General features: G+C 50.2%; 52 protein-coding genes, 7 tRNA genes and 2 pseudogenes (1 of these 61 running past the window's edge). 34 read left to right on the forward strand and 27 right to left on the reverse strand.

From position 1 onward, the window contains the following. Positions 1 to 253: 253 nt before the first annotated feature. The 4 genes from OGY17_RS21480 to OGY17_RS21495 form a co-directional block, all read right to left on the reverse strand. Positions 254 to 329 (reverse strand) — tRNA-Lys (locus OGY17_RS21480). Between the two features lie 4 nt (positions 330 to 333). Beyond that, positions 334 to 409, reverse strand: a tRNA-Val gene (locus OGY17_RS21485). 47 nt (positions 410 to 456) lie between these two features. Further along, a tRNA-Val gene (locus tag OGY17_RS21490) sits at positions 457 to 532 on the reverse strand. Between the two features lie 46 nt (positions 533 to 578). Continuing rightward, a tRNA-Val gene (locus tag OGY17_RS21495) sits at positions 579 to 654 on the reverse strand. Between the two features lie 258 nt (positions 655 to 912). Here OGY17_RS21495 and gltX point away from each other — a divergent pair. After that, the gene (gene gltX, locus OGY17_RS21500) at positions 913 to 2,328 is read left to right on the forward strand and encodes a glutamate--tRNA ligase (protein WP_008785393.1); all 1,416 of its coding nucleotides are present in this window, start codon (positions 913 to 915) and stop codon (positions 2,326 to 2,328) included. A gap of 56 nt (positions 2,329 to 2,384) precedes the next feature. On the opposite strand, the gene OGY17_RS21505 is transcribed toward gltX, so the two are convergent. Together OGY17_RS21505 and OGY17_RS21510 are read right to left on the reverse strand one after the other, a co-directional pair. Beyond that, the gene (locus OGY17_RS21505; RefSeq protein ID WP_003834896.1) at positions 2,385 to 2,777 is read right to left on the reverse strand and encodes a MerR family transcriptional regulator; all 393 of its coding nucleotides are present in this window, start codon (positions 2,775 to 2,777) and stop codon (positions 2,385 to 2,387) included. 1 nt (position 2,778) lies between these two features. Then, positions 2,779 to 3,141, reverse strand: coding sequence for a YfeC-like transcriptional regulator (locus OGY17_RS21510; RefSeq protein ID WP_003028277.1), 363 nt, complete (start codon positions 3,139 to 3,141; stop codon positions 2,779 to 2,781). Between the two features lie 221 nt (positions 3,142 to 3,362). On the opposite strand from OGY17_RS21510, the gene OGY17_RS21515 reads away from it, so the two are divergent. Next, positions 3,363 to 3,438, forward strand: a tRNA-Ala gene (locus OGY17_RS21515). Positions 3,439 to 3,480: 42 nt separating this feature from the next. Next, positions 3,481 to 3,556: transfer RNA gene (locus tag OGY17_RS21520), tRNA-Ala, on the forward strand. 139 nt (positions 3,557 to 3,695) lie between these two features. Here OGY17_RS21520 and nupC read toward each other — a convergent pair. Next, positions 3,696 to 4,898 (reverse strand): nucleoside permease NupC, encoded by a 1,203-nt coding sequence (gene nupC, locus OGY17_RS21525; RefSeq protein ID WP_003834893.1) that lies wholly within the window; start codon positions 4,896 to 4,898, stop codon positions 3,696 to 3,698. Between the two features lie 273 nt (positions 4,899 to 5,171). On the opposite strand from nupC, the gene OGY17_RS23380 reads away from it, so the two are divergent. Together OGY17_RS23380 and OGY17_RS21530 are read left to right on the forward strand one after the other, a co-directional pair. Next, positions 5,172 to 5,246, forward strand: coding sequence for a hypothetical protein (locus tag OGY17_RS23380; protein WP_418219455.1), 75 nt, complete (start codon positions 5,172 to 5,174; stop codon positions 5,244 to 5,246). Beyond that, entirely contained in the window at positions 5,243 to 6,481 is a 1,239-nt protein-coding gene (locus tag OGY17_RS21530) for an Nramp family divalent metal transporter (protein WP_008785392.1), read from the forward strand. Before OGY17_RS23380 ends, OGY17_RS21530 begins: the two co-directional genes overlap by 4 nt. Before the next feature lie 32 nt (positions 6,482 to 6,513). On the opposite strand, the gene ypeC is transcribed toward OGY17_RS21530, so the two are convergent. Both ypeC and mgrA read right to left on the reverse strand, forming a co-directional pair. Continuing rightward, on the reverse strand, positions 6,514 to 6,840 hold the full coding sequence (ypeC, locus tag OGY17_RS21535) for a DUF2502 domain-containing protein YpeC (RefSeq protein WP_003834889.1): 327 nt from the start codon (positions 6,838 to 6,840) through the stop codon (positions 6,514 to 6,516). A gap of 137 nt (positions 6,841 to 6,977) precedes the next feature. Then, positions 6,978 to 7,967 (reverse strand): L-glyceraldehyde 3-phosphate reductase, encoded by a 990-nt coding sequence (gene mgrA / locus OGY17_RS21540; RefSeq protein WP_008785391.1) that lies wholly within the window; start codon positions 7,965 to 7,967, stop codon positions 6,978 to 6,980. Positions 7,968 to 8,149: 182 nt separating this feature from the next. Here mgrA and OGY17_RS21545 point away from each other — a divergent pair, with 182 nt between their 5' ends. Further along, positions 8,150 to 9,802 carry an alpha-keto acid decarboxylase family protein gene (locus OGY17_RS21545; protein WP_008785390.1) on the forward strand — a complete coding sequence of 551 codons (1,653 nt, stop codon included), beginning with the start codon at positions 8,150 to 8,152 and terminating at the stop codon, positions 9,800 to 9,802. Here OGY17_RS21545 and OGY17_RS21550 read toward each other — a convergent pair whose 3' ends face one another. Then, positions 9,803 to 11,038, reverse strand: a complete 1,236-nt coding sequence (locus OGY17_RS21550; RefSeq protein ID WP_008785389.1) for an ion channel protein — start codon at positions 11,036 to 11,038, stop codon at positions 9,803 to 9,805. Positions 11,039 to 11,242: 204 nt separating this feature from the next. Here OGY17_RS21550 and glk point away from each other — a divergent pair, with 204 nt between their 5' ends. Then, complete coding sequence (gene glk, locus OGY17_RS21555; RefSeq protein WP_003028256.1) at positions 11,243 to 12,208, forward strand: glucokinase; 966 nt, start codon at positions 11,243 to 11,245, stop codon at positions 12,206 to 12,208. A gap of 26 nt (positions 12,209 to 12,234) precedes the next feature. Here glk and OGY17_RS21560 read toward each other — a convergent pair whose 3' ends face one another. The 3 genes from OGY17_RS21560 to OGY17_RS21570 form a co-directional block, all read right to left on the reverse strand. After that, entirely contained in the window at positions 12,235 to 13,257 is a 1,023-nt protein-coding gene (locus OGY17_RS21560; protein ID WP_286608315.1) for a hypothetical protein, read from the reverse strand. Between the two features lie 123 nt (positions 13,258 to 13,380). Continuing rightward, positions 13,381 to 14,115: a LytR/AlgR family response regulator transcription factor gene (locus tag OGY17_RS21565; protein ID WP_003834866.1), complete on the reverse strand. Its 735-nt coding sequence runs from the start codon at positions 14,113 to 14,115 to the stop codon at positions 13,381 to 13,383. 14 nt (positions 14,116 to 14,129) lie between these two features. Then, a complete protein-coding gene (locus tag OGY17_RS21570) occupies positions 14,130 to 15,827 on the reverse strand; it encodes a sensor histidine kinase (protein ID WP_008785387.1) in 1,698 nt (565 codons plus the stop codon). A 387-nt stretch (positions 15,828 to 16,214) separates the two neighbouring features. On the opposite strand from OGY17_RS21570, the gene alaC reads away from it, so the two are divergent. Further along, positions 16,215 to 17,453 (forward strand): alanine transaminase, encoded by a 1,239-nt coding sequence (gene alaC / locus OGY17_RS21575; RefSeq protein WP_008785386.1) that lies wholly within the window; start codon positions 16,215 to 16,217, stop codon positions 17,451 to 17,453. Between the two features lie 67 nt (positions 17,454 to 17,520). Here the strand turns inward: alaC and ypdK are convergent, their stop codons facing one another. Further along, positions 17,521 to 17,592 carry a membrane protein YpdK gene (ypdK, locus tag OGY17_RS21580; protein WP_010723117.1) on the reverse strand — a complete coding sequence of 24 codons (72 nt, stop codon included), beginning with the start codon at positions 17,590 to 17,592 and terminating at the stop codon, positions 17,521 to 17,523. A gap of 343 nt (positions 17,593 to 17,935) precedes the next feature. On the opposite strand from ypdK, the gene OGY17_RS21585 reads away from it, so the two are divergent. Beyond that, positions 17,936 to 18,550, forward strand: a complete 615-nt coding sequence (locus OGY17_RS21585) for a lysozyme inhibitor LprI family protein (RefSeq protein WP_032944115.1) — start codon at positions 17,936 to 17,938, stop codon at positions 18,548 to 18,550. 41 nt (positions 18,551 to 18,591) lie between these two features. Here the strand turns inward: OGY17_RS21585 and lpxP are convergent, their stop codons facing one another. Continuing rightward, entirely contained in the window at positions 18,592 to 19,512 is a 921-nt protein-coding gene (lpxP, locus tag OGY17_RS21590) for a kdo(2)-lipid IV(A) palmitoleoyltransferase (RefSeq protein ID WP_020996694.1), read from the reverse strand. A gap of 440 nt (positions 19,513 to 19,952) precedes the next feature. Between lpxP and OGY17_RS21595 the strand changes: the two genes are divergently transcribed. Then, complete coding sequence (locus OGY17_RS21595; RefSeq protein ID WP_008785383.1) at positions 19,953 to 20,195, forward strand: DUF2545 family protein; 243 nt, start codon at positions 19,953 to 19,955, stop codon at positions 20,193 to 20,195. 109 nt (positions 20,196 to 20,304) lie between these two features. On the opposite strand, the gene pgtP is transcribed toward OGY17_RS21595, so the two are convergent. Further along, complete coding sequence (gene pgtP, locus OGY17_RS21600) at positions 20,305 to 21,696, reverse strand: phosphoglycerate transporter PgtP (RefSeq protein WP_079939112.1); 1,392 nt, start codon at positions 21,694 to 21,696, stop codon at positions 20,305 to 20,307. 415 nt (positions 21,697 to 22,111) lie between these two features. On the opposite strand from pgtP, the gene pgtC reads away from it, so the two are divergent. Genes pgtC through pgtA form a run of 3 tightly spaced genes read left to right on the forward strand, consistent with a single transcriptional unit; the run spans position 22,112 to position 26,554 of the window. Further along, the gene (gene pgtC, locus OGY17_RS21605) at positions 22,112 to 23,311 is read left to right on the forward strand and encodes a phosphoglycerate transport regulator PgtC (RefSeq protein ID WP_104856825.1); all 1,200 of its coding nucleotides are present in this window, start codon (positions 22,112 to 22,114) and stop codon (positions 23,309 to 23,311) included. Positions 23,312 to 23,322: 11 nt separating this feature from the next. Further along, positions 23,323 to 25,317, forward strand: coding sequence for a two-component system sensor histidine kinase PgtB (gene pgtB, locus OGY17_RS21610; RefSeq protein ID WP_186805021.1), 1,995 nt, complete (start codon positions 23,323 to 23,325; stop codon positions 25,315 to 25,317). After that, entirely contained in the window at positions 25,307 to 26,554 is a 1,248-nt protein-coding gene (gene pgtA / locus OGY17_RS21615; protein WP_008785379.1) for a two-component system response regulator PgtA, read from the forward strand. Before pgtB ends, pgtA begins: the two co-directional genes overlap by 11 nt. 105 nt (positions 26,555 to 26,659) lie before the next feature. On the opposite strand, the gene OGY17_RS21620 is transcribed toward pgtA, so the two are convergent. After that, entirely contained in the window at positions 26,660 to 27,199 is a 540-nt protein-coding gene (locus tag OGY17_RS21620) for a DUF2058 domain-containing protein (RefSeq protein WP_020996692.1), read from the reverse strand. A gap of 371 nt (positions 27,200 to 27,570) precedes the next feature. On the opposite strand from OGY17_RS21620, the gene OGY17_RS21625 reads away from it, so the two are divergent. Continuing rightward, positions 27,571 to 29,469: a methyl-accepting chemotaxis protein gene (locus OGY17_RS21625; protein WP_191215519.1), complete on the forward strand. Its 1,899-nt coding sequence runs from the start codon at positions 27,571 to 27,573 to the stop codon at positions 29,467 to 29,469. Between the two features lie 186 nt (positions 29,470 to 29,655). Further along, positions 29,656 to 30,288 carry an ECs1377 family protein gene (locus OGY17_RS21630; protein WP_234102724.1) on the forward strand — a complete coding sequence of 211 codons (633 nt, stop codon included), beginning with the start codon at positions 29,656 to 29,658 and terminating at the stop codon, positions 30,286 to 30,288. A gap of 80 nt (positions 30,289 to 30,368) precedes the next feature. Here OGY17_RS21630 and OGY17_RS21635 read toward each other — a convergent pair. Continuing rightward, a pseudogene (locus tag OGY17_RS21635) lies at positions 30,369 to 31,454 on the reverse strand (tyrosine-type recombinase/integrase); the annotation flags it as partial. A 160-nt stretch (positions 31,455 to 31,614) separates the two neighbouring features. Next, a tRNA-Arg gene (locus tag OGY17_RS21640) sits at positions 31,615 to 31,689 on the reverse strand. 196 nt (positions 31,690 to 31,885) lie between these two features. Between OGY17_RS21640 and OGY17_RS21645 the strand changes: the two genes are divergently transcribed. From OGY17_RS21645 to OGY17_RS21655, 3 genes are read left to right on the forward strand one after another with little or no spacing between them, the layout of a single operon-like run. After that, positions 31,886 to 33,058, forward strand: coding sequence for a tyrosine-type recombinase/integrase (locus OGY17_RS21645; protein WP_286608320.1), 1,173 nt, complete (start codon positions 31,886 to 31,888; stop codon positions 33,056 to 33,058). A 45-nt stretch (positions 33,059 to 33,103) separates the two neighbouring features. Beyond that, the gene (locus tag OGY17_RS21650; protein WP_234102722.1) at positions 33,104 to 33,475 is read left to right on the forward strand and encodes a DUF6864 domain-containing function; all 372 of its coding nucleotides are present in this window, start codon (positions 33,104 to 33,106) and stop codon (positions 33,473 to 33,475) included. Between the two features lie 2 nt (positions 33,476 to 33,477). Then, a complete protein-coding gene (locus OGY17_RS21655) occupies positions 33,478 to 33,807 on the forward strand; it encodes a hypothetical protein (RefSeq protein ID WP_234102721.1) in 330 nt (109 codons plus the stop codon). A 180-nt stretch (positions 33,808 to 33,987) separates the two neighbouring features. Here the strand turns inward: OGY17_RS21655 and OGY17_RS23385 are convergent, their stop codons facing one another. Both OGY17_RS23385 and OGY17_RS21665 read right to left on the reverse strand, forming a co-directional pair. Next, positions 33,988 to 34,119: a hypothetical protein gene (locus OGY17_RS23385; protein ID WP_410031990.1), complete on the reverse strand. Its 132-nt coding sequence runs from the start codon at positions 34,117 to 34,119 to the stop codon at positions 33,988 to 33,990. Positions 34,120 to 34,185: 66 nt separating this feature from the next. After that, positions 34,186 to 34,290: pseudogene (locus OGY17_RS21665) on the reverse strand (dATP/dGTP pyrophosphohydrolase domain-containing protein); the annotation flags it as partial. A gap of 233 nt (positions 34,291 to 34,523) precedes the next feature. Between OGY17_RS21665 and OGY17_RS21675 the strand changes: the two are divergent. Beyond that, positions 34,524 to 34,970, forward strand: coding sequence for a tail fiber assembly protein (locus tag OGY17_RS21675; protein WP_234102720.1), 447 nt, complete (start codon positions 34,524 to 34,526; stop codon positions 34,968 to 34,970). Positions 34,971 to 35,048: 78 nt separating this feature from the next. Here the strand turns inward: OGY17_RS21675 and OGY17_RS21680 are convergent, their stop codons facing one another. Further along, entirely contained in the window at positions 35,049 to 36,962 is a 1,914-nt protein-coding gene (locus tag OGY17_RS21680) for an LTA synthase family protein (protein ID WP_234102719.1), read from the reverse strand. A gap of 159 nt (positions 36,963 to 37,121) precedes the next feature. Here OGY17_RS21680 and OGY17_RS23390 point away from each other — a divergent pair, with 159 nt between their 5' ends. Together OGY17_RS23390 and OGY17_RS21685 are read left to right on the forward strand one after the other, a co-directional pair. Then, positions 37,122 to 37,361 carry a hypothetical protein gene (locus OGY17_RS23390; protein WP_458646109.1) on the forward strand — a complete coding sequence of 80 codons (240 nt, stop codon included), beginning with the start codon at positions 37,122 to 37,124 and terminating at the stop codon, positions 37,359 to 37,361. Between the two features lie 2 nt (positions 37,362 to 37,363). Beyond that, positions 37,364 to 37,753, forward strand: coding sequence for a HumD family translesion DNA polymerase (locus tag OGY17_RS21685; RefSeq protein WP_458646108.1), 390 nt, complete (start codon positions 37,364 to 37,366; stop codon positions 37,751 to 37,753). A 213-nt stretch (positions 37,754 to 37,966) separates the two neighbouring features. Here the strand turns inward: OGY17_RS21685 and OGY17_RS21690 are convergent, their stop codons facing one another. After that, on the reverse strand, positions 37,967 to 38,899 hold the full coding sequence (locus OGY17_RS21690; protein ID WP_286608323.1) for a formate/nitrite transporter family protein: 933 nt from the start codon (positions 38,897 to 38,899) through the stop codon (positions 37,967 to 37,969). Positions 38,900 to 39,187: 288 nt separating this feature from the next. Between OGY17_RS21690 and mlaA the strand changes: the two genes are divergently transcribed. After that, entirely contained in the window at positions 39,188 to 39,943 is a 756-nt protein-coding gene (gene mlaA / locus OGY17_RS21695; protein ID WP_003028190.1) for a phospholipid-binding lipoprotein MlaA, read from the forward strand. Positions 39,944 to 40,002: 59 nt separating this feature from the next. On the opposite strand, the gene fadL is transcribed toward mlaA, so the two are convergent. Continuing rightward, on the reverse strand, positions 40,003 to 41,283 hold the full coding sequence (gene fadL / locus OGY17_RS21700; protein ID WP_003028188.1) for a long-chain fatty acid transporter FadL: 1,281 nt from the start codon (positions 41,281 to 41,283) through the stop codon (positions 40,003 to 40,005). A gap of 371 nt (positions 41,284 to 41,654) precedes the next feature. Between fadL and OGY17_RS21705 the strand changes: the two genes are divergently transcribed. From OGY17_RS21705 to sixA, 4 genes are all read left to right on the forward strand, one after another. Beyond that, complete coding sequence (locus OGY17_RS21705) at positions 41,655 to 41,939, forward strand: YfcZ/YiiS family protein (RefSeq protein WP_003834838.1); 285 nt, start codon at positions 41,655 to 41,657, stop codon at positions 41,937 to 41,939. A gap of 177 nt (positions 41,940 to 42,116) precedes the next feature. Beyond that, a complete protein-coding gene (gene fadI / locus OGY17_RS21710; RefSeq protein WP_008785369.1) occupies positions 42,117 to 43,427 on the forward strand; it encodes an acetyl-CoA C-acyltransferase FadI in 1,311 nt (436 codons plus the stop codon). Next, positions 43,427 to 45,574 (forward strand): fatty acid oxidation complex subunit alpha FadJ, encoded by a 2,148-nt coding sequence (fadJ, locus tag OGY17_RS21715; RefSeq protein ID WP_174771284.1) that lies wholly within the window; start codon positions 43,427 to 43,429, stop codon positions 45,572 to 45,574. Before fadI ends, fadJ begins: the two co-directional genes overlap by 1 nt. Before the next feature lie 208 nt (positions 45,575 to 45,782). Further along, positions 45,783 to 46,268, forward strand: coding sequence for a phosphohistidine phosphatase SixA (gene sixA / locus OGY17_RS21720; RefSeq protein ID WP_003028179.1), 486 nt, complete (start codon positions 45,783 to 45,785; stop codon positions 46,266 to 46,268). A gap of 80 nt (positions 46,269 to 46,348) precedes the next feature. On the opposite strand, the gene smrB is transcribed toward sixA, so the two are convergent. Continuing rightward, positions 46,349 to 46,900, reverse strand: coding sequence for an endonuclease SmrB (gene smrB / locus OGY17_RS21725; protein ID WP_003839296.1), 552 nt, complete (start codon positions 46,898 to 46,900; stop codon positions 46,349 to 46,351). A 166-nt stretch (positions 46,901 to 47,066) separates the two neighbouring features. On the opposite strand from smrB, the gene prmB reads away from it, so the two are divergent. Genes prmB through OGY17_RS21755 form a run of 6 tightly spaced genes read left to right on the forward strand, consistent with a single transcriptional unit; the run spans position 47,067 to position 51,617 of the window. Further along, positions 47,067 to 47,999, forward strand: a complete 933-nt coding sequence (gene prmB, locus OGY17_RS21730; protein WP_003028173.1) for a 50S ribosomal protein L3 N(5)-glutamine methyltransferase — start codon at positions 47,067 to 47,069, stop codon at positions 47,997 to 47,999. Between the two features lie 39 nt (positions 48,000 to 48,038). Then, the gene (gene aroC / locus OGY17_RS21735) at positions 48,039 to 49,124 is read left to right on the forward strand and encodes a chorismate synthase (protein WP_003834825.1); all 1,086 of its coding nucleotides are present in this window, start codon (positions 48,039 to 48,041) and stop codon (positions 49,122 to 49,124) included. Positions 49,125 to 49,127: 3 nt separating this feature from the next. Next, on the forward strand, positions 49,128 to 49,952 hold the full coding sequence (gene mepA / locus OGY17_RS21740) for a penicillin-insensitive murein endopeptidase (protein WP_032944099.1): 825 nt from the start codon (positions 49,128 to 49,130) through the stop codon (positions 49,950 to 49,952). Beyond that, the gene (locus tag OGY17_RS21745; protein WP_003834821.1) at positions 49,952 to 50,761 is read left to right on the forward strand and encodes a sulfite exporter TauE/SafE family protein; all 810 of its coding nucleotides are present in this window, start codon (positions 49,952 to 49,954) and stop codon (positions 50,759 to 50,761) included. The genes mepA and OGY17_RS21745 overlap by 1 nt, the downstream gene beginning before the upstream one ends. Then, entirely contained in the window at positions 50,761 to 51,309 is a 549-nt protein-coding gene (locus OGY17_RS21750; RefSeq protein WP_286608326.1) for an elongation factor P hydroxylase, read from the forward strand. The genes OGY17_RS21745 and OGY17_RS21750 overlap by 1 nt, the downstream gene beginning before the upstream one ends. A gap of 32 nt (positions 51,310 to 51,341) precedes the next feature. Next, on the forward strand, positions 51,342 to 51,617 hold the full coding sequence (locus OGY17_RS21755; RefSeq protein WP_003028163.1) for a YfcL family protein: 276 nt from the start codon (positions 51,342 to 51,344) through the stop codon (positions 51,615 to 51,617). 114 nt (positions 51,618 to 51,731) lie between these two features. On the opposite strand, the gene mnmC is transcribed toward OGY17_RS21755, so the two are convergent. Next, positions 51,732 to 53,732 (reverse strand): bifunctional tRNA (5-methylaminomethyl-2-thiouridine)(34)-methyltransferase MnmC2/FAD-dependent 5-carboxymethylaminomethyl-2-thiouridine(34) oxidoreductase MnmC1, encoded by a 2,001-nt coding sequence (gene mnmC, locus OGY17_RS21760; RefSeq protein WP_286608328.1) that lies wholly within the window; start codon positions 53,730 to 53,732, stop codon positions 51,732 to 51,734. A 159-nt stretch (positions 53,733 to 53,891) separates the two neighbouring features. On the opposite strand from mnmC, the gene fabB reads away from it, so the two are divergent. Continuing rightward, positions 53,892 to 55,112: a beta-ketoacyl-ACP synthase I gene (gene fabB, locus OGY17_RS21765; protein WP_048215847.1), complete on the forward strand. Its 1,221-nt coding sequence runs from the start codon at positions 53,892 to 53,894 to the stop codon at positions 55,110 to 55,112. A gap of 230 nt (positions 55,113 to 55,342) precedes the next feature. Then, positions 55,343 to 56,521 (forward strand): MFS transporter, encoded by a 1,179-nt coding sequence (locus OGY17_RS21770; protein ID WP_003834805.1) that lies wholly within the window; start codon positions 55,343 to 55,345, stop codon positions 56,519 to 56,521. On the opposite strand, the gene flk is transcribed toward OGY17_RS21770, so the two are convergent. Continuing rightward, on the reverse strand, positions 56,518 to 57,435 hold the 3' portion of the coding sequence (flk, locus tag OGY17_RS21775; RefSeq protein WP_008785362.1) for a flagella biosynthesis regulator Flk. Its footprint extends 84 nt past the window's final position; the window shows 918 of its 1,002 coding nt (coding positions 85-1,002); the start codon falls outside the window, past its right edge; it ends in the stop codon at positions 56,518 to 56,520. The genes OGY17_RS21770 and flk overlap by 4 nt on opposite strands.

Below are 57,435 nucleotides of genomic sequence, written 5' to 3' on the forward strand. Positions count from 1 at the left end.
TTGTCTGTGCCGGATGGCGACTGACGTCTTATCCGGCCTACGCGTGTTGTGTTGTCTGTGCCGGATGGCGACTGACGTCTTATCCGGCCTACGCGTGTTGTGTTGTCTGTGTCGGATGGCGGCTGACGTCTTATCCAGCCTACGTGTGCGGTATTGTCTGTAGGCCTGATAAGCGTAGCGCATCAGGCGATGCAGGTTCGAATCTTATAAATCGCAGATAGCAAAAAGGCGCCTTTAGGGCGCCTTTTTACATTGGTGGGTCGTGCAGGATTCGAACCTGCGACCAATTGATTAAAAGTCAACTGCTCTACCAACTGAGCTAACGACCCGAAGTGGTGGGTGATGACGGGATCGAACCGCCGACCCCCTCCTTGTAAGGGAGGTGCTCTCCCAGCTGAGCTAATCACCCACTTCGGTACTTCAATTTTATTGTAAGAAATCCAGCTGGCGAGAAAGTGGTGGGTGATGACGGGATCGAACCGCCGACCCCCTCCTTGTAAGGGAGGTGCTCTCCCAGCTGAGCTAATCACCCACTTCTCAATTTCTTACTCTACACGGCGGAGACTACATAAAGTAGTTGGTGGGTGATGACGGGTTCGAACCGCCGACCCCCTCCTTGTAAGGGAGGTGCTCTCCCAGCTGAGCTAATCACCCCCGCTGTGTGGAGTCGCATTATAGGGAGAGTTGAAAATGAGTCAACGCATTTTCTAAAGAATTTGTTCGTTCGTCGTAAATTTAAACAAAACGATCGCAAATCAATCCATGCAGCATGATTTGTATACGAAAATGGCAAAGCGTGATGTTCCAACCTGAACAACATTGAGGAATCAGGCCACAGTGATAGAATACGAGCCTGATAATCTTCCCAGGATTTGCCGGTTGTCGGCATCTTTATAAACGTAAGGCCATTTCATGAAAATCAAAACTCGCTTCGCGCCAAGCCCGACAGGTTACCTGCATGTCGGTGGTGCGCGTACTGCTCTATATTCCTGGCTTTTTGCACGTAACCATGACGGTGAGTTTGTGCTGCGTATTGAAGACACCGATCTTGAACGCTCCACTCCGGAAGCTATTGAAGCCATTATGGATGGCATGAACTGGCTGAATCTGGAATGGGATGAAGGCCCGTACTTCCAGACCAAACGTTTTGATCGCTACAACGCCGTGATTGATGAGATGCTGGAAGCCGGTACCGCGTATAAATGCTACTGCTCCAAAGAGCGTCTGGACGCACTGCGCGAAGAGCAGATGGCAAACGGTGAGAAGCCACGTTACGACGGTCGCTGCCGCCACGGGCATGAACATCATGCTGCTGATGAACCATGCGTGGTGCGTTTTGCCAACCCGCAGGATGGATCCGTTATTTTTGACGACCAGATCCGTGGGCCGATCGAATTCAGCAACCAGGAGCTGGACGATCTGATCATCCGCCGTACTGACGGTTCCCCGACCTACAACTTCTGTGTTGTTGTCGACGACTGGGATATGGAAATCACTCACGTTATTCGTGGTGAAGACCATATCAACAACACTCCGCGTCAGATCAACATCCTGAAAGCGCTGAATGCGCCGGTGCCGGTTTATGCACACGTGTCGATGATCAACGGCGACGACGGTAAAAAACTCTCTAAACGTCACGGTGCGGTCAGCGTTATGCAGTATCGCGACGACGGTTACCTGCCGGAAGCGCTGCTGAACTATCTGGTGCGTCTGGGCTGGTCCAGCGGCGATCAGGAAATCTTCACCCGTGAAGAGATGATCAAACTGTTCTCCCTTGGTGCGGTAAGCAAGTCTGCCAGTGCGTTCAACACCGAAAAACTGCAGTGGCTGAACCATCACTACATTAATTCGCTGGCACCTGAATATGTGGCAACGCATCTGCAATGGCACATTGAGCAGGAAAATATCGATACTCGCGTCGGCCCGCAGCTGTCTGAGCTGGTTAAACTGCTGGGTGAGCGCTGCAAAACGCTGAAAGAGATGGCGCAGAGCTGCCGCTACTTCTACGAAGACTTTGCTGAGTTCGACGCGGATGCAGCTAAGAAACACCTGCGTCCGGTAGCGCGTCAGCCGCTGGAAGTGGTTCGCGATAAGCTGGCTGCTATCAGCGAGTGGACGGCAGAAAACGTGCACCACGCGATTCAGGCAACCGCTGATGAGCTGGAAGTGGGTATGGGTAAAGTTGGGATGCCGCTGCGCGTAGCCGTAACCGGCGCGGGTCAGTCTCCGGCGTTAGACGTAACGGTGCATGCGATTGGTAAATCCCGCAGCATTGAGCGTATTAATAAAGCGCTGGCGTTTATTGCTGAGCGTGAAAGCCAGCAGTAAGAGTGGTTGAGCGATGAAACAACGGCAGGAGCGCATCCTGCCGTTTTTTTTGCCTGTTATTCAGACTCATCAATACCCAGACGGGTAAGGAAAGTGCGAATACCTTCGCGCGAAATATACATTGCCAGCTTTTCTTGTTCCGTTGGGGACATGTTGTCCAGTGCGCTAATTATCTGGCGACAGGCGTGGCTACGCACCACGTGGGTGTATTCTGCCAGCGGTTCCTCAGCCTGATAAATTTCAGGGACTTTGCGAAAAGCCGGAATATTGAGCAGAAACGTACGGACACTGGAGTCGATATGGATCAGTCTTGCACGACCCCCTTTAACGCCGGGAAACTTTTCAGTGGTCCAGTTTTGTTCTCTGATCCAACGATTGACGGTTTGTTTGGCAACCCCGAGACATTCCGCCAGTTCTTCGGTCGTCATTTTGCTGCGTAATTTTTTCATATTATTTGTTGTCGCGGATCCCTAAGCGTTGTAACAAACCCGTAATGCCTTCACGCAGGATCAGTGACGTAAACATTTTTTGTTCTGACGGAGTCATCTCTTTGGCGAGCCTAATCAGTAGAGCTTCGATAGAGGTATCGCCGGATAACGATAAATTATCTGATAAACCTTCGGCTGAACGCTCAGCACTGCGAATGTATTCACGAACTTGTTCGGTGACGTGAACCAGACGCGCTTTACCGCCCTGTACGCCTGGTTTTGGTGATGTAGCCCAACCCTCCTTGCGCACCCATTTATTGATGGTCTGTCGGCTGTATCCGGTCAGATTAGCAAGTTCTTCTGGCGTCATCCGTTCCTTGAACATAACGATTCCCTGAATAGTCGTGGGGTTAATTAGTGGCTCATTTTATAGCACCATTTTAGTAGAAACCGTGACGCGTTTAACTACTGAATGCGAGTTGTTACGCAATGTTCTTCATTTGACTGCTTTTTCAGCGATTGAATTCTATGAGTTAATTTTGCCGTTGACACACGCGAAGGGAATTCATATGATGCCGCCCGTCAACTCGACAAGCTTTACGTAATGGGGCTATAGCTCAGCTGGGAGAGCGCTTGCATGGCATGCAAGAGGTCAGCGGTTCGATCCCGCTTAGCTCCACCAAATTTAATCCCAATGAATTTGGTATGTACGTAATAGCATCGTGGGGCTATAGCTCAGCTGGGAGAGCGCTTGCATGGCATGCAAGAGGTCAGCGGTTCGATCCCGCTTAGCTCCACCAAAATTTAAACCCTCGCTGAAAAGCGGGGGTTTTTTGTTTCTGTTTCCACCCTGTATCTCTTCGGTTTGCTGAATAGCAGGCATAAAAAAACCGGGGAGAAGAATCTCCCCGGTCTTATCAATACGATGTTGTCTTACGCTTACAGCACCAGTGCTGCGATAGATGCAGACAGTACGCTCACCAGCGTAGAGCCGTACACCAGCTTCAGACCGAAGCGGGAAACCACGTTACCTTGCTCTTCGTTCAGACCTTTAATCGCACCGGCGATAATACCGATGGAAGAGAAGTTAGCGAAGGAGACCAGGAACACGGACAGGATACCTTCTGCACGCGGAGAGAGCGTGGCGGCAATTTTCTGCAGATCCATCATCGCAACGAATTCGTTGGAAACCAGTTTGGTTGCCATGATACTGCCCACCTGCAGCGCTTCACTGGACGGCACACCCATTACCCATGCAACCGGGTAGAAGATGTAGCCCAGGATGCCCTGGAAGGAGATGCTGTAACCAAACCAGCCGGTCACGGTGGCGAACAGGGCGTTCAGGGCTGCGATCAGCGCGATGAAACCAATCAGCATTGCCGCAACGATAATTGCCACTTTGAAACCTGCCAGGATGTATTCACCCAGCATTTCGAAGAAGCTCTGGCCTTCGTGCAGGTTAGACATCTGAATGTTTTCTTCGCTGGCATCAACGGTGTACGGGTTGATCAGCGACAGCACGATAAAGGTGCTGAACATGTTCAGAACCAGCGCCGCAACCACGTACTTCGGTTCCAGCATGGTCATGTACGCGCCGACGATAGACATGGAAACGGTCGACATCGCCGTTGCAGCCATGGTGTACATACGGTTGCGAGACATTTTGCCGAGAATATCTTTATAGGCGATAAAGTTCTCGGACTGACCCAGGATCAGGGAGCTGACGGCGTTGAAGGATTCCAGCTTGCCCATACCGTTCACTTTGGATAACAGGAAACCAATCGCGCGGATGATAACCGGCAGAACGCGGATATGCTGCAAAATACCGATCAGGGCGGAAATGAAGACGATTGGGCACAGCACTTTCAGGAAGAAGAATGCCAGGCCTTTGTCGTTCATGCTGCCGAAGACAAAGTTTGTCCCTTCATTAGCGAATCCGAGGAGTTTTTCAAACATCTCGGAGAAGCCTCTCACGAAGCCCAGACCGACATCAGAGTTCAGGAAGAACCATGCCAGTAACACTTCAATAACAAGCAATTGAATAACATAACGAATGCGGATTTTTTTACGGTCACTGCTTACCAGCAGTGCGAGTACCGCAACCACGGCAAGGGCCAGGACGAAATGAAGAACGCGGTCCATATTTGCTCCAAATATGAGGCAGGTTTAGTTTTCGTGCACATTCTATGTAACAACCATAAAGAAAACGAGATCAAACACACACTATAATAAGGACCTGTGACGAGATTCAAAATTAGTGATCGGTGATACACTTCTGTTATGTTTAGTATGGAAGTGAAAAGTTATGTCATTGTGCTAATCTCATAACAATAATTAAACATCTCACCGGTATTTCCAGAATCCTTATCGATCCATAGACAAACTCTATCAGAGAAATCAACTTCACCCATTAAAATGAATTTGATAATCATTCTCAATAGGCGTAGCTTGAAACATAGCAAAGGCTATGTTTCTGAGGCACTAAAATGACTAACGATCGCGTTGAGAGTAGCAGTGGACGGGCAGCGCGCAAGTTGAAGCTCGCATTAATGGGACCTGCGTTCATCGCGGCGATCGGCTACATCGATCCGGGCAACTTCGCCACCAACATCCAGGCAGGGGCCAGCTTTGGCTATAAACTGTTGTGGGTGGTGGTCTGGGCAAATCTGATGGCGATGCTGATTCAGGTGCTGTCGGCAAAGCTGGGTATTGCCACGGGTAAAAACCTGGCGGAGCAAATTCGCGATCACTATCCTCGTCCGGTGGTGTGGTTCTACTGGGTGCAGGCCGAAATTATCGCCATGGCGACAGACCTTGCTGAATTCATTGGTGCCGCGATTGGTTTCAAATTGATCCTCGGCGTGTCGTTATTGCAGGGGGCCGTGCTCACCGGTATCGCGACTTTTTTGATTCTGATGTTGCAGCGCCGTGGGCAAAAACCGCTGGAAAAAGTGATTGGCGGCTTGCTGCTGTTTGTGGCTGCGGCTTACATTGTGGAACTGATCTTTTCCCAGCCGAACTTCGCGCAACTTAGCAAGGGAATGGTTATCCCGAGCCTGCCTAATTCCGAAGCGGTGTTCCTGGCGGCTGGCGTGCTCGGTGCGACTATCATGCCACACGTCATTTATCTGCACTCTTCCTTAACTCAGCATCTGCACGGCGGAACACGTCAACAGCGCTATGCGGCCACGAAATGGGATGTGGCAATCGCCATGACGATTGCTGGATTTGTCAATCTGGCGATGATGGCGACGGCTGCCGCTGCATTTCACTTTAGCGGGCATACCGGTATTGCCGATCTCGATCAAGCGTATCTGACACTTGAACCGCTGTTGAGTCACGCTGCGGCGACGGTATTCGGTTTAAGCCTGGTGGCTGCGGGACTTTCTTCTACCGTGGTCGGTACGTTGGCCGGGCAGGTGGTGATGCAAGGGTTTATCCGCTTTCACATTCCGCTTTGGGTACGCCGTACCGTTACTATGATGCCATCATTTATTGTGATTTTGATGGGACTGGATCCGACGCGCATTCTGGTGATGAGCCAGGTATTGCTCAGTTTTGGTATTGCACTGGCGCTTGTGCCGCTACTGATCTTTACCAGTGACGGTAAGCTGATGGGCGATTTGGTGAATACCCGTTGGGTAAAACAGGTAGGTTGGGTGATTGTTGTACTGGTGGTGGCGCTTAATATCTGGCTGTTGGTAGGAACCGCACTCGGTTTGTAAAAACAAAAGGGCCCGTTGGCCCTTTTGTTACATTAATGATGATGTTTGTGGCCACGCCCGCGACCGCGGTGGTCGTCACGATCGTTCCAGCCTTCACGATAACCACGCTCATAAGCTTTGCGTTTGTCCCAGCCACGATGGTAGCCGTTGTCATGACGCCACCAGCGATTTTTGCGCCACTCATAGTTATGGTGCCAGTAATCCCGGTCGCGCCAGCGGCCGCCATCCCAGTAGTTACCGTAGTTATCGCGATCGCCAATTTGTAATTTTATTGATGGCAGCAGGGTGATTTCGCCAGCGTTCGCGGCCAGCGGTGTAAAAGCCAATAAGACTGCCGCCAGAATCAGTGACCTGAACATGTTTTCTCTCCTTCACGATCGAGCCGTAGCCGGCCTGTTAACGTAATATTACGGGGCAGTAAAGCCCCGTTTCATCGCCTTAACTCTTAAATCGCAAGTGAGAGCACTTTTTGTTAATAAATGTGTCTTTATTTCAATCAACTCAGGATAGCATCAATCTCCGCGCACTCTTCAGACGTAAAGTGACGGTTTGCCAGCATGCCGACAGCATCTTCAATTTGTGCTGGTTTACTGGCGCCAATCAGCACTGACGTGACTTTGTCATCCCGTAACACCCATGCCAGCGCCATCTGGGAAAGCTTTTGCCCGCGTTGTTCTGCCAGCACATTCAGCGCCCGCACTTTTTCCAGCTTTTGTGGAGTGATCTGGTCCGGATTCAGAAAGCGACTGGTGCTTGCCGCACGAGAATCCGCAGGAATGCCGTTCAGATAGCGGTCGGTTAACTGTCCGCCAGCCAGCGGTGAGAAGGCGATACTGCCGACACCTTTTTCCTGTAATAGTGACAGCAAGCCATCTTCGACCCAACGTTCAAACATGGAATATTTGGGCTGGTGAATAAGGCATGGCGTACCTAAATCGTCGAGTATTTCAATCGCCTGCCTGGCAAGATCTGCCGGATAGTTAGACAACCCGACGTACAGCGCTTTGCCCTGACGGACGATGTGATCCAGCGCGCGCATGGTTTCTCTGAGCGGTGTTTCAGGGTCGGGGCGATGGTGGTAGAAGATATCGACATACTCCAGCCCCAGACGCTTCAGGCTTTGATCGAGACTGGCAATCAGATATTTGCGTGAACCCCAGTCACCGTAGGGGCCTTCCCACATGGTGTAGCCCGCTTTTGTGGAGATAATAAGCTCATCTCGCCACGGTAAAAAATCTTCCTGCAGGATCCGACCAAAATTCCGTTCTGCCGAACCCGGCGGTGGACCATAGTTATTTGCCAGATCAAAATGGTTAATCCCCAGATCGAATGCGCGCTGTAACAATGCGCGACTGTTCTCGACCTGCGTGGTATCGCCAAAATTGTGCCACAAACCCAGAGAGACAATCGGGAGCTTAAGGCCGCTTTGACCGCAGCGGCGGTACTCCATTGTCTGATAACGATTTTCATCTGCGTGATAAACCATGTCACCTCCCTTCCACAATGCGTGTGTCTTTCAGTGTATACGGTTACACCGTCGATTCTTCAATGAATTTTAACCGCCAAAACTGTAAATCCTGCTTTCCACCCTTTCACAGCGACTTTCCTGGACAGTCATCACAGTTCTTCGATACTCAACATGAGGTTACCGTCAGAAGGATAGCTGTCATGCAAACCCCGTATTCCGTTGCTGATTATCTGCTGGACAGGCTGGCAGGCTGTGGCGTCGGCCATCTCTTTGGTGTGCCGGGCGATTATAATTTGCAGTTTCTTGACCGCGTGATTGAACATCCCGACGTATGTTGGGTCGGGTGTGCGAATGAATTGAATGCGGCTTATGCGGCAGATGGCTATGCCCGGGTATCCGGGGTAGGGGCGTTGCTTACCACGTTTGGTGTGGGCGAGTTAAGCGCAATTAACGGTATTGCGGGTAGCTTCGCGGAATATGTTCCTGTTTTGCATATTGTCGGCGCACCCTGTCGCGGCGCGCAGCGTCGCGGAGAGTTGATGCATCACACTTTGGGTGACGGTGACTTTCAGCATTTTTACCGCATGCAGCAGGCAGTAACAACGGCCAGCGCGATACTGGATGAACAAAATGCCTGCTATGAAATTGACCGTGTGTTGCGAATGATGCTCAGCGAGCGCAGGCCGGGCTATCTGATGCTGCCTGCTGATGTGGCTAAACAGCCTGCTACGCCACCGAATGATATTATGATTGTTCCTCTGAGCGAGCCGGAAAGCAGCGTGATAGAGGCGTTTCGCTACCATGCCCGTGAACGATTGCTGGACAGCCCACGCGTAGCGTTGCTGGCAGACTTCCTCGCGCTGCGTTTTGGTCTGCAGCCGGTTTTACAGCGCTGGATGGCAGAAACGCCGATGGCTCATGCCACGTTGTTGATGGGCAAAGGACTGTTTGATGAGCGTCACCCGGCGTTTGTTGGCACGTACAGCGCTGGAGCCAGCAGCGATTATGTACGTCAGGCGATAGAAGATGCCGATACGATAATGTGTGTCGGCACACAATTTGTCGATACCCTGACAGCTGGGTTTACACAACAGCTACCGCTGGATCGCACCATTGACGTTCAGCCCCATGCGTCACGAATTGGATCCCACTGGTTTAACATCCCGATGGAGCAGGCGGTCACCACATTACGTGAGCTGTGCCTGGAAATGTCGTTTTCTCTACCGCCAGAACGTCCGCCAATTAGGCGTGTTCAGGTTGAGAAGGGCCCACTGACGCAGGAAAACTTCTGGCACACGGTACAGCAGTTTCTGAAGCCTGATGACATTATCCTCGTCGATCAGGGAACCGCCGCCTTTGGCGCGGCTGCGCTCTCACTACCTTGCGGGGCGGAAGTACTGGTTCAACCGTTGTGGGGATCTATCGGCTACGCGCTCCCGGCGGCATTCGGCGCGCAAACGGCCTGTCCGGACCGTCGGGTGATCCTGATTATTGGCGATGGCGCGGCGCAGCTCACCATTCAGGAGCTGGGCTCCATGCTCAGAGACGGGCAATCGCCGGTTATTTTACTGCTCAACAATGACGGTTATACCGTGGAGCGGGCCATACACGGGGCAAATCAGCGCTATAACGACATCGCCGCCTGGAGCTGGACGTCGGTGCCGCAGGCGTTTAGCCGTGAATGTCAGGCAGAATGTTGGCGGGTGAAGCAGGCGGTACAGCTGGAAGAGGTGCTGGCCCGGTTGTCCCATCCGCAACGACTGTCGTTAATTGAGGTGGTGCTACCGAAAGCCGATCTTCCTGAATTATTGCGCACGGTGACCCGTGCGCTGGAATCTCGCAACGGCGGATAGCTATTTATCAGGGCGCTCAGCGACCATCATCGGTTTGCCTGCCAGCAGCAGCCAGGCGGGCAGCATGACGATACACAGCAGTGGCAGCAGGGTGGAATCTGGCACCACCACTGCTGCCATAAACAGGCTCAGCCAGGCGTCACGGGTGACGACCAGCACCAGCCCGAGAATAGAGCAAGAAACCGTGATGGCAGCCGGCACCGCTTCAACATGGGCGTGCAGCATCAGGCCAAGCGCGACGCCAACGAATACCGCCGGGAAGATTCGTCCGCCGCGAAAACCACTCGCCGCTGCTACCACTAATGCCGTTAGTTTGATCACGGCGAGCATGAAATAATCTGATGTCCCCAGCGTTTGGCTAAACGCCATTTGCTGCATTTCGTCCAGTCCCTTAAACAAGGTAAGCGGCCCGCCGATAACACCCAAAATGCCAAGGATAAAACCGCCTGCCCCGAGGATCAGCACCGGGTGTTTTAATCGATGCATTAAATGGTGCAAACGCGGCAGACACCAGACGGCAACCATCCCAGCGGCAATGGCGATGGCAGCAACAACCGCGCCGCTGAGGATATCGATCAAGTGCATCTGCGTGTAGTGCGCGATAGGCAGTGAAAAATGGGGGTGAAAAAACAGGCTGGTGGTTAGCGAACCCGCGGCGGCGGCCATTAACGGTGCAAACAGGCGATCCCACAAGGGCACATCGTTTGAGCTATTCAGCGTTTGCGAAAATATCAGCGCGGCGGCAACGGGGGTACCAAATAGCGCGCCGATGGTACCGGCAGAGGCGAGAATGGTCCAGTCCAGCTTTGCAATGCGCGGAAACATGCGGCTACCAAGTGCCACTGCCAGAGCGATATTTACGGTCATGATGGGGTGTTCCGGACCCAGACTGACGCCACCCGCGAGGCCGAGGATTAGTGCTGCCAGCAGACCCGGTATTGCTGACGTTGGCACCGGCATACCAATTAACGGTTCACAGGCCGGATCCGGGCCTGCGTGGCCATGGCTGTAACGGATTACTAACCCGACCATGATCCCCGTGAGTGTCAGCATACCGATAATCCAGACCGGAGAGTCCTGGGCTATACCGATGCTAACAGGCAGACGTTCCCACAAAAACTGCTGTAAAACGGAAGCCACTTTCATCACAACGATCAACACCAGGCTGGACGCTATGCCAATGATTAGCGCTGGGGTTGATAGCAAGAGCATCGTTCTGGCTCGCGGATGGAGCATTTTCTATTCCTTAAAACAGAGTCATAGACATAGTTTGCACAGCCTGCCTGACGACATCGCTGCAAATGGTGCTGAAACGATAAAGTAATTGTGTGATCTGGATCGATTTTCCACGGGCATCAGCCTTCAGACCGTTGTTGTTATGTCCCCATGAATTTACAGTGTGGCAAAGATTTATTCTGACTTTAGCGGAGCAGTGGAAGAATGACAAAATATGCTTTAGTAGGGGATGTTGGCGGCACCAACGCGCGTCTTGCTCTGTGCGATATTGCCAGCGGCGAGATTTCGCAGGCAAAAACCTATTCCGGGTTGGATTATCCAAGTCTGGAGGCGGTGGTGCGCGTGTACCTGGATGAGCATAGCGTTAGCGTTGAAGATGGTTGTATTGCCATTGCCTGTCCGATCACCGGCGACTGGGTGGCAATGACCAACCATACCTGGGCGTTCTCTATTGCTGAGATGAAAAAAAACCTGGGCTTCAGCCATCTGGAAATCATCAATGATTTCACCGCTGTGTCGATGGCGATCCCGATGCTGAAAAAAGAGCATTTAATCCAGTTTGGTGGTGCGGAACCTGTTGAAGGTAAACCTATTGCTGTTTATGGCGCAGGAACCGGGCTCGGCGTGGCGCATCTGGTCCACGTGGATAAACGCTGGGTAAGCCTCCCAGGTGAAGGCGGCCACGTGGATTTTGCGCCTAACAGCGAGGAAGAGGGAATTATCCTTGAGGTTCTGCGCGCGGAAATAGGTCACGTGTCCGCAGAACGCGTGCTGTCTGGTCCGGGACTGGTGAATCTGTATCGCGCGATCGTCAAATCTGACGGACGCCTGCCGGAAAATCTGCAGCCGAAGGATATCACCGCACGGGCGCTGGAAGATTCCTGCATTGACTGTCGTCGTGCGCTGTCGCTGTTCTGCGTCATCATGGGACGTTTTGGTGGCGATCTGGCGTTAACGCTGGGCACATTTGGCGGTGTGTACATCGCCGGCGGTATTGTGCCGCGCTTCCTCGACTTCTTTAAAGCGTCGGGCTTCCGCGGTGGTTTTGAAGATAAAGGCCGTTTTAAAGCCTACGTGCAGGATATTCCGGTGTATCTGATCGTGCACGATAATCCTGGACTACTTGGCGCTGGTGCGCATTTACGTCAGACGCTGGGCCATATTTTGTAAGGTCAGGGCCGGATGGCGCTCAGCGCTTATCCGGCCTTGTCGTTCTGGCTGTTCATATTTTCTAAAATTATCTTGATCATCTGTTGTTCAAATAAATCGGCATGCAGGTATCTTGTGTTTTTATATTTTTTATCGGTATCCAGATAGGGTTGATGCAAACAACATTCTGGCGGCGTGCATGAGATCAGGGTGTTAATAAGGTCAATTGGTTTAGGGTATTCAACAAATAGCGGGCCATGGCGATAGTTATGTTTATTTTGCCATTCCGCCAGATCGTCCATAAAACACTCTGCGGTTGGTTTCGGCATCGCGCTGGCTTTATCTTTGCCCAACACAATATAAGCCAGGTTGTATAATCCGTGCGCGTATGGCCAGAACATTTTATGGAGCTTAGTGAGCCCTGGTTCTCTCAATGCAGACACGCTTTTACAATATAAATCGAGTTGCGTGCCTGCTTCTGTCACATCCTCATCCAGGAGCGCCATCAGATAGCTGAGGATGAACATATCGCTTACTGTTTGCTTCGTGGTCAGTACCTTTTGCGCTCTTTTTCTGGCATCCACTGCAAAGTCTGCACGTTTGTACCACAACGCCATCATTAAATTCGTCATGGCTAGGTTAACAGGGTGACCGTTATCACTCATACCCAATTTTTCAGGCAATAAGAGTGGTACTCGGTCAAATAAACCCGCGGCAAGAATCTCCAGTGTTGTCCATACATTAATACTGTGATCGCAGCCTGAGTCCACACCCTGCGTCACATGTTTAATCATCGCAGACTGTCGCAGGGATAAGTGCAGAGATTCCATATCATTTGACTGTATCGCGGTTTTATATCCTAATAACTCCGGGCTGCGCTTCATGCGCAGCATAAAAAGCCATGAACTCAGCTGTTGTTGCAGTGAATAATCCAGATGGCATTGTTCATGAATATCCAGGCACTCAGCTAAATAATCGTCCGTACTTATCCAAATCAGGGCATTTTTTTCCGCTTCTTTTGCGTATTCGCGTAGATATGTACGTTGATATTTTTCGCTCAGCTTCGCCATGACATCACCTGTAAAAAATAGAGTGACGACCAATATACTACAAACTTAGTTCCGCTATCCCGTTCGTCGCGGAAACAACTGAAAGCGTGCGCTGTGCTCTCCATTCGTCACGCTTTTTCAGCACTATAAATGCATTAATTGTCTGAATTCTTTTACTTTGCTCCGACTAACCGGGATTTCAAATTCCAGATCCTTTAAACGCAGAATATAAGTGTTGTTAAACCAGGGTTCGATCTCGCGGATTTTATTCAGATTTACGCAAAACGAGCGGTGGCAGCGGAAGAAATGCGAAGCCGGCAGTTTGCTGCAAAATTCGCTGATGTTCATCGGCATGACGTATGATTCTCGTCGCGTATAGACGAACGTCATCTTTTCATGCGCTTCAGCGTAGTAGATGTCGTTGATTGGGGTCACGATGATCCGCTCATCTTTGATCAGGTTGATCGTATCGTTTTCGCGGGCCACCGGACTTACAGGTGACGTTCCCGTTTGCTGTTGCTGCCAGGCGGCTTCCAGCTTTTGCAGCATGCTGACAATGCGTGATTCCTGGTACGGCTTCAGAATGTAGTCAAAAGCTTCCAGTTCGAAGGCTTCAACGGCATGCTCTTTCCACGCGGTAATAAACACAATAAAGGGTTTATGTGCGAACTGGCTGATATTTTGTGCCAGCAATACGCCGTCCAGCGAGGGAATATTAATATCCAGAAAAATGGCGTCAACGCGGTTGTGCTGGAGATATTTCAGCACGTCCAGACCATCGTCAAACGTGCCGACAATCTCCATCTGGCTGTGCTCTTTTATCAGCCAGCTCAGTTCCTGTTGGGCCAGGAATTCATCTTCAACAATGATGACTTTCACGACTTCACTCCTGGTTAAAGCAATAATGTAGTTGGCGCGGCTGCGGGCGAGTGCACATTAGGTACATAAAAGGCAATCTCTGTGCCTGGCTCCAGACGGCGGATATGTAATCCCTCACCGTAGAGCAGCTTAACGCGATGGTGCACATTCAACAGACCAATTTTATTGCCCGGCATTTCATTGGACTCGACCCGTTCAATCACTTTTGGGTCGATACCATGACCCGTATCTCGTACGGCAATCCGTACCCGGTTGCCGCACTCCGCAACGCTGATGGTGACCACACCTTTCCCTTTGCAGGGCTGGATCCCATGGACGATAGCGTTCTCGACCAACGGCTGAATCAGCAGGCTGGGAATAAAACAGCTTACCTCTTCATCGATATCATAAATAACGGTCAGCTTGTCGCCAAAGCGGGCCTGTTCGATGGTGATGTAATCCTTGATTTGATACAGCTCTTTCTTAATGTCGATCTGCTCATCGTCTTTTAATTCAATATTATAGCGAAGATAGCGCGACAAATTAAAAATGAGCTGACGTGCGGTGTCCGGGTTAAGCCGCACCGACGATGAAATCGCGTTCAGGGCATTAAACAGAAAATGGGGATTTATTTTGCTTTGCAGTGCGCGTAGCTCTGCCTTATTTGCCATTTCTCGTAGTTGCTCTGCGCGGGAGACTTCAAGCTGGGTGGAGATGATTTGCGACAGACCGATCGCCATTTCCTGTAACGAGGAAGTGATTTGATGAGCGTGACAGTAGTAGATCTTCAGCGTGCCGGTCACGACGCCTTTCTCCCAAAGCGGGATCACCAGCATAGAGTGAATTTCCGGGGTGCGATGCGCTTCATCATTGTTTTTTATGATTATTTTACCGTGATTTATGGCCTCCTGCGTGGTGGGGCTGACGAAGTCATCGTTATCGCGGTAGTTGATCTCTCCAACGCCAACATAGGCCAGAACGTGCTGAGTATTGGTGATGGCAACCGCGTCAGCGTGGATATCGTGACGAATAATTTCGCACACCTGACGTAACGACTCGCTGTTGACCTGACGAAAGAGCGGCAGCGTTTTGTTGGCGATATCCAGCGCCAGCTTGGCCTGTTTTGCAGCGCTGGCTTCTTTCTCACCTTCAACGCTTTGTACCAGCATCACGATAAAACCAATACAGACGCTGCCGAGGATCATTGGGATACCGATTTTTGAGACAATATCCAGCCCCAGCTCGGTGGTGGGTGCCCAGGCGACGACCAGTATCATGGTCAGTGATTCGCACAGCATTCCGCCTAAAATACCCGCGCGCCAGTGCTGCGCTTTGGGGATCTTACGGTTGATCCACCCGGCAATGCAGCCAGCCAGAATGCTGGTAATAAAGCAGGGTAGGGCAGTTACGCCGCCAATATCGATCAGGTAACGGTGGGTGCCTGCGATCAGCCCCGTAATAATGCCAACCCATGGACCGAACAGGATCCCTCCTGACATGACCGCGATAATACGCACATTGACCAGAGAACCTTCTACCGGTACGCCTGACCAGGTACTGAATAGGGCAAACATGGAGAAAATCGCGGTAACTGCGAGCAGCTCTTTTGGGGAGTGGGCTGACTTGTGCAACAGTTCGCGAAACAGGCGGATACGAATCAGGAAAAACAGACAGAACAGCATCAGTGCTGCCCGGTCAAATACCGCCAGCAGCATATTGAATATTTCGTGCACGGGTGACTCTTGCGCAAGGGTTAAACCACTATGATAGGTAACCTGAGGCAGGATGACCAGCACCACCGCAGTTCAGAGCTAATGGGGAAAAACCATAATATTAAAAGGGGATTGTTGCATGATTGTTGTATTTACAGTACCTGTCCTGTGAGTACTGCGTTCAAGGTAATGTATTTAACAACAAAATGTTAAATGATGGTAATTTTTGGCGGGTTGTGAAAATGGTTATTTCCTCATTTTACTCAGCTGTTCCTCTTTTTCGTCAGGAAAAAATATTTTGTTTTGCCTCTCGACAGAAGGAAATTATTCAGGCTATTTTCTAAACGTGCCACCATCGTGGCAGCGTCGCTCGGACGGTCCGGGCGCTAACGTTAATCTGAGGATATTATGGCTGACTCCCGCCCTGAACGTCGCTTTACGCGTATTGATCGCCTTCCCCCGTACGTTTTTAACATCACCGCTGAACTGAAGATGGCTGCGCGTCGGCGCGGCGAAGATATTATCGATTTCAGTATGGGGAACCCGGATGGGGCCACGCCTCCTCACATTGTCGAAAAACTGTGTACCGTGGCGCAGCGCCCGGATACTCACGGTTATTCCACCTCACGCGGCATTCCGCGTTTGCGTCGGGCGATTTCCCGCTGGTACCAGGAACGCTATGACGTTGAGATCGATCCTGAATCCGAAGCCATTGTGACCATCGGTTCCAAAGAGGGGCTGGCGCACCTGATGCTGGCAACGCTCGATCACGGTGATACGGTCCTCGTGCCCAACCCAAGTTATCCCATCCATATCTATGGCGCGGTGATTGCCGGCGCGCAGGTGCGTTCAGTGCCGCTGGTTGAGGGTGTCGACTTCTTTAATGAGCTGGAACGTGCAATACGCGAAAGTTACCCGAAGCCGAAGATGATGATCTTAGGTTTCCCATCCAACCCGACCGCGCAGTGCGTCGAGCTGGAATTCTTTGAGAAAGTGGTGGCCCTGGCTAAACGCTATGACGTGCTGGTGGTTCACGACCTGGCCTACGCTGATATTGTTTATGACGGCTGGAAGGCACCATCGATTATGCAGGTACCCGGCGCTCGCGACGTCGCTGTTGAATTTTTTACCCTGTCGAAAAGCTACAACATGGCGGGATGGCGTATCGGGTTTATGGTGGGCAACAAAACGCTGGTGAACGCGCTGGCGCGAATCAAGAGCTATCACGATTACGGGACCTTTACGCCACTGCAGGTTGCGGCAATTGCCGCGCTGGAAGGCGATCAGCAATGTGTGCGGGATATCGCTGAGCAATATAAACGTCGTCGCGATGTGCTGGTCAAAGGACTGCATGAAGCAGGCTGGATGGTCGAGATGCCAAAGGCCTCAATGTACGTTTGGGCGAAAATTCCAGAGCAATACGCCGGGATGGGGTCACTTGAGTTTGCCAAGAAGCTGCTGAACGAAGCGAAGGTATGCGTTTCGCCAGGGATTGGGTTTGGTGATTATGGTGATACGCATGTGCGATTTGCGTTGATTGAAAACCGTGACCGTACCCGCCAGGCTATTCGCGGCATCAAGGCGATGTTTCGCGCAGATGGCCTGTTACCGACCAGTGCAAAATCGACTTCTGAAAGTACCGACTGACAGAATGTTCCCCCAAAATGCAAAACAGGAGCCTGATGGCTCCTGTTTTTTTGCTGCGTCTTTTAATTTAGATCATCAGGGCGAAAGTACCGGCCCAAACGATGACCATAAAAGAAATGCCCATAAAGAAATATTTCACTTTTCATCTCTCCGCGTACCTGGGGTACGTCTAAATGAACATATGCTTACCTGACAGAGAGCTGATGCACTCGCGAACGAAAGGGAGAATACCCCTCATTTGCTTGGCTGCATCACCTCAGAATTCTGAGCTTTAATGCTCCAGACGGCGCTAATGTACGCCTAAAAATGAGGAGAGACAAGAGGCATTTTTTTATTTAATTTTAATAACTTACAACTGTCGTGATTCGGCGACAGTTTAATTTCTGCCGGTAATAAATTGCTATTGAGCGACGGAATGGTTACTCGGAGAATTCTCATATTGCCATGATGTTAATGCGGTTAATTTTTCGCGGAATGAGATAATGAAAAGGTTAAAAATGACCAGATTAATGATGTTAGCACTCGTTTTTACGCCACTGACGTCGATGGCGGCCTCACCGTTGGCGTTTAATTTCAGCTGCGCAAGTATTGGTGGTGTGAATAGTGATGGCAAAGGCAATGTTTGGATTGATGGCTCGAAGGCGACGGTGAAGGCCTTCAATGAAAATTACTGGGAAGCCAAAAGCGGGAACAATACGGTTTCTATTTCTCGTAAAGATGACGGAAATCCGGACGTTTCCTGGAGTGGGCCGAATCGAAAGCACGGGGTATGCCTGCCTGAAGATAATATTGACTTTTCTGGGGCCAAAAAATCGACCAGCACTGGACCCTCTTTTTCCTGCGCTGCGGTTGCAAAGGGCAGTATCGAAGAGATTATCTGCCAGAGTCCTTCGCTCTCAGAAATGGATTTAGCGTTAAACGGGGCCTACAAGCAGGCGCTGGTTAAATCGAGCAATAACCCGACGCTGAAAGCAGAGCAGCGCGGTTGGGTGAAAGGGCGTAACGAGTGCTGGAAGGAACAGGATAAATCAGCCTGCATCGCCCGCAACTACAACGAGCGAATGGCTGAACTGCACAGCAAATGGGGCGTTAAGTAATTCAACCGTAGAAAAAAAGAAAGGCCTTACGGCCTTTCTTTTTAGATATACAACGAAGCTTCACCCATCGGGCGAGTTTTGAAGCGACGGTGGATCCAGAGATACTGCTCGGGTGCACGCATGATCTCTTTTTCGATAATTTTGTTCATATACGCCGCAGCCTGGCTTTCATCTGCCGGGTAACCTTCCATTTCTGGGGTGATGAACAGGCGGTAACCGGTGTTATCTGCTTTTCTCACCATGGTTACGGTCAGCATTGCTGCGCCCGATAATCGTGACAGCACGTAGGTACCGTTGGTGGTCGCCACGTCTTTGACTGCGAAGAAGGGGGCGAATGAACTCCCTTTACGACCATAGTCCTGATCGGGGGCAAACCACACTGCCTCGCCTTTTTTCAGGGCGCCGACAATACCACGCAGATTATTTCTGCCGATCATCGCCTTGTTGGAGCGCATACGACCGCGGGTTTGGATCCACTCCATCAACTTATTATTGTGCGGACGATAGGTTGCCATCATAGGCTGGCAAAGCCCCATTACGCGACCACCCAACTCGAGCGACATAAAGTGTACGCCAACGACCATCACGCCACGATTTTGCATCTGAGCGCGCTTCAGGTTGTCCAGCCCTTCTACATCAAACCATTTACGCACCCGACGGTCCGGCCAGAACCAGGCCATACCTGTTTCAAGCAGCCCCATGCCGAGCGAACGGAAATTCTCATCGACCAGTTTGTCTCTTTCTTCCTGTGACAGATTTGGGAAACAGAGTTCGAGATTTTTACGTGCAATAGATTCACGGCGTTTTAAAAATGGACGAGCCAGCGTTCCTGTACGGGTACCAAGAAAACACAATACGGGATAGGGAAGCTGTACCAGTAACCAGAGCACACCAACACCAAACCATGTGAGCCAGTAGCGCGGATGCAAAAACGCGCGTGAAAATTTACATTGGGGGAACATAAGCACCTGTTGTTGATACGAAATAGATGTATCGCGAAGATTCTTTGCCTGTCGCTTTATACTCTGCACTGATCGTTAGGCCGCCATGAACGACATTGGTTCCTGTAAAGAGTGTAAAACTGAGTCAGGACAAAACCACGAGGGGGCATGAATGATCGGACGCACAATGTACACCCGAAAATTAATGTCAGCCAGAAATAATTACTCAAGATTCGTAAATGTTTTTAGGGCGATTAAGGGCAAAATTTCGCCTATATATAATTCGTTGTTTTTATGATGATTAAATAAACGACGGAGAAACAGTGTAATAGTAAGCGGTCGAATGATTTTTGTGAATAAAATGTTGCTCAAATTGCATGCGGATAGGAATTGTCTTAGAATATAAAGTTAAGGGAGTGTAAGGACTTACGTTAAGTTTACGGCAGACAGGAGGTATCGCTATGCTCTATTTCTGGACCTTTCTCATACTGAGCATTCTGTGCGTCAGTTGCTATATCTGGCAGGTTATAGGCGCTGCGGCGTCAATTAGCGCTTTTCTCGGCATGGCCATCCTTACGGCATTAATTTACGTTTTTACTATGCGGCTGACCAATGGTAACGAAATGGTAACTGGATTATTCCTGTTTCTTGCTCCGACATGTGGTTTGATCATTCGCTTTATGGTCGCGGATGGTAAGCAATAATTTGCAATGTTACGTTTAGCAATAAATTATCACTTTGAGTTATTTATTATTTATCTGAGTTTATTGAAGTGCCAGCATCGCTGGCACTTTTTTGTGAGACCGAAATGAATTACCGGGCATCCGCCAACTGGAGTGATGCTTCCTCTTGCTGAGCATTTTTTCGCTGTTGCTCAAGTTCCAGCGCACCGCGATGAGAGAGGTAGCAGAACAGGATGCAGCAAACAATACCCCCCATCAGCAGATAGAAGCCGCCGTGCCACCCCATTTTGTCGACCATTACGCCAAACAGACTGGTGCCCAGCGATGCGCCAAAAATGTAGCTCATAAATCCGCGCAGTCCTACTGCAGAACCTACTGCGAAGCTGGGAACGATTTCCATCGTCTGAACAGAAGCGAGGAACTGTGGAACATAGATCAGGCAACCCACAATGGCGGCAAAAATAGTGACCATCAGCAGGGATTCACTTTTCCAGTAGCCGATCAAACAGACGAAAATCAGCGCCATACAAATCATGGCCAGCGGCATGCGACGGCCTTTAAACAGTTTATCGGTAAGCCAGCCCGCCAGTAATGTGGAAGGGATTGCCGCCCATTCAAAAAACAGAAAAGCGATGCTCATTTGCTCTTTCGAGAAATGTTTTTCGGTTAACAGATAAATAGGCAACCAGCTAATCATGCCAAAACGCACCATATAGACGAAGACATCTACCAGTGAAACATACCAGGCATTCTTATTACGCAGCACATAGGTGCAGAAAATCTGGAAGGCACTCATATTTTCTGGTGCCTGGACAGCGTGTCGGGAATTTAATACTACTTTTTCTTCCGGCATCATTTGTTCCAGAGCCGGTAAGCCTTCCTGGCGCGGTGAACCTTTTCCCAGCATCAGCACAATAAAAGCAAACAGTACGGCAACACCGGCCGGGACAATATAGCTGGCGCTTTGCCAGTGCTCGCTCCCTAAAATGGCAAAGGCGGCACCAACAATCGGAGCGACAATACCACCGCCAACGTTGTGAGAAATATTCCAGAATGCGCCGACGCGTCCACGTTCTTTACGCGGAAACCAGTTGGCGATGGTAATAAATGAAGGACCAACGCCCATTCCCTGAAACAAACCGTTGAAAACGACCAGAGCGGCAAAAATCCAGAATCCGGTACTGAATCCTAAACCGACGTTTACGATGGCGCACAGAACCAGGCCGCATGCCATAAAGACCTTAGGGCTGGCCTTGTCTGCCAGACTACTCATAATGCCTTTACTGATCCCATAGGCAATAAGCATGCAGCTGCTGAGTAGACCAATTTGCGTGGCACTGAGATCCAGATGTTCTTTTAGGTACGGTGTTGATAGCGTGAAGTTATTACGCACAATATAGTACGCAAGATAGCCAAGAAATACGCTGAGTAATGCCTGAATGCGGTATCGGCCATAAGTTTCCTGGACTTTCTCCGCCGGGACTTTATTTGCCGCTGGCCCTGCCTTAAATATGGATAACATATCATCACCTAAATTTATATTGATGTGAATATCAGGATTTTTCGCAGTGAAGAGTGAAATAGACGGCAGAGAAACACAAGTTGATGAAATGAGTCACTATTGACACAATTTGTGGATTGCGTGGCTGATTTTGACTCTTTTTAAATAATGGCTTTTCAATTCTATTCTTTTACGAACGCTTTTATCATCGGCGTGTGCGGATATTAACAAATTCAGACTGCGTTTTCGGGTATTCTTTACCGATGTCGTCACTTTTCGTTTGGTTATTCTACGAATAACCTTATTCTTCCCCCAGTCGGTGATAAACGGGTAAGTTTTGTCTCAATATTATTTTTTGCATATGTTGGTATTTATGAACGGGATCACAAACAGACTTTTGGGCCGGGGGCGTTGTTGGGCGTTCTCGCTCTGTTTTATGTCGTTGTCGGTGAGTTGCCTGGCGCAGGGTAAAGAGCTGGTAATGGCGACAACCTTTTCCCCTGGGGCAACGGCCTGGATTATTCAGCGTTGGCAGACTGAACCGGGGTCGGTGATGATTCGCACGTTAAACCGGACCAGCAGTTCGTTGGAGCAACTGCTGGATACCGCGAATGCGGAAAATGTTGATCTGATTTTGACCTCATCCCCTATGCTGTTGCAGCATCTGCAGGAGCATCAGAAGTTGGCGCCTTTCGAAAATGCGTTGCCGGAAAGCCAGCGGCTGGTGCCAGACTCTATCCGTTCGACCTCCGTGGCAGTGGCGATATCTGGTTTTGGTCTGTTGATTAATCGTTCTGCTCTGGTGGCACGGCATCTGTCGCCTCCTGCCGACTGGGGGGATTTAACGCTGCCCAAATATCAGAACGCGCTGTTGATGAGTAGCCCATCGCGTTCGGATACCAACCATCTGATGGTTGAGTCATTGCTACAGCAAAAAGGGTGGGAAGAGGGGTGGGCGACGCTGCTGGCGAGTGCTGGAAATCTGGTGACGATTTCATCACGCAGTTTTGGCGTAGCCGACAAAATTAAGAGTGGCCTGGGCGTGGCGGGGCCGGTCATTGATAATTATGCCAACCTGTTGCTTAACGATCCTCACCTGGCTTTTACCTATTTTCCACGCTCGGCGGTATCGCCAACCTATGTTGCTGTTCTCAAGAACAGCCAGCACCCCAATGAAGCGCGTCGTTTTATCCGCTATTTGTTAAGCCCGGAGGGACAGCGGATCCTTGCTGATGCGAATACGGGGAAATATCCGGTAACGCAGCTCGCATCTGATAATCCCCGCGCTGCTCAGCAGGCTATTTTACTGAACCAGCCTCCGCTTAATTATCGGCTGATCCTTAAGCGACAACAGTTAGTCCAGCGGATGTTTGATACCGCCATCAGTTTCCGTCTTGCGCAACTGAAGGATGCATGGCGGGCACTATACAGTGCGGAAGCACGCCTGAAACGCCCGCTACCCGAAATCAGAGCCTTACTGACCAGCGTTCCGATAGATGCCAAAAGTAGTGAAGATGAAGCCTGGCTTGCGCAGTTTGATAATAAAAGCGTTGCCGAACAGCAGATGATGGAGTGGCAGCTCTGGTTTCTTAAAAACCAGCGTCAGGCGATATCAAAACTGGAAGAATTAAAATGAAAGGTGGATCGATACTGCAACGCCTTCGCCAACTCAGCATCAGCAGCAGCCTGCGGGGAGCCTTTCTAACGGGCGCATTACTGACGTTGAGCGTAAGCTGCGTCAGTTTGTACTCCTGGCATGAGCAGAGCTCGCAGATACGCTATTCGCTTGATGATTACTTCCCGCGCGTGCATTCCGCTTTCTTGATTGAAGGAAATCTTAACCTGGTTGTGGACCAGCTAAATGAATTCCTGCTGGCTCCCAATACAACAGTAAGGCTGCAACTGCGCAATCAGATAATCTCGCATCTGGATAAAATCGAAGTGCTGAGCAGGGGGTTGCAACCAGCAGAACAGCAGCAGCTGGCGGTGATTTTGCAGGATAGCCGGGCGCTGATGGCGGAACTGGACCGGGTGCTCTACAACATGTTCCTTGTACGCGAAAAAGTGAGCGAGCTTTCCGCGCGCATTGATTGGCTACATGATGATTTTACTACTGAGCTGAATTCACTGGTGCAGGATTTTACCTGGCAGCAGGGGACGTTGCTGGATCAAATCGAGGCCAAAAATGGTGATGCGGCGCTGTATCTCAAACGTGCCCGAGAGGTGCAAAACGAGCAGCAGCAGGTCTACACCCTGGCAAGAATTGAAAACCAGATCGTTGATGATTTACGCGACAGGCTCAATGAACTGAAATCGGGTAGCGACGATGGCATGCTGGTGGAGAATCACATCCGCTACCTGGAAAATCTGAAGAAAACGGCGGATGAAAATATCCGCACCCTCGATGACTGGCCCAGTACTATCACACTGCGACAAACTATCGATGAGCTGCTGGAAATCGGGATGATGAAAAATAAAATGCCCGATACGATGCGCGATTATGTCGCAGCGCAAAAAGCGCTGGTTGATGCCAGCCATGCCAGAGAGGCCACGCTTGGGCGCTTTCGAACACTGCTGGAAGCGCAACTGGGGAGTAGCCATCAGCAAATGCAGACGTTTAACCAGCGGCTGGAACAAATTGTTCGCGTCAGCGGTGGACTTATCCTGCTGGCGACGCTGCTGGCGCTACTTCTCGCCTGGGGGCTTAACCACTACTTCATTCGCTCGCGTCTGGTGAAGCGTTTTACTGCGCTCAACCAGGCCGTGGTGCAAATTGGTCTTGGCAGAACGGATGCCTCTATCCCGGTATATGGACGCGATGAACTGGGGCGTATCGCAGGCTTACTGCGTCATACCCTGGGCCAGTTGAGCGCGCAAAAAAATCAGCTGGAGCAGGAAGTGACCGAGCGCAAGGAGATTGAATCCGATCTTCGTGCAACGCAAGATGAGCTGATCCAGACGGCAAAACTGGCGGTGGTCGGCCAGACTATGACCACGCTGGCGCACGAGATTAATCAACCGCTGAATGCACTGTCGATGTACCTGTTTACGGCAGGGAGGGCAATCGAACAGGGGCAACCCGCTCAGGCCAGAAGCACATTAACCAAAGCGGAAGGGCTGATTACTCGCATCGATGCCATTATCCGTTCACTGCGTCAGTTTGCTCGCCGGGCCGAACCTGGCACGCCTCTGCATCCGGTCGATCTCCGACAAACGTTCAACGCTGCCTGGGAACTGTTGGGCATGCGACACAAGCCACAGCAGGGTACGCTGACGCTCCCAGACCGGGGCGTGTGGGTGGCTGGTGATGAAGTGCGTATCCAGCAGGTGCTGGTAAACGTCCTGGCAAATGCGCTGGATGCCTGTCCGGTTGCGGCGAAAATAGAGGTTCACTGGCAGACCGAAGGCAGCCGGTTGTGCGTATTTATCAGTGATAACGGCCCCGGTTGGCCTGGAGCATTATTACCATCACTGTTAAAACCGTTTACCACCAGTAAGGATGTTGGCCTCGGTATTGGCTTATCGATTTGTGTATCGTTAATGATGCAAATGAACGGCGAACTGCGCCTGGCGTCGACCCCGGGGCGCAATGCCTGCGTCGTTCTGCAATTTAATCTGACGGATGTAAACGATGTTGAGTGATGAATATTCTGTTCTGCTTATTGATGATGATGCCGATGTTCTTGACGCTTACACCTTGTTGCTTGAACAGGAGGGATATCATGTATTCGCATGCAGTAACCCTTTTGATGCCCGAAATTGGCTGCAGGCCGACTGGCCAGGGATTGTCCTGAGCGACGTGTGTATGCCTGGCTGTAATGGAATTGACCTGATGACGTTGTTTCATCAGGATGACAATCAGCTTCCGATCCTGTTGATCACCGGACATGGCGATGTCCCGATGGCGGTGGACGCGGTGAAGAAAGGTGCGTGGGATTTTCTGCAAAAACCGGTTGATCCAGGCAAACTGCTGGTGTTGGTAGAGGATGCGTTGCGTCAGAGAAAATCTGTGATTGCACGTCGTCACTATTGCCAGCAAAAGCTCCAGGTTGAACTGGTCGGCTACAGTGACTGGGTTAATCAGTACCGCCAGCGCTTACGGCAACTGGCTGAAACGGATATTGCCGTCTGGTTTTATGGCGAGCCGGGAACGGGGCGTATGACCGGAGCCCGTTATTTGCATCAGCTTGGGCGCAGCGCTGAAGGACCGTTTATCCGCGGGGAATTGACGTTAGAGAATGCGGGGCAACTCAATGACCTTATTGCCCAGGCGCAAGGGGGAACGCTGGTCCTGAGCCATATTGAGTGCCTGACGCGCGAACAGCAGCACCAACTGGTGCATTTGCAAAGCCAGGAGCGGCGTCCGTTTCGCTTAATTGGCATTGGCGCCACTTCGTTGGTGGAACTGGCGGCAACTAATCAGATTGTGGCCGAACTTTATTACTGTTTTGCGATGACGCAAATTGGTTGCCAGCCGTTGTCTCAGCGCCCGGATGATATTGAGCCGCTGTTTCGCCATTATCTGCAGAAAGCCTGTCTGCGCCTGAATCATCCCGTGCCCGAGGTTGACGGGGAATTACTAAAAGGAATGCGGCGTCGCGTGTGGTTAAGCAATGTTCGAGAGCTGGCCAATGCCGCCGAGCTTTTTGCAGTTGGGTTATTGCCACTGGCTGAAACCGCGAATCCACAGCTACATTTGCCCGAACCGACACCGCTCGATCGTCGGGTCGACGAGTACGAGCGACAGATCATTACCGAAGCGCTTAATATTCATCAGGGACGTATTAATGAAGTGGCGGAGTATTTACAAATTCCGCGTAAGAAACTGTATTTGCGCATGAGAAAATACGGACTGAGCAAGGAACACTATAAGTTATAGCAGATGGCGTGTGGGGAAGAAGAGCGGTTGACGGTATTTCGGTGGCGGCGCTAGCGTTCACCGAAATACGCGACGGAACTCCGGGTGATTATCGGGGTGTTTTTCTTACCACATCAAATCGTCAGGAATGACAAAATCAGCATACGGATCGTCTTCGTCCTTCGCTTCCTGGCTCAGTTCGCAATTGAGAACAATATAGCTTGCATCGCGCTGGGCAATCTTGTCGGCGACAACAGCCGGGATAATAGCGTATTCGCTCTCGCTGCTGCTTTCAGCCGTCAGGCGGGCAATGGCCAGACGGCCCTTGATCAACTGAGACTGGGTTACTTTATCAACATAAACTTTTTTGATCAGGTTATTGTCAGTAAAGTTGTAACCAATATCGCCACGAGAAATGGTGATTTTGTTCATCTCGATCAGCTGCTTGATCTGCGCTTTGTATTCTTTAGACAATGCGGCCTGCTTCTGCTGTTCGCTGAGCTGCTTATCACGCTCGACCTGTGCTTTTTTATTTTCTTCAACCGCTTCTCTGGCTTCACGAGCCTGAACGCGCGATTTTTTCGCCGTTCTCTGCACTTTCGCCATTTTTTTGCTGCTGACCAGACCTGCTTTAAGCATCTGTTCTTGTAGGGTAAGTTTTGTCATTGTCGCTTCTAATCCAAAAAATCGTTGCAAGGATTATAACCTTAACGTTCGGCGGGACGCCAGAATGATGGCCGCGCCATGGCTGTTATCTCGGGCTGCTGTCACTGTCCTGTGCTTCTCTCTCTTTTGAATCAGTTAATGATTACCTGATTTTTTAATAAAAAATAATATGCCAAATAAGTTAATAAAATGGACTATAGGTTTACAAATCCGTATTAGTCAGGGTTTTATTCTGATTGAAGTAATTAAATAGAGTTATTCTGGCAAAAATTTAATCTAAAAAACAAACGGTTGCCCATTGTTCAAATTTAAAGAGCCGCTTCTTTACGCCGATAACCATAATGAAGATATGGATAATGGAGGGAAGTGGCATGTGGTGGGTTTATCGAATGCCGATGAAAATGAAGTTAATAATTGCGCTACAACCATTATTACTGGCGTTATGTTGGTTTGCTGGTTCAGGAATATTAACGCGCATTGAGACAGAACGGCAGATGGAGAATATTGCCCAACTGACAGCGCTCGCACGCAGTGCCGGAAATGTAGTGCATGAATTGCAAAAAGAACGCGGCATGAGTGTCGGGTTTCTGGGGGCTGAAGGGAAGACGTTCAAAGATGAGTTAAACGCACAGCGGGCTTTGACCGATCGCGAGATCGAGGTATTTGTGCGGTCACTGTCCGATACTGCCTTACCGGAAGGGGATGTCGCCACTTCTGTCGCTGCGTTTAAGAAAAATATTCTTTCGCTCGCTACCATCCGCGAAAACGTCACGCAGTTGGGGCTTCCAGCATCAGATGTGGTTAAGTTTTATACCAATGTCATTGCTGATGTGCTGAATTTTGTGGGTAGATTGGGGCAGTTGACGGATTCTGGTGAGATGGCAAACGCATTCGCCGCCTACTACAACCTGCTGAATTTGAAAGAACAGGCGGGTATTGAACGGGCGCTGTTATCAAATATCTTTTCCTCCGGCCATTTCGCCGACGGACAGTTACATCAGCTCAGTGATGTCGTCAGTAAACAGAACGTTTGGTTGGCAGAATCGTTACGCCTGAGTTCACCGGAACAGGCGACCATGTTGAAAAGCCGCTTACAGTCAGCAGAAGCGTCTAAAGCCCTCGCATTTCGCGAGATCGCGTTTAACCATGTCGAGAACGGTGGATTTGGTGTCGATCCTACTACCTGGTTTAAAGTACAAACCCAGCGTATTGAAGTGATGCGGCAGATAGAAAATGTGACGGCGAATCGTCTGTTGGCGAATGCAGAAAAACTCGCGCAGGATGCACGAAAAAACTGGCAAATATATATGGCTGTTAGCCTGTTAGCGCTCCTGGCATCATTGACGTTCGCTGGGGCCATCGCAATCAATATGCACCGTCAGTTTAGTGACACGCTACGCAAGATTGCGGGTATGAATGGCGATCTGACTCAACGTCTGGCGACCCCGGGCAAAGATGAGCTTTCCTCACTTAATCGTGCATATAACACGATGCTGGAAAGTATTCAGCATATTGTACAGGAGATTAAGCAAGGCTCCGTGGTTTTGTCCGATGCCAGTAGCAGTATTACGGCGGGAAATCAGGATCTGGCTCAACGTACAGATGAACAGGCTGCATCAATAGTAGAAGCTGTGGCCAGTATGGAGCAGTTATCAACTGCGATTACGCAAACGGCGGATAATGCCCGCGAAGCGGAGCATCTGACAATCAGACTGGAAAAAGAGGTCCGACAGGCCAGTAACGTTGCCAGTGCGGCGAACCAGAGCATGGGGGATATTCGCGCTTCCAGTGAGAAAATCTCGAATATTGTGACCTCGATTGATGATATTTCGTTTCAGACTAACTTACTGGCGCTGAATGCGGCAGTGGAAGCTGCACGGGCTGGAGAGATGGGCAGGGGGTTTGCTGTCGTAGCCAGTGAAGTGAGAAATCTTTCGCAGCGTTGCGCCAAAGAGGCTAACCAAATCCGTGAGCTGGTCGCGCAGAATATGGTCAAAATTAGTGAGGGCGTTGAACGGGTTACTGCATCTGCTACCGCGCTGGAAGCCGCGGCGGATAATACCACCAGTATGAAGCAATATATTGCGGATATCGCTCGTGTGGCGACGGAGCAGTCACAAGGGGTAACCCAGATAAACCTGGCATTGCGACCGATGGAACAGGTCACACAGCAAAATGCGGCGTTGGTATCTCAGGCTGCGAGCGACAGCCAGCGGCTGGACAATCTGTCGGCAACCATGAAGGATCTGGTTAACCGTTTTGTTGTCTGACGTGATGCAGTTTAACCGACCCGGACAATATACCGGGTCGGTTAGTTGTCGTATCCTCATGGTGAGGATACGAGGGAAGATTGGTCAGGCACTTTCAGTGGGTTAGAAAAAGATTTCTGACACAGGGATGTCGTCGCTGGTAAAGTGAGCAACCAATACCGAGATCTGGCCAGAAGGGAATTCAGTGTGACCGAGCGTATTGATTATCAGGCTGAAAAATATAGTTTTACTGAGGCGACAGAGTGTTCCCGTCTTACCGGCCAGTGGGCTGATGTTATTGCTGAATGCCGGGAAATGAAGGCGGGGCCCCAAGAACGTCTGCGTATTGCTTTATTGAATGTGGACTACGTGACCAGCTTTGAGCTGCCTTTCCGCCTGTTATTACTCCGTACCCCGCAACTGATTGCCAGCGTGCGTGAAGAGCTGCAGCTTAGTCAGAAAAACGTCATCTTTAACGGCAAACGCTTTGGTTGTGTTTACAGCCTGAAAGCGAGTCTCGGTGGGATACCGGATGAATTTCAGTACCGCCTGTCACATCGTATCCGGCGCATTAGTCCTGCAGGTTCAAGCGAAGCGCCATATCAGCAGATTGCTAAAACAGTAAAAGCGCCGCGTGAACGTCTGAAGCTGGCACTGGAATCGGGCCTTGATGTCACTGCGCTGGATGGGCTTTTCTGGTTTGGCAGCCAGCGTATTGCCGCTGATGTGTTGAGGCTGAGAAAAGCAGGGATGCGGATAGCGACAAAGCAGAAAATGGTGTCCGACAATCTTACTGCAACAGTGAGGAATATGCCGTATTACCGCCTGGCCCAGGGATGAACTGACTGGTAAATGAAAGAATTTTGACTGGATGCCTAAGAATTCATGGTCCCTGCAGGAATGTGATTAGTGAATTAATAGATTGAGTTCTTATCAACATGCGCAAGCTGCATTTCAATCCAGGCGCTCTCAAATCCATACTCGTGCAAGATGGTGCTCATCGTATGCCTGAAACCATGACCCGTTAACCGACCATGATAGCCCAGTAGCTTTATTACTTTGTTGATACTGGCTTCGCTCATTGGTTTCCTGACGTCGTTTCGTCTTGGGAAAACGAGGTTGTAATTCCCTGTTATTTCTTGCAGCTTTTTCAGGATGCTGATTGCCTGAGTAGATAACGGAACCAGATGAGGGCGGCGTTTCTTCATCCGTTCTTTGGGGATCTCCCATAAGGCATTATCTAAATCAAACTCAGCCCATTCCGCTTCACGTAGTTCAAATGTTCGCACGCCTGTTAGCATCAATAGCTGGGTGGCGTATTTGGTGACTAAACTGCCCTGATAGTTATCCAGAGCATTGACGAACTCGGGCAACTCGCTTTCAGTCAGGAACGGGAAGTGTTGAGTTTTAGGTTTGTTGAGTGCGATAGCTAAATCGGGTGCAAAATTATACTTTGCTCTACCTGTGGCAACAGCATAACGAAGCACTTCACCGCAGCGGCGGCGGATCTTGCTGGTTTGCTCTAGCGCACCTCTTTTCTCAATTTTTTGCAGGACGGTGAGCAGCTCTAGTGGTTCAATCTGCTCAATTGGGCGTTGGCCGATGAAAGGGAAAATATCCTTTTCCATGCAGTTGAGTACCTCTTTTGCATACCCCTCTGACCAGGTGGTTTTTTTCGATGAGTGCCATTCTCTGGCCACAGACTCAAAGCTGTTCTCATGCGCAAATTGCAAGGCAATCTTATCTGCTTTTCTGGCTTCATTTGGGTTGATCCCTTTGGCTAACATCGAACGCGCTTCATCTCGTTTAGCACGTGCCTGTGCTAACGACACATCACCATATACGCCGAAGGAAATCATCTTAGGCTTACCTGCAAAGCGATAGCGGAAACGCCAGCCTTTACTGCCCGTTGTGTCGATGGGGAGTGATAGTCCCATACCATAGTTAAGCGTATAGGGTTTGTCCTTCGGTTTTGCTCTTTTTATTTGGATGTCAGATAGCAGCATGTGTATAGAAAAAAGATCGAACTCAGTTATACACAATGTTATACGCAAAGATGTATAGATTCCATTAGAGAAAATGGTACTTTGCTGGACGAGTATAAGGATATGAGAACAGTTAAAACAATGAGTTATGGAACTGATTGGACTTAGTGAGAAGTGTTCATGGTGTCCCCTGCAGGAATCGAACCTGCAACTAGCCCTTAGGAGGGGCTCGTTATATCCATTTAACTAAGAGGACGTATATCTAACTGATTTTCAAGCGCTCAGCTTGGGTCGCATGTTATCCTATCATTCCCCGTATCATCAAGCATTTCATTCCTTTTTATTTCCTATCCTTTCTTATCTTTCCGCTTAGAAAATCACTTCGTTCACTTGCCATTGCGTACAGATTGAGTACAGAATGCTGAAATTCAGTGTGTACAGGATACAGAGCCGTGGCCCTTAGTGATACCAAACTTCGCAGCATCAATGCTAAGCCCTACAGTGGCGCACCCGAAGTCACAGATGGTGACGGTCTGAGTGTACGCATAACCCCGATAGGAACGATTACGTTTCAACATCGCTACCGTTGGAACGGTAAGCCAGTGCGCCTTACTATAGGACGCTATCCGGCAATGTCTCTGAAAGATGCTCGTGTCATCGTGGGTGAGATGCGCGAATTGTACCTCAAGGGACTAAACCCTAAAAATTATTTTGCTAAAGAAGATGGTGAGCTAACACTAAAAGAGTGTCTGGATCAGTGGTGGAGCAAGTATGTTGAAACTCTGAAACCAAATACACAAACGTTATACAGGTCTGTTGTGTACAACACCATGTACACAGAATTTCCAGATGCGCCGGTAGTAAATATTCCTGTTTCAGCCTGGGTAAGGTTCTTCGACAAGCAGGAAAAGAAAAACGGGAAAAAGGCCAGAGTGCTGCTTCTCCAGCTCCGTTCCGTAATGAACTGGTGTATAAGCCGACAGTTGATCTCTTCATGCGAAGTATTGAAGCTCAGCGTTAAGAACATAGGAAAGAAACCTGATGTTGGTAGCCGGGTTCTCACCTATACCGAGTTGGCAAAAATATGGTTAGCGTTGGAAAACAACAAGATCGTTACCTCTAACAAGGTACTTCATCAGCTTCTGTTGCTTTGGGGGGCAAGGTTGTCGGAACTTCGCCTCGCTACCGCCAGCGAGTTCAATATGGATGATCTGATTTGGACAACGCCAGCAGAACATTCCAAGATGGGTAACGTCATTCGTCGGCCTGTGTTTGATCAGGTGAAGCCTTATGTTGAGCGGCTACTAAATGCTGGAAATGATGTATTGTTCCCAGGCCAAGAATTGGACAAACCTATAGATCGTTCGTCAGCAAATCTCTACATGAAAAAATTGAGGGATAAAATTGATATACAGGAGTGGCGAACGCATGACTTCAGGCGTTCACTGGTTACGAACTTGTCAGGGGAAGGTGTTATGACCCACGTCACTGAAAAGATGCTAGGGCACGAGCTTGGGGGAGTGATGGCTGTGTATAACAAACACGATTGGCTGGTGGAGCAGAAAGAAGCATATGAACTTTATGCTGATAAGATTTTTTGGTATGTTAAAGAACTAAATAGATAGATATCTATCGTATGAATTTTCTAAATAGATTAGGTGTGAGGTGTGATGATGAGAACCGATGACATTGGTATTATTAGTGATGTCAAAATAGGCGGTAAGGTTGTCGTTAATTCGAACACTTATTTACTTCCTGCAAATGCTACGAAGATGGAGGTAGGGTTAGGTGACAATAAGAAGTATGTGATTTCGTTTTCGTATGATTCAGATGATCAATCTGTACGATATAATGGTTCTCCCAATGATGCTGGAGGGGAATACATACTTAATTTGATCAACTTCGGCAATATGTTTGGAGAGGGAATTATGGAGCCATTCCCTTTTTTCATAAAAAATAATATCCAACATTATCTTTCATTATGGGTTCAAACTAACGGTGATAAAAGTAGAGTTGTCACTATAACAATAATGAAGGATTAACTATGTCGTCAGAATTTAATGACGCTGTGAGTAAGGATATTGGTGGTAAAAAAACGTCCTTTAACTCAGCGAATAGAGGTGCTGCACTTTCAAATTCAATAGCTCAAGTTATTGGAGAGGGAGACAACGCTAAAAATAGTGTTGTATGGAAAATTATAACATACACCCTTTATATGTATTCATGTGTTATCACTGTGATGATGGGGAATGATATTTTTAGGTATGGTGGAGTTAATTGCATCGACATTATTAAAGATACTTGGGCGACGTACTCTCCAATTCTAACTTTATCTTTGGGGTATATGTTTGGGAAAAGAGAGAAAAAAGAATAAGTTAATATTGTTTTGATATTTAAAGTCAATCCATGAATTGACTTTGAATGTGCTTATTTGTCTTTATATGTGCGTTTTGCTTTTTCTATTAACACCGCCATCCTCAAACCATTTCATTACTGCTTTTCTGCTATAACGCGAAGGGTAGGTAAGTACAGGGTTGGGAAAATTGTGCTCTTTTCATAAACGCCAAACCGCTGTTTTTTCCTTGCCGAGCAGTTCGAAAACTTCCTGCTCTTCCATAAAGTCGGTAGTAGTCATGAGCACCTCATCAAAAATTACCGTTAAAAACACATGTTCCACATCCGCCACGAGCACCTTCATAACAGGTATCGCAACGATCTACTTTTTTCGCTCTAACACATACTGGTGAGATGTTTTGATGTGCTGACGAGGTTCTCCGTTTTTTGGTTCAGGCCATTCACGTTGTTTATTAACTGCCAACTTTTCTAACATCGCCAGGGTAAGCTGCTCGTCACTGATATCCGGAAGGGGAGCTGGAGCTATCCCGCATCAACGAGGCCATCTCGATTGCGACCGGGGAATACAGCTATCAGCTTATTGAGCCTGCCGCCAGTATTCCGATCGCGAAAAATGCACTGGCGGTGATGTGAAAGCATAACTACAACCGGATTTAGCGCCACGACTTGTGCTGTTTCTGCTGTTGCTCCAACAACTACCTCTTCCGCTGTTTTCGTTGCCTTTGGATATTAATCATGAAAACCTATAGTGTTAATTACATCTGGGACGCAACAAACGTCCGCCTTCTCGCTTACGTGTTGAAAGAAAAGTATGAGGATGCCGATATGTGGCCTGAGAATGGTATTGATGTTTCTGACGAAGTATCAGCCGAATTTACCGGACAGCCACCCGCAGGAAAAATGATTAGTCTAGGAGGCGACGGAATGCCTGCCTGGGTTGATCTACCACCTCCATCACATCAGGAATTGGTGGAGCAGGCTGAGAAAGAAAAGCAGGCCAGAATTGACCATGCTAACGAGTATATGAACAGTAAGCAGTGGCCAGGCAAAGCTGCAATTGGCTGCCTGAAAGATACAGAAAAAGTTCAGTACGTCACCTGGTTGGATTATTTGGATGCGCTTGAGGCGGTTGATACCTCAAGCGCACTATATATCTCGTGGCCTGACAATCTCAAATATTAGGCACTTGTCTAAGGGCATAATTATATTGAGCCAACATGTATCTAACCAGTTTGTCGGCTATTGATAGGATGACCGACTCTATTTAAACAATGTCAAAGAATAAACCCAAGGTGGTGTTATTGATATCATTTGATGGTAGTCATATGGAGACGACTGCATGCACCCGTGCTGCAAATTATAATTGAAAGAAAACAGACCGGACTTTAATAAATATTTATCTACAATTGCAGAAATGCAGAAAAATGGTTTTCCATTAGCATCGGAAATTAACTTATTTAATACTTCTTCATCCCCTCCTTTTATGAAAACAGGTACGTCACCAATGTCTTTAGGTGTTGTGCTTCCTTTAAAAATAAAATCAGAATCTTCCTCTCCTGTCTGAGCGAATAAATTTAAAGGGAGCGTTTTATGCTCATAAAAATACCTATTGAGAGCAGGTTTGTGGTCACCGTATACTATAATAATAGCATTTTGGTCAATCTTTGCGAGATTCTGGGTGAATTCTGTGAGTCGATAAATGGCCTCCTTCAGTTGAAGTGAATAAGCTTTTTGGCCGTAATCGTTCTCTCTCTGGTAGGGTCCATGCGTCGACATGGTTATGGCATGGAAAAATATTTTTTTATTTTTGTTTTTTTTAATCTCATCCAGTATGGAATTATATAGGATGAAATCATCTGGCTGCCATTGTGATTGCTCTCTATTTATTTTATGCTCTTGAGGTACACCCCCCATTTCTGTCAAGCTTATAAATTTATCGAATCCAAATTTTTTATAAATAATATTTCTACGCCAAAAGGAACTTATATTGTTATGCACTGCAATAGTTGAGTAGCCTAAGTCATGTAGGTTTCTTGGTAATGTGGAAGCATTATTTTTTATGAATTGAGAATACTCTTGATATATTATTCCCGAAAGAACGCCGGAGTTGCTAGGTAAACCAGTGAGGAACTCGAATTCAGCATTGGCGGTACCACCGCCGTAAACGGGGGAAGTTGCCCGGAATGTTTTATATCCTGATTTAAGTAAAGGAGTAAAGTATTCTTTGAAATTATCATTGTCATACCAACAAGATTCGCACAGGATGTATATTATTTTGTTGGGGCTCGACTGATTTAGCGAAGGGATGATGTTATAGTTTTTTTCGAATTCAGTGCGTTCTTTTAAATCCGCTGAAGGAATGGATTTTCTTACGCTTGTTTGAATGAGGTGCATCGGAAGTCCATGAGCACTAACATTGCGAGGCCAATCCCAAGAGTAATAAGTTACGTCATATCCCTGACTTAAGATATTTATTTGCTGAGTTAGGTTGCTACTTTCTCCGAAAATAGATTTAAAGTATGGGGTAAATGTGAGGGGGATTGTGATTAATGAGGCTATTATTAAGAATGCGAAACTACCGCTGTTTTTTAAATATCTATTTTCAGTGAAAATTATAAGGGTGACGAGTGCGAATAATGCGAGTGTAGATACTACAGTTTTAAAGGATATATATTTAATGGCAATGCTTAAGTTAACGCCTGAAAAAATATCATTAAATGATATTGGCTCGCCAGTTAATGCGGTTTTGGTTGAGTTTATATAGTAAAAAATATATATAACAACTAGCGTTATGCAAGTTGATGAAATAGCCGGAGCCCGAAGCAGGCGAAGGGCTAAATAAAATGTAATTACTGGCGAGGAAAGCCAGATAAAACGTATAAATTCATGCGCACCGTTTAAGTGTGAATGGTTTTTGGGTGGGGTTATTATTGTGTTATTTAAAGAAAATAACAGTAAGGATAATAAAAAAAGCTCAAATATAAGAATGTTTGTTTTTTTTAACGATTTTATAGGTGATAACTTATGGGAAGACTTTCCTCCTTTAGGAATGATTTTTTCGTGTATTTTAATATTAGTCTTCTTGGTTTCAGATAGAGCGAACATTCCGTGACCTATTAGTTTAAGATATTTATGACTTTTAATCCAAGCAAGTGTATCAGTTACGTGTTCCATGATCACTCACAACACTTATAAGATGTTAAATCTGACGTGCTGTTATAACTAAATCCTTCATCCTCTCAATCCCTTACCAGACACACAACCAAAGCCCCTTGATCGCCATCTTAGAATGGTAACGCTGTGTTTATATCCAGTATTTATCGGAGCCACATCATACCGCGTTATTATGAGATCGAACCAGCCTTCTTTGCTGCTGTGCAAGTCGCCGCAAACGGTAAGAGAACGGTTACTACAGCTGACTTCGTTAAGGCGCTGGCGAATGTCAACTGGCACTGGTCAATGAAGCAGGCGAATGAGTGGATCGAGATGTCGGTCTCAACATTCAAAGATGTTTCAACACAGGAGGGGGAAAACAGGACGTTTTTGCTCTTCAATCCGAACGGAGGACTATAGCCATGGGCTTTCCTTCACCTGCGGCAGATTACGTTGAAACACTAATCTCCCTCGATCAGCAGTTAATCAGCCAGCCAGCAGCGACTTATTTCATGCGGGCATCGCTTTCACATTTCAGGGAGGGGATAATTCAGGGGGCGCTACTGGTTGTTGATGCGTCACTTTCTCCCTGTGATGGCTCGCTGCTGATATGTGCAATAGACGGAGAATTCAGGATCAAGCGATATCGGACTCATTCCCAACCCCACCTCTTTAATCTGGAGAACGGGAGAAGGGAAGCGCTGCCAGCAGATGATGACGGTTACAGTTTTGCACTCGCTATATTTGGGGTGATCACGTACATCATTAATGATGCCAGGAATGTGGAGTTTGATGACAGCCCGGTGATGTAACGATTTTCACGAGCCAAGGAACGGCTTCAAAACATGTGTACATATATGAGTACATAAAAATAAAATTAACTGAAAATAAATTCTTATTATATAGCTGGCTACGGTTTTATTTAACTATATCTATTTAACTAAGGGGGCGAAGCGGCACGAGTATAGCGTTTTTTACTCACAACGGTAAGTCTCAGGCCGCCCGACTGCTCAAACAGTCACCATTCAGGCCTGTTTTTTCTGCTTTTGCTCATCACGCTTTGCTTGCAACCTGGCTTCTTCCTTGCGTTTGTTGCTCATATCATTGCGGATCTGCGCATGGCTCATTAGCGCGAAAATAAACGTTCCGCCACAGATATTCCCGGCGAGCGTTGGTAGCGCAAAGGGCCAGAAAAAATCACTCCAGTGCAGCGTGCCATTAAAGACCAAATAGAGAATTTCCACCGAGCCGACGACGATATGCGTGGTATCACCTAACGCAATCAGCCAGGTCATCAGAATAATGACCACAATTTTTGCCGCTCCAGCGGCGGGAAACATCCACACCATGGTGGCAATTAACCAGCCGGAAATGATGGCGTTGGAAAACATCTCTGTTGGCGTATTTTTCATCACATCCATGCCGATTTTGACAAAAGCATCGCGGGTCTCTTCATCAAAAATCGGCATATGTTCAAACGCCCATGCTGCAACCCCGGTGCCAATAATATTACCAAGTAGAACCACGCTCCACAGGCGCATCAACAGGCCAAAATTGCCAAGGGTAGGGTTTTGCATCACCGGCAGTACAGCGGTGACGGTATTTTCGGTAAAGAGTTGCTGGCGGGCCATAATGACAATAATAAAGCCGAAGGTATAACCGAGGTTCTCGAGTAAAAATCCCCCTGGCACGCCTTCCAGCTGTACGTGGAAAATCCCTTTTGCCAGTAGCGAGGCTCCCATCGATAGTCCTGCTGCGATGGCTGACCACAGTAGCGCCATCGCGTCACGCTCCATCTCTTTCTCCCCATCCTGGCGAATATGTTCATGGATTGCCATGGCGCGGGAGGGGAGTCTGTCCTCATCAAGCTCTATCTTTTTCCCTGTTAGCTTTTCATCGCTTTCCACCTCGAGTTCGTCGCTGTGTCGATCAATCTTATCTTTCTTGATGTCATTCATAGCCGAATCCTGAATAAGCACGTATTGCTAAAGCGTAGCGGCTTTTGTCTGAAAATCAGCGGGAGAAAGTCTGAGATAGCAAAAATAGTAACGTTTGTTTTTATCGGGTTAGTTAGAATAGAACCGCCGCGGAGTGCGCATTACCAGGCTATGATCAAATCAGTAAGACAGGGTATATAGACATCATTTGACGTGCTGTTACAATCGCTCACATCTAAACAGGCGGATACGTCATCGTTCCGTCATGGATGGCAATCAGCGATAGCCATAAAACACAGGGAGACACTTATGAAGCTTCGCCTGTCGGCGCTTGCGCTGGGAACCACACTTTTGGTGGGGTGTGCGAGCTCCGGTACTGAACAGCAGGGGCGTTCGGATCCATTTGAAGGGTTCAACCGCACCATGTACAACTTCAACTTTAATGTTTTAGATCCATACGTTGTTAGACCCGTAGCTGTTGCCTGGCGTGACTATGTTCCGCAGCCGGCGCGTAATGGTTTAAGCAACTTTACGGGGAACCTTGAAGAGCCGGCCGTCATGGTCAACTATTTCCTGCAAGGCGATCCTTATCAGGGGATGGTGCACTTTACCCGTTTCTTCCTGAATACCCTGTTAGGTATGGGCGGCTTTATCGATGTGGCAGGTATGGCTAATCCGAAGTTGCAGCGCGTTGAACCACACCGCTTTGGCAGCACGTTAGGCCACTATGATGTTGGTTACGGGCCGTATATGCAGCTTCCGTTCTACGGTAGTTTCACGCTGCGTGATGACGGTGGTGATATGGTCGATACGCTGTATCCGGTACTGTCCTGGCTGACCTGGCCGTTGTCGATAGGCAAATGGACGGTTGAAGGGATTGAAACTCGCGCGCAATTGCTCGACTCTGACGGTCTGCTGCGTCAGTCTTCCGATCCTTACATCATGGTGCGTGAAGCTTACTTCCAGCGTCATGACTTTATTGCGAACGGCGGGAAACTCAAACCAGAAGAAAACCCGAACGCGAAAGATATTCAGGATGATTTAAAAGAGATCGATTCTGAGTAAGGAATTGGGCAAATAAAAAGGTGAGCTAAAAAGCTCACCTTTTTTACGTCTGAAGAAAATCAGAATGCGTAGTTGAAGTTTGTACCAAACAGCCAAGCTTTACCTTCAGAGTCGAAAGTATAGTTGCCTTCTTGCACTGTTACTTTTTGTCCGTGCATGTAAGACACACCGACGTCGATAGAAGCATCGTCATTGAACGCATAAGTTGTACCTGCACTCAACCACAGGCGATCCTGATCCGGAATCGAGATGGAACGCTTACTTGCTGGAACCGGGCTATCGTCATAAGCAATACCGGTACGGAACGTCCAGCTTTTATCCATATAGTAAGTCGTACCCAATGCAATGCGGTAAGAATCTTTGAAGCCTTCTTCTTTATAGAACAGTGTCTGTCCATTGGAACCTGTGGCTTTCAGCTCCTGGAACTGACTCCAGCTGGTATAGGCCATGCTGTAGTGGATAGCCCACTGTGGTGCGATACGGTTATAACCTGACAATTCCCACATTTCAGGAAGGTTTAGTGTCAGAGAACCCGGGACGGTGGCATTGGTCGTTCCCCATGGGAATGTAGTGCCAGCGCCAGGTATAGCGTTGGCCTGGGTACGGATGCCACTCTTATAATCGCCATCAAAATCAATTTTAACTTCAGAACGGTACGTTAAACCATAACGGTTATTTTTATCCAGTTCGTACAGAATCCCGGCGTTCCAACCGTAGCCCCATTCGTCCCCTTTCAGACTGGCAATTTTGTTGCTGACCTTCGGTAATGCAGCCGTCTGCTCGCCAGAATAACGTTCAATTTTTGCATCAGCATAAACGGCGTTAAAACCGAGACCGAAGCTCCAGCTATCATTCAGACGGTAGGCGCCGCTCAGGTTAAGGTTGACCGTTTTAAGGTCGGTCTTACCGCCGTATTCACCGACGATGTAGCTGTCGTTAAATTCGGTAGCCAGGCCATAGTTTGAGGTAACGGAAGCACCCCAACCAAACTGTTCGTTGATAGGCATCACGAAGTGAGCATTAGGAACCCACGCCGTAGGCGCGATGTTGTCCGCATCAGTGCTGCGTCCGGTGTATGGCGATTTACCGGAAATATTAACGTCTGGATCGATATACACCGCACCTGCTGAGAAAGTAGGGCGATCAAACATCATAATCAATGCCGGGTTACGACTGGCGTTACCTGCATCATCTGCAATTGCGCCTTCACCCGAATATGCCCGGCCAAGGCCAGAGGAAGAAAATTCGTTTAACTGAAAGCCTGCAGACCAGGCCTGTGTGGAGATAATTGCCACTGCGACTGCGAGAGCAGACTTTGTAAACAGGGTTTTCTGGCTCATGACCATAACCTCATAGATTTATTTTTATACAAACAATGTTACATGCCGTAACAGGAGCGCGAAGTGTAGGGTCTGAGGTACGACTTAGAAATCAGACCAGTGGCGTGAGTATAGGTCGGACCAGCTGGAATGTTGCAAGTATGTTTATAAATATTTTCAAATTTGATCAGAGAAACGCGATCCAGCTGGCAAAATTGCGGGGGTGCGCACTCACCTGTTTGGGCGATTTTTGTTTTAGATCATTTTTAAGTGTGATTTCGGTCACTTATCGCATTTCATACAATTAACGACTGGAGAGGCGAATAATGGGAGCGTAAAATATCCCTATCGTTTATCTGGCACCTCAGGTGCGAATACAGAGGAAATCTACAATGAGTAAATGCAGTGCTGATGAAACCCCGGTTTGCTGCTGTATGGATGTTGGCACCATCATGGACAACTCCGATTGCACCGCGTCCTACAGCCGTGTGTTCGCGAACCGCGCAGAGGCAGAAGAAACGCTGGCTGCTCTGACCGAAAAGGCGCGTGGCGTGGAATCTGAGCCTTGCCAAATCACCTCGACCTTTACTGAAGAGTCAGAAGGTGTGCGTCTGGATATCGACTTTGTTTTTGCCTGTGAAGCTGAAACGCTGATCTTCCAGCTGGGCCTGCGTTAATCCCCCTCTGCAAAAGCCCTTGCTATCAGATAGCAAGGGCTTTTTCGTAACTGTCAGTGATTATTCACTGTGTCTTAGCTCCCACTTTCTTTTCTCTCCGCTTGGCTAAATGTAAAAAATTGGTTAAGACTATGATCAGGTCAGACCACTTATTTTATTTTTTTACAGGGGAGTGTTATGAGTCAGGCTTTACCGCTGGTTACCCGCCAGGGCGACCGTATTGCCATTGTAAGTGGGTTGCGTACGCCATTTGCTCGTCAGGCTACCGCGTTTCATGGCATTCCCGCCGTTGATTTAGGAAAAATGGTCGTCGGTGAGCTGCTGGCGCGCAGCGAAATACCTGCTGATGTGATTGAGCAACTGGTTTTTGGTCAGGTGGTGCAAATGCCTGAAGCGCCAAATATTGCTCGTGAAATCGTGCTGGGAACCGGCATGAATGTGCATACGGATGCCTATAGCGTAAGCCGAGCCTGCGCGACCAGTTTTCAGGCAGTGGCGAATGTCGCGGAAAGCCTGATGGCGGGGTCTATTCGTGCGGGAATTGCGGGTGGTGCGGACTCCTCGTCAGTCTTGCCTATTGGCGTTAGTAAAAAGCTGGCGCGGGTGCTGGTGGATGTCAATAAGGCCCGGACTACCGGTCAACGCCTTAAACTCTTTTCCCGACTGCGTTTACGTGACCTGATGCCTGTGCCGCCAGCCGTCGCTGAGTATTCCACCGGTTTGCGTATGGGGGATACGGCTGAGCAAATGGCCAAAACCTATGGTATTACCCGAGAACAGCAGGACGCTCTGGCGCACCGCTCTCATCAGCGTGCCGCTCAGGCGTGGGCTGAAGGAAAGCTGGCAGATGAGGTAATGACTACCTACGCGCCGCCGTTTAAAGATCCTTTTTCAGAAGATAACAATATTCGCGGTAACTCTACGCTGGCCGATTACGCCAAACTACGTCCGGCGTTTGACCGCAAGCACGGCACTGTCACCGCAGCAAACAGTACCCCGCTAACGGACGGCGCAGCCGCCGTGATCATGATGACGGAGTCGCGTGCGAAAGAGTTGGGGCTGGTGCCGCTGGGGTACCTGCGTAGTTTTGCTTTTACCGCCATCGATGTCTGGCAGGACATGCTGCTGGGACCTGCGTGGTCAACGCCGCTTGCCCTGGAGAGAGCGGGTCTGACCATGGCAGATTTAACCCTAATCGATATGCATGAAGCCTTTGCCGCTCAAACGCTGGCGAATATTCAGTTGCTGGGTAGCGAACGTTTTGCCCGCGACGTGCTGGGCAGAGCACATGCCACTGGCGAAGTTGATGACAGTAAATTTAACGTGCTGGGTGGATCGATTGCCTATGGACACCCCTTCGCCGCCACTGGTGCGCGCATGATTACCCAAACCCTCCATGAGTTACGACGTCGTGGCGGTGGTTTTGGTTTAGTGACCGCCTGTGCAGCTGGTGGTTTGGGTGCAGCCATGGTTCTGGAGGCGGAATAATGGAAATGGCATCGGCTTTTACACTAAACGTACGTCTGGATAACGTTGCTGTTGTCACCATTGATGTGCCCGGAGAGAAAATGAACACCCTGAAAGCGGAGTTTGCTTCTCAGGTACGGGCCATTCTGAAACAAATCCGCGATAACAAAGCATTGCGTGGTGTGGTGTTTATTTCGGCTAAACCCGATAACTTCATTGCCGGGGCAGATATCAACATGATTGGTAGCTGTCGCAGCGCGCAGGAAGCCGAAACGCTGGCCCGTCAGGGGCAGCAGATGATGGCGGAAATTAATGCCTTGCCGATCCCGGTTATCGCCGCGATTCATGGCGCATGCCTCGGCGGTGGCCTGGAGATGGCGCTGGCGTGTCACAACCGTATTTGTACCGATGATGTTAAAACCGTACTGGGTTTACCGGAAGTACAGCTTGGCTTGTTGCCCGGCTCCGGTGGTACGCAGCGGCTGCCGCGCCTGATTGGCGTCAGTACCGCACTGGATATGATCCTCACCGGAAAACAATTACGCGCAAAACAGGCGCTGAAAGTTGGTTTAGTGGATGAAGTTGTACCGCATTCCATTTTGCTGGAAGCAGCAGTTGAACTGGCTAAAAAGGACAGTTCTGCGCATCGAACACTGCCCGTGAGAGAGCGAGTGTTGGCGGGGCCGCTGGGGCGGGCGCTGTTGTTCCGCATGGCCAGTAAAAAGACGGCGCAAAAAACGCAAGGTAACTACCCTGCAACAGAACGTATCCTTGAGGTCATCGAAACCGGGCTAGCGCAAGGCAGCAGTAGCGGTTACGACGCTGAGGCACGTGCGTTTGGTGAACTGGTGATGACATCCCAGTCTCAGGCGCTACGGCACATCTTTTTTGCCAACACCGATGTGAAAAAAGATCCCGGAAGTGATGCGAAACCTGGCCCGCTAAACAGCGTAGGTATTTTGGGCGGCGGTCTGATGGGCGGTGGTATTGCCTACGTGACGGCCTGTAAAGGCGGCTTGCCTGTGCGCATCAAAGATATAAACGCTAAGGGAATCAACCACGCGCTGAAGTACAGCTGGGATCAGCTTGAAACGAAGGTTCGCCGCCGTCATATCAAAGCCAGCGAACGCGATAAACAACTGGCGCTGATTTCGGGATCAATCGACTACCGTGGCTTTGCGCATCGCGATCTAATTATTGAAGCCGTGTTTGAAGATCTGTCGCTAAAACAACGGATGGTGGCAGAAGTTGAGCAAAATTGCGCACCTCATACCATTTTTGCTTCTAACACCTCATCTTTGCCCATTGGCGATATTGCTGCGAACGCTGCAAGGCCCGAACAAGTGATTGGTTTACACTTTTTTAGTCCGGTGGAAAAAATGCCGTTGGTCGAAGTGATCCCGCATGCCACGACCTCTGAGCAGACGATTGCAACTACCGTTAAGTTAGCGAAAAAACAGGGCAAAACGCCGATAGTGGTCAGAGATAAGGCCGGCTTTTACGTTAACCGCATTTTAGCGCCTTATATTAACGAAGCGATTCGTATGTTGACCGAAGGCGAGCGGGTCGAAACCATAGACGCCGCGCTGGTTAAGTTTGGTTTTCCAGTTGGGCCAATCCAACTTTTGGATGAGGTCGGAATTGATACGGGCACTAAAATTATACCAGTGCTTGAGGCTGCATATGGAGAACGTTTTAGCGCGCCTGCAAATGTTGTTGCTTCAATTTTGAATGACGATCGCAAAGGTAGAAAAAATGGTCGGGGTTTCTATCTTTATGGTGCGAAAGGGCGTAAAAGCAAAAAACAGGTCGACCCTGCAATTTATACGCTTATTGGCGTCCAGGGTCAGGGCCGACTTACCGCTGCGCAGATAGCAGAGCGGTGCGTTATGTTAATGCTCAATGAAGCAGCCCGTTGTTTCGACGAGAAGATAGTCCGCAGCGCACGTGATGGCGACATAGGCGCTGTCTTTGGTATTGGTTTTCCGCCATTCCTCGGCGGCCCGTTCAGGTATATGGACTCTCTCGGCGCGGGTGAAGTGGTTGCGGTTCTGCAACGGCTGACCACGCAGTACGGCTCGCGGTTTACACCGTGTGAGCAGTTATTGCAGATGGCGGAACGCAGTGAAAGATTCTGGAATATTGGGGAAACTGACCTGAATTCATGAGGTCAAAGGTAGGATGAATCCGCACTGAATGTATGGGTCGCGCTCAAAATGTAAACAGAGATTGACTATACTTACGCCGTTGAGGTAAAAAACAGCGTTTCATTCGGTGAATGGATAAGGCACAATGCCGGCCACCATATCGTTACCACAGCCAATAGGGGCTGTGAATAAAGGTAGTGGTGATTCTGGTTAACAAAAGCGGTGCAATATGCAAGTTTTTATCATGCGTCACGGCGACGCGGCCCTCGATGCCGCCAGTGATTCGGTTCGTCCCTTAACCTCCTGTGGTTGTGACGAATCTCGCCTGATGGCGAACTGGCTGAAAGGTCAAAAAGTGGATATCGAACGTGTTCTGGTGAGCCCGTTCCTACGAGCCGAACAAACGCTGGATGTGGTGGGGGAGTGTATGAACCTGCCAACCGGTGTTGATGTTTTGCCGGAGCTGACTCCCTGCGGCGATGTCGGTCTGGTCAGCGCCTATTTACAGGCTCTGGCCAATGAAGGTATCGCCACGGCACTGGTTATCTCTCACTTGCCTTTAGTGGGATATCTGGTGTCTGAGCTTTGCCCAGGTGAAACACCGCCGATGTTTACCACATCAGCGATTGCCAGCGTTACGCTTGATGAGAGCGGGAAGGGTACTTTTAACTGGCAGATGAGCCCGTGTAACCTGAAAATGGCAAAAGCGATTTAAAAAGTCTGGAATCGGATAAGGTGCAGCCGTCATCCGAAAAATCAAAGAGCCGCAAATGCGGCTCTTTCTGTTTTTCTGCATCACGGAAGTTCAGGCGGTAGCCACTCTTCCACTTCGATCAGCACCAGCAGCGCGGCGTCACCACCGTACTCTTTCGGCGCCTGATGAAACGCCATCACGTGCGGATGCTGCGCCAGCCAGAGCGGCGTTTGCTGCTTAAGAATATGCTTTCCGTGGCCATGCATCACGCAGGCGCAAAACACATGCTCACGGCGACAGGCGGCAATCAGCGCGCCTAACTCTTGTTTGGCCTGTTGCTGGGTCAGCCCATGCAGATCGAGAAACAGCTCCGGAGAGTAATCGCCACGGCGCATTTTCTTCAGTTCGAAATGGCTGACGTCGGCACGCAGGTATCTTACCGGACCGTCCGTATTCAGCAGCGGCTGAAACTCATCCGAGAAATAGTGGCTGGCATCAGCCTGCTCCTGTAGCAGTCTTTTAACCGGAACCTCGGCAATTTTTTTACGTGGAGGTCGGTGAACGATGGTGTCCTGTTTAATTTTACGCGTGCCGGTCATCAGCTGGCGAAACAGCGTCTGATCCTCCTCGCTGAGCGATGTTTTCTTTTTCATTCGAGAGTCTCAACTTTTATTTTCCGTTAGTTTAACCCGACTCGGCGGGCATCCGATCGCTTAAAACGCAATTTTCGCGTTCAGGCCCCGTGTGAATGCTGATTTATCGCCGTCTTCGTGGCAAACTAGCCGCCGAAATTAATACGAGCATGCCCTGGAGGAATACGTGGATAAAATTTTCGTCGATGAAGCAGTGAGTGAACTGCATACCATTCAGGACATGTTGCGTTGGGCGGTCAGCCGTTTTAGCGCGGCGAACATCTGGTATGGCCATGGCACGGATAACCCATGGGACGAGGCCGTACAACTGGTGCTGCCGTCACTTTATTTGCCGTTGGATATTCCAGAAGATATGCGTACCGCGCGTCTGACCTCCAGCGAGCGTCATCGTATTGTTGAACGCGTGATTCGCCGCGTCAACGAGCGCATTCCGGTTGCTTATCTGACCAACAAAGCCTGGTTCTGCGGGCATGAATTTTATGTTGATGAACGCGTGCTGGTTCCACGTTCACCGATTGGCGAGCTTATCAATAACCGCTTTGCGGGCCTTATTAATGAGCAACCGCAGCATATCCTCGATATGTGTACTGGCAGCGGCTGTATTGCCATTGCCTGCGCGTATGCTTTCCCGGAAGCCGAAGTCGATGCGGTGGATATTTCCACTGACGCGCTGGCGGTGACCGAACACAACATTGAAGAGCACGGCCTGATCCATCACGTCACGCCGATCCGTTCCGATCTGTTCCGCGATCTGCTGAAAGTCCAGTATGACCTGATTGTGACCAACCCGCCGTATGTCGATGCAGAAGATATGTCCGATCTGCCAAACGAATATCGTCACGAACCTGAGCTGGGTCTGGCGTCCGGCAGCGATGGGCTGAAACTTACCCGCCGCATTCTGGGGAACGCCCCGGACTACCTGTCAGATAACGGTATTCTGATTTGTGAAGTCGGAAACAGCATGGTACATCTGATAGAGCAATATCCGGATGTACCGTTCACCTGGCTTGAGTTCGACAACGGCGGTGACGGCGTATTCATGCTGACCAAAGAGCAGTTAGTTGCTGCTCGCGAGCACTTCAGCATTTATAAAGACTAATTACACGCGCACATACACAACACGCATAACGGAGCCGTGATGGCAGGAAACACAATTGGGCAACTCTTTCGCGTAACCACTTTCGGCGAATCACACGGGCTGGCGCTCGGTTGTATTGTCGATGGTGTTCCGCCGGGCATTTCTCTGACAGAAGCTGACCTGCAGCACGATCTCGACAGACGCCGTCCGGGCACATCGCGCTACACTACGCAGCGTCGTGAGCCGGATCAGGTGAAAATCCTCTCCGGGGTGTTCGAGGGCGTTACCACAGGCACCAGCATTGGCCTGCTGATCGAAAATACCGATCAGCGTTCACAGGATTATGGCGCGATTAAGGACGTTTTTCGTCCGGGACACGCCGACTATACCTATGAGCAAAAATATGGCCTGCGCGACTACCGTGGCGGCGGACGTTCATCCGCGCGTGAAACGGCGATGCGCGTGGCGGCCGGAGCGATAGCCAAAAAATATCTGGCGGAAAAATTCGGCGTTGAGATCCGCGGCTGCCTGACGCAGATGGGTGATATTCCGCTGGAGATCAAAGACTGGTCCCAGGTGGAACTTAACCCGTTCTTTTGCCCGGACCCGGATAAACTCGAAGCGCTGGACGAACTGATGCGCGGGCTGAAGAAAGAAGGTGACTCAATCGGAGCGAAGGTGACCGTTGTTGCACGCGGTGTACCTGCGGGTCTCGGCGAACCTGTATTCGACCGCCTGGATGCCGACATCGCCCATGCGCTGATGAGTATTAACGCCGTTAAGGGCGTTGAGATTGGTGATGGATTTGACGTTGTTGCGCTGCGCGGCAGCCAGAACCGTGACGAAATCACCAAAGAAGGTTTCCAGAGTAACCATGCGGGCGGCATTCTGGGCGGGATCAGCAGCGGGCAACAAATCATTGCTCATATGGCGCTGAAACCGACGTCCAGTATTACCGTTCCTGGGCGCACTATTAACCGCTTTGGTGAAGAAGTCGAAATGATCACTAAAGGTCGCCACGATCCGTGCGTTGGGATCCGCGCCGTACCGATCGCCGAGGCGATGCTGGCGATCGTATTGATGGATCACCTGCTGCGTCAGCGGGCGCAAAATGCGGACGTGAAGACCGATATTCCACGCTGGTAAGAGATGAAAAAAACGGCACTTGCGGCGCTGGCTCTGTTTGCCAGTACCGCCTGTCTGGCGGCGACGCCCTGGCAGAAAATTACCCATCCGGTTGCGGGCAGCGCGCAGTCTATCGGCGCGTTTTCCAATGGCTGTATTGTTGGCGCAGATACGCTGCCTGTACAGTCAGAACATTATCAGGTGATGCGCACCGATCAGCGTCGTTACTTTGGCCATCCGGATCTGGTGAGGTTTATCCAGCGTCTGAGTTATCAGGCCAATAGTCAGGGACTGGGCACGGTGTTAATCGGCGATATGGGGATGCCGGCCGGTGGGCGTTTCAATGGCGGTCACGCCAGCCACCAGACGGGACTGGATGTGGATATTTTCCTGCAACTGCCGAAAACGCGCTGGACCCAGTCGCAACTGCTGCGGCCGCAGGCGTTAGATCTGGTCTCACAGGATGGCAAACGTGTTGTGCCGTCACTGTGGAAACCGGAGATTTTCAGCCTGATCAGGCTGGCTGCAAAAGATAATGAAGTAACGCGTATTTTCGTGAATCCGGCGATTAAGCAACAACTTTGTCTGGATGCAGGGACCGACAGGGACTGGTTGCGTAAAGTGCGGCCGTGGTTCCAGCATCGTGCGCATATGCACGTGCGGTTACGTTGCCCTGCCGACAGCCTTGAGTGCGAAGATCAACCGTTACCGCCACCGGGTGACGGCTGTGGCGCAGAGCTGCAAAGCTGGTTCGAACCTCCAAAACCTGGAACCACCAAGCCTGAGAAGAAGACACCGCCGCCGTTGCCGCCTTCCTGCCAGGCGCTACTGGACGAGCATGTACTCTAATGGATCATTTTGCCTCTCTGTTTATGGTGTCGCCACTGCTGTTAGGTGTGCTTTTTTTTGTGGCGATGCTGGCAGGTTTTATTGATTCTCTGGCCGGAGGTGGTGGTCTACTCACCATCCCGGCATTGATGGCGGCCGGGATGCCACCTGCGCAAGCGCTGGCGACCAATAAGCTGCAAGCCTGCGGGGGATCTATCTCTTCCTCCCTCTATTTTATTCGTCGGGGTGTGGTTAATCTGGCGGATCAGAAGCTCAATATCTTCATGACCTTTATCGGCTCAATGAGTGGCGCGCTGTTGGTTCAGCACGTGCAGTCAGATGTTCTGCGCCAGATCCTGCCAGTATTGGTTATCTGTATTGGCCTTTACTTTCTGTTGATGCCAAAAATCGGGGAAGAGGATCGACAGCGCCGACTGCACGGTTTGCCTTTCGCGTTGGTGGCCGGGGGCTGCGTCGGCTTTTACGATGGCTTTTTTGGTCCGGCGGCAGGGTCATTCTACGCGCTGGCCTTTGTCATGCTGTGCGGATACAACCTGGCGAAATCGACGGCCCACGCCAAAGTATTAAATGCCACATCGAATATCGGTGGGTTGTTGCTGTTTGCCCTCGGCGGCAAAGTGATTTGGGCGACAGGTTTTGTGATGCTCATTGGCCAGTTTATTGGCGCACGGATGGGCTCTCGACTGGTACTCAGCAAAGGACAAAAACTCATTCGGCCAATGATCGTTATTGTCTCCGCCGTGATGAGCGCCAAGCTACTTTATGATAATCATGGACAGGAGATTCTCCACTGGCTGGGGATGAACTAATGAATAATACGCATCACTACGAACAGTTAATTGAGATTTTTAACGGCTGCTTTGCCGATGAATTTAATACCCGTCTGATTAAAGGCGACGACGAACCGATCTATCTTCCAGCGGATGCGGAATTACCGTATCACCGTATCGTTTTTGCGCATGGTTATTACGCCAGTGCGTTACACGAAATTTCACACTGGTGCATCGCCGGTAAAGCCCGTCGTGAACTGGTCGATTTCGGTTACTGGTACTGCCCGGACGGACGCGACGCGAAGACACAATGCCAGTTTGAAGATGTGGAAGTGAAGCCGCAGGCGTTTGACTGGTTGTTTTGCATGGCGGCGGGCTACCCGTTTAACGTCAGTTGCGACAATCTGGAAGGGGACTTTGAACCGGATCGCGTGGTATTCCAGCGCCGTGTTCATGCTCAGGTGATGGAGTACCTGGAAAAGGGGATCCCTGAACGTCCGGCGCGTTTCATTAACGCGTTACAGAATTATTATCACACGCCTGAACTTACGGTGGAACAATTCCCGTGGCCCGAAGCGCTCAACTGAAGCCGCTGCCACGTTTACAATGAGGAAATAAGATGATCGCGGAGTTTGAATCACGCATTCTGGCATTAATCGACGATATGGTAGAGCACGCCAGCGATGATGAGTTGTTTGCCAGTGGCTATTTGCGTGGGCACCTGACGCTGGCTGTGGCTGAGCTGGATGCTGGCGAGGACCATTCCGCTGAGGCATTGTACGCCAATGTGACCAGCAGCCTGGAAAAAGCCATCAGCGCAGGCGAACTCTCGCCGCGTGACCAGGCGTTAGTGAAAGAGATGTGGGACACACTGTTCCAGAAGGCAACACAATAATAATAGCAGTGGATTGTGCCGGATGGCGACGCGAAGGCGTCTTATCCGGCCTACGCGGACGGGGGTTGTAGGCCTGATAAGCGTAGCGCCATCAGGCAATGGCGAGATGGTATCTTATTTCACCGCTTTACCCTTCAATAACTTCCTCACCCACAGACGATTCGGATTCAGCGCTGCCAGCGTGCTGGCATCCATGGGTATAGGTTCATCGCTCATTTGCGAGGCCAGAATTTCTGCACACAGCGGGGCAGTACACAGCCCGCGCGAGCCCAGTGCACCTAACATAAATAAATCGGAATACACCGGGGCGTTTACGGCGTGCTCTTTGTCTTCGGCAAGAGTGGCATACTGGCTGAGAGTGGCGTCATAATCCGCGACGTTGCCGACCATTGGCATGTGATCGCGCGTGGCACAGCGCACTCCACAACGGGCGGCATTGCCACTAACGTCTACTTCTTTTGCCCACGAGGCATTCGGGAAACAATCTATTAAGCGCTGACGGTTTTGCTGCTGATCGTCCGCGCGATACACCGTTTCTTCACTTCCGCGATGATAGCTGGCGCCAATGCAGTGCTGCTGGTTTTGCGGGTTGTGCGGCGTGAGGTAGCCGTCATAGCACAGCACCTGACGCAGCGCTGAAAGCGAAGGCGTGGTAGGAATGTGACTCACCTGACCGCCTACGGAGTAGACCGGTAGCGACTGCGTCTGCTCAACGCCGTTAATGCGATGCCCGTTAGCCAGAACCACCGCAGCGTGAGCGGCGGTTTCGCCACTGGCAAACGTCAATTGCCAGTGTTCTGTTTGCCGAGACAGCGAGGCCAGCGTATGTTGATACCGGGTGCGTAATCCCAGCGTTGCGGCGTAGTCGAATACGGCGGCGGTTAATTGTGCCGGACACAGCCATCCTCCGGCAGGGTACTGAATCCCGCCGCATCCGGTTTCTACGCCGGTCGTTTGTAAAACCTGCTCTGCGTTAACGCTGACGGCGAGCGCATCAGGCAATTCAAGGGACAGCATTTGGTCGATTTTTTGCTGGCTTTTTTCATCCCACGCCAGTTGCGTCACACCGCACCAGTCATGCGCGAACTCAACGGGGAGGGCGTCATACAGTCGACGAGCGAAGGTAAACGCGGTGGGGAAAAAGAGATTAATGGCCGCGTCATGCTTGCTGAGTAGCGGATAAAGCGCGCCCTGGCGATTGCCGGATGCCCCCCCGGCTGGATTATCGTCGGCGCAATAGAGTGTGACCTGCCAGCCGCGACGCAGTAACGCCAACGACAGCAATGCGCTGGCAATCCCCCCACCAATAATGGCGGCTTCGCGTTTATCTGTTCCGGAACGTGCAAACCAGGGAGCCGAGGAGGGGCGCGCCAGCGTCTGTTCCATTACACCACAGAGCATTTCGCGTTTGCGACCAAAGCCTTTGCATTTTTGCATCGTAAACCCGGCTTCCTGCAACCCCCGACGCACAAAGCCCGCTGAGGTGAAGGTCGCCAGCGTACCGCCCGGACGAGCCAGACGGGCCATTGCGTTAAACAGCGTTGGCGTCCACATATCCGGATTTTTTGCCGGTGCGAAACCGTCCAGAAACCAGGCGTCCACTTTTTGATTCAGGGAGTCATCGAGCTTACTGGTCAGTTCGTTAATATCGCCAAACCACAGATCCAGCGTGACGCGTCCTTCATCAAGGAGCAGGCGATGGCATCCCGCCAGTGGCAGCGGCCATTGCTCTTGCAGCGCCGTGGCCCATGGGGCAAGTTCTGGCCAGTGCTGATGAGCTAAGGTGAGATCTTCACGCGTTAGCGGATATTTTTCAAAACTGATGAAATGTAATCTTTCCAGGGTAGCTTCAGGATGGGTATCGCGAAAATCGGTAAATGCCTGCCAGAGCGTCAGGAAGTTAAGTCCGGTGCCAAACCCGCTTTCTGCCACCACGAAGAGGGGACGTGAATGCGCAGGGAATCGCTGGGCGAGATGATTCCCGCCGAGAAAGACGTAACGTGTCTCTTCCAGCCCGTTATCATTAGAAAAATAGACATCGTCAAAATCTCGGGAAACAGGTGTACCCTCAGCGTTGAATTCAAGGTTTGCAGGTTGTATAGCGTATTGTTTCACGTAAGTTACTCGTCTGGCAGGCTGTGCCCCGATCTTAGCGATGAGTGCCTGGCTGCGCAAATTTCCACATTAAATGGCTGATCGGACTTGTTCGGCGTACAAGTGTACGCTATTGTGCCACTCGAAACTTTAAAATAGTGCGACTTACAGAGGTATTGAATGAAACGTGCAGTGATTACTGGCTTGGGCATCGTTTCCAGCATCGGTAATAACCAGCAGGAAGTCCTGGCATCTCTGCGTGAAGGACGTTCAGGGATCACTTTCTCTCAGGAGCTGAAGGACTCCGGCATGCGTAGCCACGTTTGGGGCAACGTAAAACTGGATACCACTGGCCTCATTGACCGCAAAGTAGTGCGCTTTATGAGCGACGCATCCATCTATGCATTCCTTTCTATGGAACAGGCAGTGGCTGATGCCGGCCTTGCAGCAGAAGATTACCAGAACAACCCGCGCGTTGGCCTGATTGCAGGTTCCGGCGGCGGCTCCCCGCGTTTTCAGGTGTTCGGTGCTGACGCAATGCGTAGCCCGCGTGGTCTGAAAGCGGTTGGCCCGTATGTGGTCACCAAAGCGATGGCGTCCGGCGTTTCTGCCTGCCTCGCAACGCCGTTCAAAATCCACGGCGTAAACTACTCTATCAGCTCTGCCTGTGCGACATCTGCGCACTGTATCGGTAACGCGGTAGAACAAATTCAACTGGGCAAACAGGACATCGTTTTTGCTGGCGGCGGCGAAGAGCTGTGCTGGGAAATGGCGTGTGAATTCGACGCCATGGGCGCGCTGTCTACTAAATACAACGATGCACCGGAAAAAGCTTCCCGTACCTATGACGCAAACCGTGACGGTTTCGTTATTGCCGGCGGCGGCGGTATGGTCGTGGTTGAAGAGCTGGAACACGCGCTGGCACGTGGCGCGCATATCTACGCGGAAATCGTCGGTTACGGCGCAACGTCCGATGGCGCAGACATGGTTGCTCCGTCTGGTGAAGGCGCAGTACGTTGCATGCAAATGGCGATGCACGGTGTAGACACCCCGATCGACTACCTGAACTCTCACGGTACCTCTACCCCGGTAGGCGACGTGAAAGAGCTGGGTGCAATTCGTGAAGTGTTTGGCGACAACAGCCCGGCAATCTCTGCGACTAAAGCCATGACCGGCCACTCCCTGGGCGCAGCTGGCGTACAGGAAGCTATCTACTCTCTGCTGATGCTGGAACACGGCTTTATCGCGCCGAGCATCAACATTGAAGAGCTGGATGAGCAGGCGGCAGGTCTGAACATCGTGACTAAACCGACCGAGCAGGCGCTGACTACTGTGATGTCCAACAGCTTCGGCTTTGGCGGCACTAACGCAACTCTGGTTATGCGTAAGCTGAAAGCATAAGACAGTGTGCCGGATCTTATATCCGGCTCATGCTGTACAGTAAAGGGAGCCGTCAGGCTCCCTTTTTTATATCGTTGACAATCGATCGGGTTTACAGGCAGACTCCAGCTTCAACATTATCCTCTTGATAATGCGTAAGCGTTTAACGTTATCCAACGCACCTTAATCCTGATAGTCAGGTAGAGGGGGCGTGGACATTCCTCGCCTTACTCTGCATTTTGGAGTAACGCATGACAGCTGTAACCCAACAAGAAAAAACACCTTCGGCGAACTTTTCGCTGTTTCGTATCGCTTTTGCAGTTTTCCTGACCTATATGACGGTCGGTCTCCCTTTGCCCGTGATTCCTCTGTTTGTGCATCAGGAACTGGGCTATGGCAACACCATGGTCGGTATCGCCGTAGGTGTACAGTTTCTGGCGACGGTATTAACGCGCGGCTACGCCGGGCGCTTAGCCGATCAATATGGTGCTAAACGCTCGGCGCTACAGGGGATGTTTGCCTGTGGGCTGGCGGGCGCGGCGTGGCTTTTAGCCGCGCTATTGCCTGTTTCTGTCCCTGTAAAATTTGCGTTGTTAATCGTCGGGCGTTTGATCCTCGGCTTTGGCGAAAGCCAACTGCTCACCGGTACGCTGACCTGGGGGTTGGGGCTGGTCGGCCCAACACGCTCCGGTAAGGTGATGTCGTGGAACGGAATGGCGATTTACGGTGCGCTGGCCGCTGGTGCACCGCTGGGCCTGTTGATCCACAGCCACTTTGGCTTCGCGGCGCTGGCGGGAACGACGATGGTATTACCGCTGCTGGCATGGGCATTCAACGGCACCGTGCGTAAAGTGCCTGCGCATGCAGGAGAACGTCCTTCTTTATGGAGCGTAGTCGGGCTTATATGGAAACCGGGCCTGGGCCTGGCGCTGCAGGGCGTTGGCTTTGCGGTGATCGGTACCTTTATTTCACTCTATTTTGTCAGCAACGGCTGGACGATGGCGGGGTTCACCCTGACTGCGTTTGGTGGGGCGTTTGTGCTGATGCGCATTCTGTTTGGCTGGATGCCGGACCGTTTCGGCGGCGTGAAGGTTGCCGTTGTCTCTTTGCTGGTGGAAACTGCGGGGCTGATTTTGCTGTGGCAGGCCCCATCGGCCTGGATTGCGCTGCTCGGGGCGGCATTAACCGGGGCCGGGTGTTCGCTTATCTTCCCGGCATTGGGCGTCGAAGTGGTGAAGCGAGTGCCCGCGCAGGTTCGCGGTACGGCGCTGGGCGGTTACGCCGCGTTTCAGGATATCTCCTACGGCATAAGCGGTCCGGTAGCCGGGGTGCTGGCCACCGCGTACGGTTATCCCTCAGTGTTCCTTGCCGGGGCGATATCCGCCGTGGTGGGGATTATTGTAACGTTGCTTACGCTGCGTAAAGGTTAAGCGACCAGCCAGAAAATGGCTAACGCAATTATCAACGCAACAAACAGCAGTCCCGGTCGTGCCGACAGAGATTTAACCGTTTCAATCATCGGCGCGAACGGGCTGTAAATGGGCTGCAGATGACGCGGCTCGCTGAGCTCACGTTCTCGTTCCACGCGACGCAGGAAAATTTGATTGAGCAAGTCCTGCACCTGCACCGTGGTCAGAATCGATTGTGGTTGGATCTGATACGTCTGCTGCGCGTATTCTTTTATCGCTGTCAGCTCATTCGGCTCTAATGGCAGCTTCAGCGCCGCCTGGAGCGTTTGTAGCGTTGGTGCGCTTTGCAGGCTGAGCGTCTGGCGCGCCTGCAGCCAGGTGACCAGGTGCGTAAACTGTTTGGCAGGGATCAGCTCACCGCTTTTTACGCCAGACAACTCCAGCATCGACTGCCAGATCATCTTCCCGGATTCTCCCGTGGCCGCCGCCAGTTTGGTAACCAACTGGTTCAGCGTATTGTGCTCTGCGGGGAGCAACGGGCGATCGGTAGCCGGGCGCTGCTGCGGCTGCGGTATCGACAGCTGTCCTTGTTGCAGCAGCGTGAGCACGTTCTTTAACTGCTCAGGCGTGAGCTGGCTGAGCGCTGTTTGCCCATACTGCTGACGGATAAAATCACTCACCGCCTGGCGATTATTTCCCTGGCTCAGTAATTCAGTGAGCTGCGAAAGCACCTGACGATTAACATGATTTTGCTGAGCAACCCCCAGTCGTTGGTTAAGGTTTTGCTCAGCGGCAGGAAAGTGACGTGACTGCAGTGGCGTATCACTTTTGACGCCCAGATCGTGCTTCATTCCGGCCCACACTTCAGCACTTTGCTGCTGGGTGAGTGAAATCAAACGGGTAATTAGCCGTTCCAGCACAGTACGTTGTTGCGT

The organism is Citrobacter sp. Cpo126, from assembly GCF_030332445.1.
Classification (GTDB): domain Bacteria; phylum Pseudomonadota; class Gammaproteobacteria; order Enterobacterales; family Enterobacteriaceae; genus Citrobacter; species Citrobacter portucalensis.

Coding starts and splice junctions, on each gene's coding strand:
- gltX (WP_008785393.1), top strand. CDS start 913: ATGAAAATCAAAACTCGCTTCGCGCCAAGCCCGACAGGTTACCTGCAT.
- OGY17_RS21505 (WP_003834896.1), bottom strand. CDS start 2,777: ATGAAAAAATTACGCAGCAAAATGACGACCGAAGAACTGGCGGAATGT.
- OGY17_RS21510 (WP_003028277.1), bottom strand. CDS start 3,141: ATGTTCAAGGAACGGATGACGCCAGAAGAACTTGCTAATCTGACCGGA.
- nupC (WP_003834893.1), bottom strand. CDS start 4,898: ATGGACCGCGTTCTTCATTTCGTCCTGGCCCTTGCCGTGGTTGCGGTA.
- OGY17_RS21530 (WP_008785392.1), top strand. CDS start 5,243: ATGACTAACGATCGCGTTGAGAGTAGCAGTGGACGGGCAGCGCGCAAG.
- ypeC (WP_003834889.1), bottom strand. CDS start 6,840: ATGTTCAGGTCACTGATTCTGGCGGCAGTCTTATTGGCTTTTACACCG.
- mgrA (WP_008785391.1), bottom strand. CDS start 7,967: ATGGTTTATCACGCAGATGAAAATCGTTATCAGACAATGGAGTACCGC.
- OGY17_RS21545 (WP_008785390.1), top strand. CDS start 8,150: ATGCAAACCCCGTATTCCGTTGCTGATTATCTGCTGGACAGGCTGGCA.
- OGY17_RS21550 (WP_008785389.1), bottom strand. CDS start 11,038: ATGCTCCATCCGCGAGCCAGAACGATGCTCTTGCTATCAACCCCAGCG.
- glk (WP_003028256.1), top strand. CDS start 11,243: ATGACAAAATATGCTTTAGTAGGGGATGTTGGCGGCACCAACGCGCGT.
- OGY17_RS21560 (WP_286608315.1), bottom strand. CDS start 13,257: ATGGCGAAGCTGAGCGAAAAATATCAACGTACATATCTACGCGAATAC.
- alaC (WP_008785386.1), top strand. CDS start 16,215: ATGGCTGACTCCCGCCCTGAACGTCGCTTTACGCGTATTGATCGCCTT.
- OGY17_RS21585 (WP_032944115.1), top strand. CDS start 17,936: ATGAAAAGGTTAAAAATGACCAGATTAATGATGTTAGCACTCGTTTTT.
- lpxP (WP_020996694.1), bottom strand. CDS start 19,512: ATGTTCCCCCAATGTAAATTTTCACGCGCGTTTTTGCATCCGCGCTAC.
- OGY17_RS21595 (WP_008785383.1), top strand. CDS start 19,953: ATGCTCTATTTCTGGACCTTTCTCATACTGAGCATTCTGTGCGTCAGT.
- pgtP (WP_079939112.1), bottom strand. CDS start 21,696: ATGTTATCCATATTTAAGGCAGGGCCAGCGGCAAATAAAGTCCCGGCG.
- pgtC (WP_104856825.1), top strand. CDS start 22,112: ATGTCGTTGTCGGTGAGTTGCCTGGCGCAGGGTAAAGAGCTGGTAATG.
- pgtA (WP_008785379.1), top strand. CDS start 25,307: ATGTTGAGTGATGAATATTCTGTTCTGCTTATTGATGATGATGCCGAT.
- OGY17_RS21620 (WP_020996692.1), bottom strand. CDS start 27,199: ATGACAAAACTTACCCTACAAGAACAGATGCTTAAAGCAGGTCTGGTC.
- OGY17_RS21625 (WP_191215519.1), top strand. CDS start 27,571: ATGTGGTGGGTTTATCGAATGCCGATGAAAATGAAGTTAATAATTGCG.
- OGY17_RS21650 (WP_234102722.1), top strand. CDS start 33,104: ATGATGAGAACCGATGACATTGGTATTATTAGTGATGTCAAAATAGGC.
- OGY17_RS21655 (WP_234102721.1), top strand. CDS start 33,478: ATGTCGTCAGAATTTAATGACGCTGTGAGTAAGGATATTGGTGGTAAA.
- OGY17_RS21675 (WP_234102720.1), top strand. CDS start 34,524: ATGAAAACCTATAGTGTTAATTACATCTGGGACGCAACAAACGTCCGC.
- OGY17_RS21680 (WP_234102719.1), bottom strand. CDS start 36,962: ATGGAACACGTAACTGATACACTTGCTTGGATTAAAAGTCATAAATAT.
- OGY17_RS21685 (WP_458646108.1), top strand. CDS start 37,364: ATGGGCTTTCCTTCACCTGCGGCAGATTACGTTGAAACACTAATCTCC.
- OGY17_RS21690 (WP_286608323.1), bottom strand. CDS start 38,899: ATGAATGACATCAAGAAAGATAAGATTGATCGACACAGCGACGAACTC.
- mlaA (WP_003028190.1), top strand. CDS start 39,188: ATGAAGCTTCGCCTGTCGGCGCTTGCGCTGGGAACCACACTTTTGGTG.
- fadL (WP_003028188.1), bottom strand. CDS start 41,283: ATGAGCCAGAAAACCCTGTTTACAAAGTCTGCTCTCGCAGTCGCAGTG.
- OGY17_RS21705 (WP_003834838.1), top strand. CDS start 41,655: ATGAGTAAATGCAGTGCTGATGAAACCCCGGTTTGCTGCTGTATGGAT.
- fadI (WP_008785369.1), top strand. CDS start 42,117: ATGAGTCAGGCTTTACCGCTGGTTACCCGCCAGGGCGACCGTATTGCC.
- fadJ (WP_174771284.1), top strand. CDS start 43,427: ATGGAAATGGCATCGGCTTTTACACTAAACGTACGTCTGGATAACGTT.
- sixA (WP_003028179.1), top strand. CDS start 45,783: ATGCAAGTTTTTATCATGCGTCACGGCGACGCGGCCCTCGATGCCGCC.
- smrB (WP_003839296.1), bottom strand. CDS start 46,900: ATGAAAAAGAAAACATCGCTCAGCGAGGAGGATCAGACGCTGTTTCGC.
- aroC (WP_003834825.1), top strand. CDS start 48,039: ATGGCAGGAAACACAATTGGGCAACTCTTTCGCGTAACCACTTTCGGC.
- mepA (WP_032944099.1), top strand. CDS start 49,128: ATGAAAAAAACGGCACTTGCGGCGCTGGCTCTGTTTGCCAGTACCGCC.
- OGY17_RS21745 (WP_003834821.1), top strand. CDS start 49,952: ATGGATCATTTTGCCTCTCTGTTTATGGTGTCGCCACTGCTGTTAGGT.
- OGY17_RS21750 (WP_286608326.1), top strand. CDS start 50,761: ATGAATAATACGCATCACTACGAACAGTTAATTGAGATTTTTAACGGC.
- OGY17_RS21755 (WP_003028163.1), top strand. CDS start 51,342: ATGATCGCGGAGTTTGAATCACGCATTCTGGCATTAATCGACGATATG.
- fabB (WP_048215847.1), top strand. CDS start 53,892: ATGAAACGTGCAGTGATTACTGGCTTGGGCATCGTTTCCAGCATCGGT.
- OGY17_RS21770 (WP_003834805.1), top strand. CDS start 55,343: ATGACAGCTGTAACCCAACAAGAAAAAACACCTTCGGCGAACTTTTCG.